General features: G+C 40.6%; 38 protein-coding genes (1 of these 38 running past the window's edge). 21 read left to right on the forward strand and 17 right to left on the reverse strand.

The features are described 5' to 3' along the window. Together ACRRSQ_RS16990 and ACRRSQ_RS16995 are read left to right on the forward strand one after the other, a co-directional pair. On the forward strand, positions 1-592 hold the 3' portion of the coding sequence (locus ACRRSQ_RS16990) for a peptidylprolyl isomerase (protein WP_440876968.1). The gene continues 74 nt to the left of window position 1, outside the view; 592 of the gene's 666 nt are visible here — the last part of the coding sequence; its start codon lies off the left edge, out of view; it ends in the stop codon at positions 590-592. A 68-nt stretch (positions 593-660) separates the two neighbouring features. Further along, on the forward strand, positions 661-1,128 hold the full coding sequence (locus ACRRSQ_RS16995; protein ID WP_440876969.1) for a GNAT family N-acetyltransferase: 468 nt from the start codon (positions 661-663) through the stop codon (positions 1,126-1,128). Between the two features lie 213 nt (positions 1,129-1,341). Here ACRRSQ_RS16995 and ACRRSQ_RS17000 read toward each other — a convergent pair whose 3' ends face one another. From ACRRSQ_RS17000 to recQ, 6 genes are all read right to left on the reverse strand, one after another. Beyond that, entirely contained in the window at positions 1,342-2,973 is a 1,632-nt protein-coding gene (locus tag ACRRSQ_RS17000) for a PH domain-containing protein (RefSeq protein ID WP_440876970.1), read from the reverse strand. Between the two features lie 12 nt (positions 2,974-2,985). Further along, a complete protein-coding gene (locus ACRRSQ_RS17005; RefSeq protein WP_440876971.1) occupies positions 2,986-3,570 on the reverse strand; it encodes a PH domain-containing protein in 585 nt (194 codons plus the stop codon). 321 nt (positions 3,571-3,891) lie between these two features. After that, on the reverse strand, positions 3,892-4,254 hold the full coding sequence (locus tag ACRRSQ_RS17010) for a hypothetical protein (RefSeq protein WP_440876972.1): 363 nt from the start codon (positions 4,252-4,254) through the stop codon (positions 3,892-3,894). A gap of 17 nt (positions 4,255-4,271) precedes the next feature. Beyond that, positions 4,272-4,745: a hypothetical protein gene (locus ACRRSQ_RS17015; protein WP_440876973.1), complete on the reverse strand. Its 474-nt coding sequence runs from the start codon at positions 4,743-4,745 to the stop codon at positions 4,272-4,274. A gap of 420 nt (positions 4,746-5,165) precedes the next feature. After that, positions 5,166-5,651 (reverse strand): VOC family protein, encoded by a 486-nt coding sequence (locus tag ACRRSQ_RS17020; RefSeq protein WP_440876974.1) that lies wholly within the window; start codon positions 5,649-5,651, stop codon positions 5,166-5,168. 226 nt (positions 5,652-5,877) lie between these two features. After that, the gene (recQ, locus tag ACRRSQ_RS17025) at positions 5,878-7,677 is read right to left on the reverse strand and encodes a DNA helicase RecQ (RefSeq protein WP_440876975.1); all 1,800 of its coding nucleotides are present in this window, start codon (positions 7,675-7,677) and stop codon (positions 5,878-5,880) included. 334 nt (positions 7,678-8,011) lie between these two features. Here recQ and ACRRSQ_RS17030 point away from each other — a divergent pair, with 334 nt between their 5' ends. Further along, entirely contained in the window at positions 8,012-8,884 is an 873-nt protein-coding gene (locus ACRRSQ_RS17030) for a diguanylate cyclase (RefSeq protein ID WP_440876976.1), read from the forward strand. A gap of 126 nt (positions 8,885-9,010) precedes the next feature. Then, positions 9,011-9,955: a sensor domain-containing diguanylate cyclase gene (locus ACRRSQ_RS17035; RefSeq protein WP_440876977.1), complete on the forward strand. Its 945-nt coding sequence runs from the start codon at positions 9,011-9,013 to the stop codon at positions 9,953-9,955. Between the two features lie 14 nt (positions 9,956-9,969). Here ACRRSQ_RS17035 and ACRRSQ_RS17040 read toward each other — a convergent pair whose 3' ends face one another. The 6 genes from ACRRSQ_RS17040 to ACRRSQ_RS17065 all read right to left on the reverse strand — a co-directional run bounded on the left by ACRRSQ_RS17040 (position 9,970) and on the right by ACRRSQ_RS17065 (position 24,202). Beyond that, complete coding sequence (locus ACRRSQ_RS17040; RefSeq protein ID WP_440876978.1) at positions 9,970-10,932, reverse strand: TIGR01212 family radical SAM protein; 963 nt, start codon at positions 10,930-10,932, stop codon at positions 9,970-9,972. Between the two features lie 273 nt (positions 10,933-11,205). Further along, positions 11,206-12,051: a hypothetical protein gene (locus ACRRSQ_RS17045; protein WP_440876979.1), complete on the reverse strand. Its 846-nt coding sequence runs from the start codon at positions 12,049-12,051 to the stop codon at positions 11,206-11,208. Between the two features lie 2 nt (positions 12,052-12,053). Next, a complete protein-coding gene (locus tag ACRRSQ_RS17050; protein ID WP_440876980.1) occupies positions 12,054-13,520 on the reverse strand; it encodes an alpha/beta fold hydrolase in 1,467 nt (488 codons plus the stop codon). 204 nt (positions 13,521-13,724) lie between these two features. Further along, on the reverse strand, positions 13,725-16,553 hold the full coding sequence (locus ACRRSQ_RS17055; protein WP_440876981.1) for a trypsin-like peptidase domain-containing protein: 2,829 nt from the start codon (positions 16,551-16,553) through the stop codon (positions 13,725-13,727). Positions 16,554-16,749: 196 nt separating this feature from the next. Then, positions 16,750-21,117 carry a pullulanase-type alpha-1,6-glucosidase gene (gene pulA, locus ACRRSQ_RS17060; protein ID WP_440877006.1) on the reverse strand — a complete coding sequence of 1,456 codons (4,368 nt, stop codon included), beginning with the start codon at positions 21,115-21,117 and terminating at the stop codon, positions 16,750-16,752. A gap of 94 nt (positions 21,118-21,211) precedes the next feature. Beyond that, entirely contained in the window at positions 21,212-24,202 is a 2,991-nt protein-coding gene (locus ACRRSQ_RS17065) for a TonB-dependent receptor (RefSeq protein ID WP_440876982.1), read from the reverse strand. Between the two features lie 434 nt (positions 24,203-24,636). Between ACRRSQ_RS17065 and pulA (ACRRSQ_RS17070) the strand changes: the two genes are divergently transcribed. Together pulA (ACRRSQ_RS17070) and ACRRSQ_RS17075 are read left to right on the forward strand one after the other, a co-directional pair. Next, positions 24,637-27,423 (forward strand): pullulanase-type alpha-1,6-glucosidase, encoded by a 2,787-nt coding sequence (gene pulA, locus ACRRSQ_RS17070; RefSeq protein ID WP_440876983.1) that lies wholly within the window; start codon positions 24,637-24,639, stop codon positions 27,421-27,423. A gap of 56 nt (positions 27,424-27,479) precedes the next feature. Next, on the forward strand, positions 27,480-29,483 hold the full coding sequence (locus ACRRSQ_RS17075; RefSeq protein WP_440877007.1) for a glycoside hydrolase family 97 protein: 2,004 nt from the start codon (positions 27,480-27,482) through the stop codon (positions 29,481-29,483). 88 nt (positions 29,484-29,571) lie between these two features. Here the strand turns inward: ACRRSQ_RS17075 and ACRRSQ_RS17080 are convergent, their stop codons facing one another. Continuing rightward, positions 29,572-29,892, reverse strand: coding sequence for a hypothetical protein (locus ACRRSQ_RS17080; protein ID WP_440876984.1), 321 nt, complete (start codon positions 29,890-29,892; stop codon positions 29,572-29,574). Between the two features lie 266 nt (positions 29,893-30,158). Here ACRRSQ_RS17080 and ACRRSQ_RS17085 point away from each other — a divergent pair, with 266 nt between their 5' ends. From ACRRSQ_RS17085 to ACRRSQ_RS17095, 3 genes are all read left to right on the forward strand, one after another. Then, on the forward strand, positions 30,159-30,926 hold the full coding sequence (locus ACRRSQ_RS17085; RefSeq protein ID WP_440876985.1) for a SapC family protein: 768 nt from the start codon (positions 30,159-30,161) through the stop codon (positions 30,924-30,926). Positions 30,927-31,093: 167 nt separating this feature from the next. Continuing rightward, entirely contained in the window at positions 31,094-32,713 is a 1,620-nt protein-coding gene (locus tag ACRRSQ_RS17090) for a hypothetical protein (RefSeq protein WP_440876986.1), read from the forward strand. A gap of 130 nt (positions 32,714-32,843) precedes the next feature. Continuing rightward, entirely contained in the window at positions 32,844-33,443 is a 600-nt protein-coding gene (locus tag ACRRSQ_RS17095; RefSeq protein WP_440876987.1) for a YjaG family protein, read from the forward strand. A gap of 1 nt (position 33,444) precedes the next feature. Here the strand turns inward: ACRRSQ_RS17095 and ACRRSQ_RS17100 are convergent, their stop codons facing one another. Together ACRRSQ_RS17100 and rsmD are read right to left on the reverse strand one after the other, a co-directional pair. Beyond that, positions 33,445-33,831, reverse strand: coding sequence for a hypothetical protein (locus ACRRSQ_RS17100; protein ID WP_440876988.1), 387 nt, complete (start codon positions 33,829-33,831; stop codon positions 33,445-33,447). Positions 33,832-33,936: 105 nt separating this feature from the next. After that, a complete protein-coding gene (gene rsmD / locus ACRRSQ_RS17105) occupies positions 33,937-34,530 on the reverse strand; it encodes a 16S rRNA (guanine(966)-N(2))-methyltransferase RsmD (RefSeq protein ID WP_440876989.1) in 594 nt (197 codons plus the stop codon). 117 nt (positions 34,531-34,647) lie between these two features. Here rsmD and ftsY point away from each other — a divergent pair, with 117 nt between their 5' ends. The 4 genes from ftsY (at position 34,648) to rpoH (ending at position 38,645) form a co-directional block, all read left to right on the forward strand. Then, entirely contained in the window at positions 34,648-35,838 is a 1,191-nt protein-coding gene (gene ftsY / locus ACRRSQ_RS17110) for a signal recognition particle-docking protein FtsY (RefSeq protein WP_440876990.1), read from the forward strand. Positions 35,839-35,905: 67 nt separating this feature from the next. Next, positions 35,906-36,610, forward strand: a complete 705-nt coding sequence (gene ftsE / locus ACRRSQ_RS17115) for a cell division ATP-binding protein FtsE (RefSeq protein WP_440876991.1) — start codon at positions 35,906-35,908, stop codon at positions 36,608-36,610. After that, positions 36,603-37,571: a permease-like cell division protein FtsX gene (ftsX, locus tag ACRRSQ_RS17120; RefSeq protein WP_440876992.1), complete on the forward strand. Its 969-nt coding sequence runs from the start codon at positions 36,603-36,605 to the stop codon at positions 37,569-37,571. Before ftsE ends, ftsX begins: the two co-directional genes overlap by 8 nt. Positions 37,572-37,778: 207 nt before the next feature. After that, entirely contained in the window at positions 37,779-38,645 is an 867-nt protein-coding gene (gene rpoH, locus ACRRSQ_RS17125; RefSeq protein WP_440876993.1) for an RNA polymerase sigma factor RpoH, read from the forward strand. 99 nt (positions 38,646-38,744) lie between these two features. Here the strand turns inward: rpoH and metJ are convergent, their stop codons facing one another. Further along, positions 38,745-39,074 carry a met regulon transcriptional regulator MetJ gene (metJ, locus tag ACRRSQ_RS17130; protein ID WP_440876994.1) on the reverse strand — a complete coding sequence of 110 codons (330 nt, stop codon included), beginning with the start codon at positions 39,072-39,074 and terminating at the stop codon, positions 38,745-38,747. Positions 39,075-39,270: 196 nt separating this feature from the next. Between metJ and metB the strand changes: the two genes are divergently transcribed. From metB to ACRRSQ_RS17145, 3 genes are all read left to right on the forward strand, one after another. Next, positions 39,271-40,431, forward strand: coding sequence for a cystathionine gamma-synthase (gene metB, locus ACRRSQ_RS17135; protein WP_440876995.1), 1,161 nt, complete (start codon positions 39,271-39,273; stop codon positions 40,429-40,431). 45 nt (positions 40,432-40,476) lie between these two features. Further along, entirely contained in the window at positions 40,477-42,936 is a 2,460-nt protein-coding gene (gene metL / locus ACRRSQ_RS17140) for a bifunctional aspartate kinase/homoserine dehydrogenase II (protein WP_440876996.1), read from the forward strand. Positions 42,937-43,143: 207 nt separating this feature from the next. Continuing rightward, complete coding sequence (locus ACRRSQ_RS17145; RefSeq protein WP_440877008.1) at positions 43,144-44,607, forward strand: hypothetical protein; 1,464 nt, start codon at positions 43,144-43,146, stop codon at positions 44,605-44,607. Between the two features lie 16 nt (positions 44,608-44,623). Here ACRRSQ_RS17145 and argE read toward each other — a convergent pair whose 3' ends face one another. Further along, positions 44,624-45,787 carry an acetylornithine deacetylase gene (argE, locus tag ACRRSQ_RS17150; protein ID WP_440876997.1) on the reverse strand — a complete coding sequence of 388 codons (1,164 nt, stop codon included), beginning with the start codon at positions 45,785-45,787 and terminating at the stop codon, positions 44,624-44,626. 283 nt (positions 45,788-46,070) lie between these two features. Between argE and argC the strand changes: the two genes are divergently transcribed. The 5 genes from argC to argH all read left to right on the forward strand — a co-directional run bounded on the left by argC (position 46,071) and on the right by argH (position 52,351). Further along, the gene (gene argC / locus ACRRSQ_RS17155; protein ID WP_440876998.1) at positions 46,071-47,096 is read left to right on the forward strand and encodes an N-acetyl-gamma-glutamyl-phosphate reductase; all 1,026 of its coding nucleotides are present in this window, start codon (positions 46,071-46,073) and stop codon (positions 47,094-47,096) included. Positions 47,097-47,109: 13 nt separating this feature from the next. Next, positions 47,110-47,880 carry an acetylglutamate kinase gene (gene argB, locus ACRRSQ_RS17160; protein WP_440876999.1) on the forward strand — a complete coding sequence of 257 codons (771 nt, stop codon included), beginning with the start codon at positions 47,110-47,112 and terminating at the stop codon, positions 47,878-47,880. Positions 47,881-47,915: 35 nt separating this feature from the next. Beyond that, complete coding sequence (locus ACRRSQ_RS17165; RefSeq protein WP_440877000.1) at positions 47,916-48,854, forward strand: ornithine carbamoyltransferase; 939 nt, start codon at positions 47,916-47,918, stop codon at positions 48,852-48,854. 327 nt (positions 48,855-49,181) lie between these two features. Beyond that, positions 49,182-50,408 carry an argininosuccinate synthase gene (locus ACRRSQ_RS17170; RefSeq protein ID WP_440877001.1) on the forward strand — a complete coding sequence of 409 codons (1,227 nt, stop codon included), beginning with the start codon at positions 49,182-49,184 and terminating at the stop codon, positions 50,406-50,408. Between the two features lie 2 nt (positions 50,409-50,410). After that, entirely contained in the window at positions 50,411-52,351 is a 1,941-nt protein-coding gene (argH, locus tag ACRRSQ_RS17175) for an argininosuccinate lyase (RefSeq protein ID WP_440877002.1), read from the forward strand. Positions 52,352-52,437: the final 86 nt, after the last annotated feature.

Raw genomic sequence — 52,437 nt, forward strand, 5'->3', positions numbered from 1 at the left:
TTTGTCTGGAATTGATAAGCAAATTTCAAAACAAGCTATTGATAAAACAAATGTAAATTGGAAAACCCAATTAACTCAACCTGAACAAGTAACATTTACAGAAAACAAAAAATATTACTGGGATCTCACCACTTCGGAAGGGGTAATTAGTATTGAGCTATTTCACGACGTTGCGCCTATGCATGTTACCAGTACCATGTATTTAACCCGTTTAGGTTTTTATGATGATTTAATTTTCCACCGAGTCATTCCTGGTTTTATGGCACAAGGCGGTGATCCATTAGGTAGTGGTCGCGGCAATCCTGGTTATCGCTATGCAGGTGAATTTGATGAAACCAATGAACGTGCGACACATCATAAAGCAGGTATGTTAAGCATGGCTAATTCGGGCCCCAATAGTGATGGCAGCCAGTTTTTTATCACCTTTACAGCAACACCTTACTTAGATGGACGTCATACCGTGTTTGGCGAAGTCATTGATAGTCAAGATGATGTGCTTGCTAAGTTTGAAGCATTGGGAAGTCGCTCTGGTAAAACGAAAAAAGAAATAAAAATTATTCAAGCAACAATTCGCGTAGAAGATAGCAAATAGCGAATTCATTGGTTTGAGATAACTGGGGCAGCGGCAATTCGAGTTTACGAGCAATATTAAAAGGTCATATGGATAATTTAGTGGTAATTAGAGAAGCACAAAAAAGTGATCATTCATTTATTTTCGAGCTGTCGCCTTATTTAGCCGAAGTAGCTCAATTAGATTGGCATAGCGATGAAGCAATTCAAAACATGCAAGATGATTATATTGCCAAAATGCTAGCTGAAACATCAGAACCCAATATCACCTTTATCGTTGAAGTTAATAGCGTTTCAATGGGGTTTATTCATGTGCGAACGCATAAAGATGGTATTTCTGGTGAAGTTTGTGGAACGATACCGCTGCTGGCCGTATCACCAAAATCACAAGGTTTGGGTTTAGGTAAACTGTTAATTGAACATGGTGAAAAGTGGGCTAAAAACTTAGGCTGTAGGTTGTTACATCTTGAAGTCTTTGCAAATAACAAAAAAGCCGATAGTTTCTACCAACATTTAGGATTTAAGCCTGAAACGGTTCATATGATAAAACCAATATAAAGCAGGTTAGAGTTGGTTTATTCTTTATACTGACTTTAATCATTACGCCGTTCGTCCTGAGCCTGTCGAAGGAAATGCGAAGCAGTCGAAGGAAGGGCTTTGTTTGTTATTATCCGTCATACTTCGACAAGCTCAGCACGGACGGATAGCCTTTAAGCAAAAAGGGGGTCGGTGACAATTTTGTCACCGACCCCATTTTTATTAAGTACTTATTTACATCCAAGACTTCGACGTGCTTTCCACCTCAAACAAGGTTTTATCAGCTAACTGCAATCCAATATTTTCACTGATAAAAGGTATATCTTGCATTCCTGCGGCAAGCAATAAATGCAATGAACACAGTTGATTGCGTTTTAAAAACCAGCTTTGCTTTACTTGTACTTGCTGCACTTTGTAAATAGGGAAGCAGTAATAATCAACGCCTAAAACGCCTTTGCGAATATAGATGAAATTATCATCGCTGGCGTAGCCCCAGCGGTACCAACGCATCACCACAAGTACGGTTAACAACGCATAACCTAGGATACAACCGGCTAAAAAATCGAGTTGTTGGTTAAACAAAGCGATAGATGCTAACAGTATGAATATCGGCGTTAATATAAAGCCTAAATTACGCAGTAAAAAATGTTTGCTGATCGGCTGATAGTTCACCGTCGACATGTTATTTTCAGGGTAAACGTCATTTATTAATGTTGCGCACTCATTAGGGAAAACCGAGGGAACAATAATTTTGTTATTTTGTACGCTCAGTTGATCTGGGTTTGCGGCAACATTAATTTGCTCGAACTTTAAATTGATGCGTTTTAACAGCACATCGAGCCAGTCTTGTTGGCGTACGACCATTTGCAAACGAGAAAGGCGCATCGTCACTTCATGTTTGGTTAACAAGCCGCTGCGCCTGATATATCTATCGCCTAATTTGGTTAGGGTGTAATTATAAAAGGTGATAATTGAGCCAGCAATCGACAACAGCGATACCACTAAAACAAAGGCTATGGTGATAGTTAATGCATATAAACCGATTTGCCAAAAAGGTTTATCGGCAAAAGTTAATAGTTGCTCGATATCTATGCCGATGTCTTTAAAATACGTGACAACATGGTTGGCAATATCATCAAAAAACGGCGCTAAACCACCAAGAAATATCCAAATACGGTTATTGGTTAAGCCATGAATAACTAAGTCTTTTATTGAACGAGTATTAAGTAGTTGTTCGGTATTTGCATTTTGCTTGGTTTCGCTTGTTTGCTCACTAGCTCTGGCGCTTTCTTTGGTATTATCCATTTGATGCTGCGCTAAAATTTCTGCTTTAAGTTGCTCGGCAAAGTCACTTTTTAGGGCAACTACTTTGGCTTCTTGTTTGGCAGAGCCGGCAGTATCTAATGCCAAACAGGTATAGTCAAACCAGCGGTAGTAAAGTGGCTGTTCAAGTTTTACGTTTTGAATGCGAGTAAAGGGTAAGTTGAGGTGCTTTTTTGAAATAACCCCAGAGCGAATTTCAATATGATCGTTATTAAGACGATATTGAAAAAAATAAAAGCTAAGTACAGTGCTTAACAATAATAAACTGACTAAAACTAGCAATACGGGCAGCCAAATTTCAGGGTTTTCGGTTAACTTATTAAAACTTAGGAAAATCGCTGGCAGCGCAAAGATAAAGTTGCTAATAAAAATTTTAATAAACTTGGCTAGAAAGTAAATAATGCCAATAGGATGAATGCGTTGCCATTGCGCGGTTGTATTGTGTTGTGCACTTGCTTCAGTATTTTTTTTTGAGCTTTCTTCTGTAACTTGTGCAGTGGAATTAGCTAATTCGGCTTTTTCAATATTGGTTTGAGAAGTCATTTTTCCCACCACTTATTGGTTATTCATGGTTTTGTGATCAAGAATAAATTGCCTCATCGATTCAGCGCTGTCTAATAATAACCCCGGAATTTCAAAAGTATGCGAAACACCGCCAGCGCTAAATACTTGTAAACTCGCCAAGCCGACTTTGCGCTCGATTGGGCCACGTTTTAGTTCAACATGCTGAATACGTAATATGGGTTGGGTAACGATTTTTTGAAATATCAAACCACTTCGATAAGAGATATCTTGCTCGCGCAGGGCAAACGCTTTTTTCTTATAGGCTAACGCCACATAAACATAGTGCGCTAAACCAATGGCAAAAAATGCAAAAATTGCGATAGAAAGTGCATTGTATAAATGAGCAGGTAATGGGAAAAATGGTTGCTTTTGCACAATCATTAATATCGCCAGTAGTATCATGGTTGATGCTAAGCTGACCAATCGCGAGGTTTTAAGATAACTTGCGGTTATTGGTTGATAATTGAGCCTTGATAAACCGACTAGCTGCTGCGTTGATACAGCTTGATTTGAAAAATTAGCGTCAGCTTCTGTATTGGTTGCCTCAACTTGGCGGCTGTTTTCTTGCGTATCCATACTACACCTTGATGATTTTATTGTAATTTTTTAAGCATATTATCACACAAGATTGAAAATTCCTGCTTCTCTTACTTGCTAACTTTTTACATGAACAGTGTTTGGTGTTTTTTAGTTAAATTTACCTCCTGTCGTTCGTCCTGCGCGCGAAGCAGTCGAAGGAAGAAGCTTGGTGATTGTTATCCGTCCATACTTCGACAAGCTCAGCACGAACGGAAACATCAAAAAGGAAATCAAAAGGGGTCGGTGACATGTTTGTCACCGACCCCTTTTTGTGCCGACCCCTTTTTGTGTCTCTATTGTGTCTTAATAGCGAGCAGTTTAACTTTTGTCTTCACCGCTGACTTCAATAATAGGGTTCCCTTCAATGGTGTATGAGCGTTGAGAATAAATAAAAGGAATGCCCCAATATGAGTGGTTTACTACCACGTCAGATAAACCAACAGCCCCTTGTTTTTTCTCAATGGCATTATCCATTGCTTCTTTCATGTTTGGAATACCTGCGGGTATTATTAATACCCCATATTTTACATCTTCACCCGTTAAACGTTCTTCGGTTAAAACTTTATGCTGACCTGATTTTATATTGATATTTTTTGTTGAAGCAACGGTAAAGTCGCCTACACGTGTTGAACAACCACCAATTAAAGCGATAGCTAAAGATGCAATTAAAATATTTTTCATATTTAAACCTTATTTGTTTATTTAATTTGTATCGGTAATACGGCGGTATCCGTTACTTTTCTAGAGGCTTTTTCGTCATACTCTATTTGCTCTGCAATCACATAAATTGTTTGAGGTAATGCTTCGACCATGTTGTAAATTGATGCAGAGCCTGTTGAGTGATAGATATTGTTTAAATCACAATCAAAGACCGTCATAGCACTGTCTACTTCACAGGTAAGTGTGTCGCTGCCCAAGTTGTATCCATAGAAACTTTCATATTCGCCACTTAGTGTTGGCTTTGACGAAATATAAAGCTCTGTACGACCTATTGATTGCCAGCTAAGCTCAAAGCGACCGGTCGTTGAACTTATAATAAAGGGTGAGCCTTCTGAATAACTTTGGCCGTTGATCTGTAAAGTTAAATCCTGATTCGAATCAGTATCAGATTCAGGCGTACAAGCCATCAATAAAGACGCAATGGCTGATAGAGTAACTACTCTTTTAATCACTTAACCTCCTAATGTTCAATAAGTGAGTTCTGAAACATAAAGTAACATTTTTGTACTTTTATACAATAAAATATCGGTAGAAGGCGGTCCAAGTGATCGTAATTTGATCGTCTTGAGTATTATTTCGACAGGGCGGGTTTTTTAATGTTTTTATTTTGTTACAGCCATGTAGGCTGCGTCAGTTTTTAAATAGATTAAAATATAGAGATAAAACAGAAAAGGTTGAGTGAATAAACAGCGAGGGCTGTTTGAGATGTGTTATAAAAACGTGCTGTAGACGGCGCAATACATAATGCCCATTGAACCAAAAAAGGGGTCGGTGACAAGCTTGTCACCGACCCCTTTTTTACCGACCCCTTTTTTACATAACTGCCGCTCGTCCTGAGCTTGTCGAAGGAAGCCTATCGAAGGGTGTTCTTTTTACTCGTATTCAGAAGAATAAGTTTCTTCGTAAGTATGTGAGTAAAGCTCAAATAAGTTGCCAAACGGGTCTTCTAAATACACCATTTTAGCGGGTTTGGTATCGTCTTCTGGGTGATAGCGCATAATATCCATGCGTACTTTACCGCCGTACTCTTCGGTCTTTTTCATTACGCCTTCAAAATCGTCGGTTTGTAGACAGAAGTGGAAAATACCAATTCTTGAAAAATCGACTTCGTGACGTTCGTCACGGTTTTTCATTTCAAATAATTCTACGCCAATGCCGTCGGTTGTTACTAAGTGAGCAATGTTAAAACCTTCAAAGCCTTCACCAAAAACCGCGATACACATTCTGCCGATTGCTGATTCACGTTCTTCTTGTACTCTGCTTTTGCCCATGACGACTTTAAGGCCCATTACTTGGGTGTAAAATTCAACGGCTTTGTCCATGTCGCCGACTAAAAGGCCAATGTGATTCATTTTCATCATAATCTCCAAAATTTACTTATTTACTGTGTATGGTTGCAGCGTTATGTCGCTGTGTTATTTCAATGAGGTCATTATATAAACAGCGCTGAATTATTAAAAATTATTAAAAATAATGTATTTAATAATTTTTTGTAATGGTTTTGGGTGAGGAAAACTAACAGGCAGTTACGTGGTTTGGCAACTGCACTTATTATGATGAAAATGACGGCATGGTTTTGAAAAACTAAGCGGTATGCTCTTGAATAAGATCAATAAAGGGCTTGCCATAACGAGCAAATTTTATATCGCCAATACCACTGATGTTCAGCATGTCGGCTTGCGACTGTGGTTTTTCTCGGGCAAGTTCAGACAGGGTTGCGTCGCTAAAGACAATAAATGGCGCAATGTCTTCAGCGTCGGCAATGTCTTTTCTAAGCACACGTAATTTGGCAAATAGCGCTTTGTCGTATTGTTTCTCTTGGCGGTTGTTTTTCCAGTAACTGGCTTTTTGTAAGCGCGGGCTAGCGAGCATTAATGGCTCTTGACCTTTTAGTATCGAGCGCGATGCTTCAGTTAAACATAGGGCCGATTGCTGGGCGATATCTTGCTGCAAGTAACCTAAGTGAATAAGTTGTCGAATAATTGAAAACCAATAGCCCGGCGTTTTGTCTTTGCCAATGCCAAAGGTCGACACTTGGTCGTGGTTTTGTTTAACGACGTTAGCCGAGCCGTTGCCACGCAGTACGGCAATGACATGCTCTATATCGCCTTTTTGTTCAATGCGGTAAACACAAGAAAGTACTTTTTGTGCGGGATCTAAGGCGTCAAACTGGCTTGGTGGATCTAAACAAATATCACAGTTGCCACAGCCTTGTTCAGTAAATTCGGCGAAATAATTTAATACCACTTGGCGACGGCAGGTTTGTGCGTCGATAAAACCACTCATCGCAAGAAAGCGCTGCATTTCAACGTTGACGCGTGCTTCGTTTTCGCCTTCATTAATACGTTTTTTAATGCGTTCGGCGTCTTTTTCGTCGTATAAAAACAAGGCTTCTGCCGACAAACCGTCACGACCTGCGCGGCCGATTTCTTGATAGTAGCTTTCCAGCGTTCGTGGTGGTTCAAAGTGAATCACATAACGCACATTCGATTTGTTGATGCCTAAACCAAAGGCAACGGTGGCAACCACCACTTGAATATTGTCTTTGGTAAAACCTTCTTGTACATGATTACGAATTTCATTTTCCATACCGGCATGATAGGCGGCACAGTTAATACCTGCTTCAGCTAAAGTTTTGCTTAGCTTTTCAACTTGCCAACGACTGTTGCAATAAATAATGCCACTGTCGTCGCCGCGCTTTTTAACATAACCGAGTACTTGCTGTGGACCATTGTATTTATCGGCTAGGGTAAAGCGAATATTCGGGCGGTCGAAGCTATCAAGGTGAATATAAGGATTTTGCAGGTTTAACTGCTGCAAAATATCCTTACGGGTGGTTACGTCGGCGGTGGCGGTTAAGGCCATAACCGGCACATGCGGAAAGTTATTTTTTAATGAATGCAAGCGTGTGTAAGCGGGTCGAAAGTCGTGACCCCATTGTGAAATACAGTGCGCTTCATCAATAGCAAATAAGCTGATCTGCAAGCTGGTTAAGCCTTGCATGAAATAGTGATTATTCAAACGCTCGGGGGCAACATAAAGCAGTTTAATTTCACCTGCGCTTAGACGTTGGAAAATATCGTTGATGGTTGCACTGTCAAGGCTTGAATTCACATAGGCGGCATTAATACCTTGGCGCGTTAAGCTGTCGACCTGATCTTTCATTAAAGCAATAAGTGGTGAGACCACAATTGTGATACCCGGCAGCAAGGTTGCAGGTAACTGATAACACATCGACTTGCCGCCACCAGTGGGCATTAATACTAAACTGTCGCGACCTTGAAATAAGCTATTAATTATTGCTTCTTGGCCAGGACGAAAAGCGTCATAACCAAAGTAGTGTTTTAGGGCGTGTTGTAAATCTTCAGGGCTTGTGGTGGTCAACAGTGTGTCTTCATGGCTTTTTATGGTCGCTATTTTAACTGATAAGCCCGCAGCGAGAAACTATTAACTTGCGTCATTTTTAAATCACTGACGATGTAAATTTAATCCATAAAGGAATTTATATTACTGGTCATTAACTCGATAATTTTAAACATAAATACTATATTTGCTTTGCACCTTGTGCTTTGTATTTTTTTCATGGGCACAGATATCTTGGTAATTTCATTAAAAGTTGTGGTCAGACCTGTGCGCTTTGCATTAAGCTATAACTAATGGATTTATTTGGTGTTAAGGGATTAAGTTATCATTCTACTGTAGGCGTTAGTAGCACCGATTGTCAAATCAAGCACTAGATCCGGTTACTCAATATCTTAATGATGCGATTGAGCAGCACCGTAGTTGGTTTGGCGCACTAATGAAGTCAATAAGTTGTGAGCTAGAGCATCATGATGATGATAAGCGCTCTGATGCCCACAAATTATGTGGCTTTGGGCAGTGGTACTATGGCAAGCAGCCGAGTTTTATCATCGAAAATAAAGCGTTCAAAGATATCGAGCCATTACATAAAAAAATGCATCAACACGTTGCTAAAGTGTTGGCAAATATTGATCATCAACAAAAAATTACTCCCGCTGATTTTGACCAACTCTACCGTTATCTTAACGATTTTATTGCTACCGTAGAGTTATTAAAAAACCAAATTCAAGAACTGCAATACCATCGCGACCCATTAACAGGGGCTTTTAATCGCACCACTTTAATTAAAGAGCTCAGCCAAATTCAAGATATGGTAAAAAGGAAGGTGAGTGTCGCTTGCGTAGTTATGGTTGATTTGGATTGGTTTAAATCATTTAACGATAATTATGGTCATGCATTTGGCGATTATGTGCTGCAAGAAACGACAAAATATATTCATAGTCACTTACGTCCTTTCGATAAACTATTTCGCTATGGCGGCGAAGAGTTCCTTATTTCATTGGTGAATACTGATTTAAAAACTGCGGTAAATATTGCTCAACGAATGTGTGCGGGCATTGCCAAATTACCGATTAAATTTAATGGCAGTGTTGCTTCAATAACCGCCTCGTTTGGCGTCGCTTCGCTTGAAGAAAATGTGGATGTGCAAACAACCATTCAGCGAGCTGATAAAGCCTTATATCAAGCAAAGGATAATGGACGTAATCGCGTTGAGCATTGGCAACCTTAGCTAATGCGGTATCACTATTAATCATTCCTTGAAAATAGCCGATATGAAAGAGTTAACAAACCGGTAATTATGCACTAAGCTTTACAAAGTAATTACAAATGAAAAGCGTTAACAATTAAGGCGACTATGAAAACACCTGCTTTACCGGAAAATGAGGCTTCGCGACTCGCTACCTTGCAAATGTTGAAAATACTCGATAGCAGTTTTGAAGAGCGTTTTGATCGTATTACTCGATTGGCGAGAAAACTGTTTGATGCTGAAATTGCCTTAGTTAGCCTTGTTGATCAGAACCGACAATGGTTTAAGTCGTGTCAGGGGTTAGATGTTCGAGAAACGCCACGCGATATTTCATTTTGCGGCCATGCAATATTAGACCAAGATATTCTATATATTCCCGATGCTAGTAAAGATGAGCGTTTTTTTGATAACCCCATCGTTGTTGATGAACCTTATATTCGCTTTTATGCAGGACGTCCCATTACTTCTCCCAAAGGAGATAACATTGGAACATTGTGCATTATTGACTCTCAGCCGAAAGAGCTTGAGCAGGAAGACTTTCATACCTTAAACGATCTTGCAAAATTAATTGAAGGCGAAATATTTTCCACCATGGAAGCTACCACAGACGAGCTCACTCAACTCGCTAATCGTCGTGGTTTTATGCAATTGGCTGAGCACCAAATGCGATTTTGCAAACGCTATCAAATTGGGCTCACCTTAATTTATTTTGACCTTGACCACTTTAAAGAAATTAATGACAAATTAGGCCATAGTGCTGGCGATGATGCGTTGATCACCTTTGCTGAAAACTTGCGCGCTTCTTTTCGTGATTCTGACATCATCAGCCGTATGGGTGGCGATGAATTTGTCGTTATGCTGTCAGATACAGGCTTAGATGAAGCCGAGTTAATCGTGAAACGGCTGAAAAAGAACCTATATTTGTATGAAAATACTGAAGCGTCTTTAGAGTTTTCTCACGGCGCGGTGCGCTTTGATCCCGATACGCAACTTAACTTACAAGAGTTAATAGACGCTGCAGATAAGCTAATGTTTCTTAATAAGAAAAAATAGTTTTTAGATCAGCCTTACTGCTTTGCCATAAAAATAGTCGATGAGTTATTGCTAATGTCATAGTGATATTGATCTGAAAGTGCTGCCGCTTGAGCGCCATATTGGTCGAGATTTTTGCAAATTTCATTAAGGGAAGGCCAGCGCAATAAACACCATTGTGGTGCTAATAATACTTCTTTATGGGCGGTGGCAGAAACGCGATGGAAAACAATGTCTTTTGGTGTATGACGAATTAACTCACCGGCAATTTCGGCATAGGCTTGCATACTCAATACCTCAATACGGTTTGCTTGCCAAGCTTTTGCCATAGTAGAGCCTTGCACTATATGTAAAGGGTGTAATTTTAACCCGTCTACAGGGTGTGCTAATACTTGCTCTAGGGTATACATGCTCTCATCTAATTGTTCACCCGGTAAGCCAATAATTAAGTGGCTACATACTTTAATGCCGTATTTTGCGGCTCGTTCAACAGCGTCTTGATAAGCCGAAAATTGATGACCGCGATTAATGCGCTTTAAGGTTTTGTCGCTCGCCGACTGTAAGCCAAGTTCAAGCCAAACTTCAAAACCTAAATCGACGTACTCTTTTAGCAATTTAAGCACTTCATCAGGTACGCAGTCAGGACGAGTACCAACACATAATCCAATAATGTTCGCTTCAGTTAACGCCTGTTGGTATTTCTGTCTTAATACTTCTACTTCTTGATAGGTACTAGTATAGGCTTGGAAATAAGCGAGATATTTTGCTGACTTTTTACCGTGTTCAACTTTACCGCGATTGAGCTGCTCAGTAATAGTGAGTTGGTTTTGTGATGGATTAAACGATTCAACATTGCAAAAAGTGCAGCCACCTCGACCCAAAGTGCCGTCGCGATTGGGGCAGGTAAACGCGGCATTAATGGTGAGTTTTTTAATGCGTTGCTGGTATTTCTCTTTTAAGTAAATGCCAAAAGTATTGACGTAATGATCTAATTGCATGTGAAGCTAAGTCTTGATAAAAAAACAGCCGCTAGTTTACGTGAGCTCAAGACTTTTGTTGATGATGAAAATGTGTTCTTTTTGATCGAAAATATAGTTTGCTCAAAATTTTGATCTGTTTTTAACTTGCTTGTAGCTTGTTAAAAAAAGGGTCGGTGACAAAATTGTCACCGACCCTTTTTCTACTTTTTCTACTTTTTCTACTTTTTCTAGACCTTTCGCTGTTTTGCAACAGCGAAAGAATAATTTCAAAGCATTGCAAGCACAGGGGGCTTAGCTAACATTCTCTATGTAATCACTTAATTGGCTAATAAGTTGTTGGTAAGCTTGGTTACTTTCAGTTTTGATACTGTCGAAAATCAGCCGGTCAACCAACTGAGCAATATCCATTGATTCCCCTGTTGAACCGTCTTTGGTTAACTTTTCTTTCAGTTGTTCCAATTGTTCTCGCTCGTAAGCGGTCAGTGTTGGGTCTGCTAATAAGGTTTTTGTATTAGCAATGGCGTCAAGTATTGAGCCATTTGCTGCAAGCGTCGCTGTTTTAGCTAAAGAGGGCAGCCAAGGTTTATCTGTTGCTAAGGCTATTTTGTTGAAGGCTTCTTGGGTGACTTTTAAATCACCTTCTCTTATCGCTAAGCTGCCAATCATCAAATTAGCAAAAAGTTGCTCTTTGTGAAATTTTTCAGATAACCCAGAAAACTCCGGATTATGTTGGCTTTTTTGCGTCATATCTTTGGCCAGCTCTGTCCAACCGCGATTATACATGGCAATGGTTAACACCGTTTGTGCGATATATTGCTCTTTTATCGAGTCGGCATTTTTGTTGGCTAGGCTGCTGTCAGCAATGGCAAACTTTTTATTAACGCCCATACTCCACATAAAAGCTAATAAAGCGTGAGTATTGCTACTGTTTACTTGTTTTGTTTCATCAGCTTGTAAGTTATAAACCTTAGTTATGCCTTTAATCGTTTTTTTTGAAAGTTTGTAATAACTTTTATACAACCACTTGTCTTGTAATTTGTCGTATTTCTTTTGTTCAGACTCAACAGAAGCGTAACTTGAAGATGAAACAATTAAAAAAAACCAAACTACTTGCAGTAAAAATCCTTTTATAACCATTATTATTCCCTTGAATTAAGCTGTTGAGTTAAGCTGCTGTTAGCTAATTTATAACTACCATGTACACTGCCTTGATAACCTTGCTCTGCAATATGAGAGACTGAAAAAATAAGCTTTGATGGCGTGGTCGCCAATATACTTTGTTTGTGCGCGACTATTTTTGCTCCGGCGATATCTAACCGCGCACCTGAAAGCTGTAGCGCTTCGCCCGTATGAATAGTGCCATTAGTCATATTCATTACTGACTCGTTTAGTGATAACGCACTAGTCTTACTGTTAAGTTGTAAATTTTCAGCATTTACTAGCGAGTGTTCAATGCTTAACTCGTTTGCGGTTACATCTATCAATTCGATGTTCTGGCAATTTTTAATTGTTACGGTTTGATAAACGCCACGGTAGGTTTGGTTGTTTTTATCCTGACAATGTAAGTGGTCGCTTGTCATTAAAGGCGATGGGCGTGATTGATGTTCAAACTGACCATTAAGTGCCTGTGCAACAAGTGCATTAAATGCTTCAGTATGTGATTTCATTGGTACATGTCCTGCACCTTCAATAACGGCTAGTTGTGCAGAGCCAATTTTATTTGTTAATACCTTCGCGGTTCGTAGCGGAGTGACTTTGTCTAACTCGCCCCATATGATCATCGTATTCACTTTCACCTGTGAAAGTGCCAAGCTAAAGTCTTCTTCAATTAAGCTAAAGGCGGCATTTACATTGGCAGATTTTTCAATCATTTTCCAAGTAATATCGCTTTTTTCAATCGCTTTACTTATACCATTGATACTAATTAATTCGATAAATGATCCGCCAAAGTCGTTCACTTGGCTGAGCACTGTTTTTGCTTTTTCAGGGATCAAAGCATCATCTATCGGTAGTTGCCCAGCATGTTTAACAAAAGCCGTTTTTTGTAATATGCCGGCGACATCCACTAAAATAAGCTGATCTAATAAATTTGGATACATGGCAGCGAAACGCAAACTTACGGCTCCACCCATGGAATGACCCATTACAATGAATTCATCTTTGCCATATTGTTGACGAATCGACGCTAATATTTTGGCATAATTTCTAGGGGAATAACGTCCTGCAGGTTTTTCTGAATAACCAAAACCTGGCAAGTCAATCACGATAAGGTGATGCTTATCTGCTAGCGCAGGCATAACATCATACCAATCTTTCATGCCCAATTGGCCTAAGCCATGAACTAATAAAATTGTTTCTTTATGCTCTAAGCCTGTTTGCAAAATCGCCATTTTTGAATTGAATACGGGTTCTTCAAAATAGCTATAATGCCAATTTTTAGGCATATCTTGTGGCAAAGCTAAGGGCTGCGCTGCGCTGTTGGGCGTTTCATCTTGCTTGGAGACTTTGCTTACAACTTCCTCATACCCTGATTTAAGCTTATCAAGCCAAGAAGCTGCGGCCACTAAAGGAGCGACGCACAATAACACCAAGAGTAATAATCGCAAGATAACATCCCTTTTACGCTTTTGAAAAGAGCAGCATTATATATGCTTTAAGTTGATGATTTCCAGAAATAAAACATCAAATCAATAGAGCATAATTACACTTCACAAAGCAACGACACTTATTTGTTTGTCGACTGCTTTATTTGTTGCTCTTTTTCGTTCTACATGTCCCTAGTAACAGCCGATGTACCGACCCCTATGTTCTTATAGATGATCTATTTTTTGCCATTGACCGTTTTCATATTTTAATTCATAAAACGGCCAGTAGTGATTATCCATACGTAGCGTTATTACTCTGGGGTGGTTGTTAAAGTCTAGCGTTTTTACCAATACTGAACTTTGATGTTTTTTACCTTTTACTGTCGCAACAAAGTCGGCTGTGGTGGTGATAGGCTTACCGTCTATTTCAACAATACGTTGCATTGCAAATAAACCATAACGGGTCGCCGGTGAACCGTATTTATAACTGGCAACGTATACGCCGGTATTGCTGACATTACCTTGAATTTGCGCTGCTCGATGTGGCGCATGTAAATACAAACCTGCCCAGTAAAACACTTGTTGGATGTCGTCACCAAATAATGGCGTTGGGGTTAAATCAACGGTATTTATTTTCCCTTCACTAAAATAAGTCACTTTGATTTTTTCGGCCTGCGATAATTGCTCAACCTGTTGAAATGACGACACTCGAGTGCCATTAATTGATAATAAAATATCACCGCGTTTAAAAATTGCTGCGCTTGGTGAGCTGGCAACAACATTGTATATGGCTAGTAACTTGTCATTGTTTGACCCGTTATTTTGCAGTGAATTTAACCACTCATCACTTAAGCCCATTTGCAAGGCGTCAACTGGTGCAATTAACGTTAGGTCAATATCTAATGAGTAAAGTGGTTTTTGTGCTCGGTAAACATCAAGCATTTGTTTAACATACTCTATCGATAACCCCGCCATAATTTGCGAAATACCATTGCCGCTGTCGTCACTTTGTTCAAAGGTGGTCCATAATGCAGTGACTTCATTTGCTTGATTAACTAATACGCCATCAATCATATTGTTGGCGTTAATTAGGTAACTTACTTTTATATTCTTTTCGATAAATTGCGGCACATTAAATTGACGCAACCAAAGCTCTTCGTGCGTATCTATAAAGGTTTGTCGGTATTCAATAGCGCCATCGCCATTTAAGCCTATTTGTCGTATTTCATCTCCGGGAGTATTTGTTTTGTCACTGAATTTTATTTGTGAAATTAATACGTTAGAAAGCGCTTTTGTATCGTAAGAAATTAACGCTAAGTTATGTAATGGGTGAATATATTCAACTTTACCGCTGACTTCTAAACGGTTATTGAAAATAATTTTAATGTCGCCAAGGGCGCTAAAGATTGTATTGCGATTAATAGCAACGAGTCCTTTTTCAACATCAACAATGACGCCTGCGCCATAGCTGTTGTTATTGCCGCTTCGCCCTTGAATTGAGTAGGGGCTAGCAAATCTTACATTAACTAAAGCATGTTCAATTTGATTGGTAACTTGAACAGGTTTTTGCTGTTGCATTGCAACTGGCGCGATTTTATTGGCTGTTGCAGCAGAGTCGATTTGCGTACATGGCCAATACCCTAAAGTAAGATCTCTTTGGCAATAGCTGTGTTCAAACCAAGTACGGTTAATTTCAACCAATGCATAATTGGTGCTATTTGGCGTACTATAATCGTAATACCTTAAATGTACTTTGCTGTTTGACGGTACAAGGTTCAATTGTTGTTGAAGATCTTCAACCGTCTTTATTTTTGCGCCATTAAATTCGGTGATCACACTTCGGTTAGGCACACCTGCTTGGTAAAAGTTACTGACACTACTAGCAACATAAACGCCGGAAATGGGCTTGTTGTAGTGGCGAGCTTGTTGATAAGACAAGTTATGAAAAATGCCGCCATTAAATTGCACTAAGCTATTTGGTGTAATAGTGTCTAAATCGTCAACCGTGATTTGAACAGTCAAAAGCTGACCATTTCGTAAAATATCTGCCGAAATATTTTTGTCTACATTGTCATTAAGCATGCTTTCTAAAAGCGAAAAGTTAGTAATTTCTTCTTCGTTAATGCTCAGTAATATATCGCCTACGGCTAAACTTTTTGAGGCCTCACTTTGTGGAATGATTGCTCTAGCAACCAAGAGCCCTTTTAGCTCTGGGTAGTTGTGTCGATATTTTTGCTCTAACTCGGGTGTTAAACCAAGACGTTTTAGTTCAGCATACGGCGTTGAAGTAAATGTGGTTTGCACTGTACCACGGATGATTTTTTCATTTTGTTGTAGTTTAGTTAGTGCTAATTTTATTTTTTCTAGTGGCAAGTAAAATGCATTCGCTGATTTAGTTTGACTGCCTGCATTTAGCGCAACCGCTTGTCCTTGTTTGTTGATCACCGGTGAACCTGAAGAACCACCAGTGGAGGCAGTAGCTGCCTGAATATAAAATATATTAAAGTCGTTGTAGGTGCCTTTACCATAGTTTGGTGCTTGGCGGTCAATTCGAGAAATGGTGCCATCAAGAATCGATATTTTTTGACCCGCATCATTACCGATTATGCGAATCTCTTGTCCGACATTGGGCAAATGTTCACTAAGTTCAAATTCGTGCGGTTTAATGTGTTTTATGTGCTCAGGTTGATAACGATAGAAGCCAAAATCGTGTACAGGGTCGATATAAAGAGGCGTTAAATCGATTTCTTCGTTGTTGATCAATACCGCTTTGGCCGTTACTGGCCCGGGAGTCACAACATGTCGGTTGGTCAAAATTATGCCGCGCTTGGCGTCGACAATAAAACCTGTCGCGTAAGTGCTGCGGTTCCACTTACCATCAAATGCCATTGGCACATCAACTTGAATACTGACCACGCCACTTGATACGCGTTTGACGGTATCATTCCAGCTTTTATCAGCATTGGTACTGGCGCAACTGGTGATGAATAACAGTGCTAATAACGAAAATAATTTGAAGTATTTGGTTGAAATGTCGTTAAGATTTAGAAACATCCTGTTCAGCCTTAGCGTTTGATTTATATGTTAAAAGAGCGGTGCGTTTTTACTATATCATTAACGATTCTGAGGAACTAGTGCTAGTGATTGACACTGAATTAAGCGGTAAACAACAAGGAATAAAAAAGGGTCGGTGACAAAATTGTCACCGACCCTTATAGCTTACCTTTGTCGTAACTAAGCGATGTATTGCTTATTCAGGTTTTTTAGTCACTGTTACCGTAGCAGCTGTTGGGTTGGGACCATCAACTGTGAAGATATAAGTGCCAGCTTCTGTAATAGTTAGGCTAAAGTTACTTTGTGAGCCTTGTACTAATAAAGCCGCTGAACCTACAGCTACTGTATTGGTTTCGCCAGCGCCCATATTAATGTCGCTCCAGTCAGCATCAGCCACTTTAAACTCATAAGACTCTGCGCTTAAGTCTATTTCAACGCTGTAGCTACTATTGCCAACATAGGCTAATTCATCAACTGCGCCCCAGCCATTCATGCCGCCTCTAATGAATACAGGTGTACCAGCGTACATTTCTGCTTTGTAAACGGATAATGTTGGCTCGGCTAAATCAGAGACATCAACATAGAAGGTATATTCACCTGCTTCAGTAAAGGTCATGCTGAAGTTGTCGTTGCTGCCTGATAATAAAGACATTACCGCACCTTCAGTCACTACTTCATCAGCGGAGTTAGCGCCTAAATTAACCGTAGACCAATCACCCGAGGCTATTTTAAATGAATGAGTTTCAGCACTGATCGTAAAGGTACCTTGGTAAATACCACCACCAATATGTGTCATCAGATCTGTTTCACCCCAACCATTCATACCGCCACGTAAATAAACTGGCGTACCAATAAATGGGTCTTCATTTTTAACTAATAATGTTGGTGCGTCGGTATTAGAAGCATCAAGTTCAAACACATAAATTCCATCAAGGGCAATGGTAATGCTTAGGTTGTCGTTACTACCCGGTAATAACGTAAAAGTTTCACCTTCTGTTACTGTATTGCCGCTAGCAGGTGCGCCTAAGTTTATCGCTGCTGTCCAATCTTTATCTGCTACTTTAAAGGAATAATCACCGGCCGTTAAGGTTAAGCTTGCTTGGTAAATACCGTCGCCTTTATAAGCAAAAGCATCGGTATTGCCCCAACCATTCATTTCACCTTTTACTAGTGGAATACCATCACCGTAAGGTACTACATCAGGTGCGCCAGATGTTGCATAAGCAGATAAACCTGTGCCTTGGCTCTCGCCTTGTGCTTTAACAAATACCGCTGTGGTTAATGCTGGTACGGTAAAGCTACCTTCGCCTTCACCGGCAGTAAAACTGGCTGATGCAACTGTACTATCAACTGAGTTGGCTAAAGTGCCGTGTAGCGCAAAACCTTCAGCGGTGGCAATGGTATGGGTTTGTTCACTGTTGCTACCGTTTACCACAACAACTAGTGCGTCAACGTTTGCATCTAAATCCGTTAAGCCAGTACCGTCGTCAATACTCATCACAATTAAGCCTTGAGTTTGATTTTTACCAATATTGTGAAAACCAACACGTTCGATAATGTCTTGCGCTGTGGTCAGTCTAAATAACGGGCTTGTGCTACGAATGCTTAAAAACTCGTTAAATACTGATGAAGCAAATTGCATATCTGACATTTGAACTTGATATTGACTGCCCACTGAAAATGAAACTAATTCATTCTTCTTTTCTTGTTCAGATTTCCATACTTTATCTTTGTCATAAATAGTTTTTTCTTCGATACTAAAACCGGCTTCAATGGGGCGACCTTTGTTCCAGTTGTTGTCCGTTAATGTAAAATCTACGAGGTTATACCAATCACCAGCATCATAAGTATTTCGGTCTAACGATTTAGAGCGTAAGAAATCACCGCCCATTTGTAGAAACGGAATACCTTGTGAAAGCAATACAATTGATTGTGAAACGTTTTGCGCGCGCACACGCTCCATTAAACTAAGAGAGTTGTGTAAGTTAAACTGTAATTGATCCCATAAAGTTTCATCGTCATGCTTAGAAACATAATTAATAATGTCAGCAGGATCTTTCGCGTACATACCAAAAGCACTACCTACAGAGTCGTTACCACCTGCGCTTTTTAAAACGTAGTTTTCGAGTGTCCCCGCCATACCAAACTTAATAATATCTTGTTGGTAAAACGCATAACCGTCGTCAAAGTGCTCACTATTTTCCATTTGGTTATTAAATAGAGCGCCTTTGCGTACACCATCACGTAAGCGATCGTTATAGGTGGCAATTTCACTACCTGCTAAGCTTTTTTGATCGGCTCGTTCAAAACCATAACTGGTTTTAGGCCACCCTTCACCATAGAAGTGGTTGTCTGGGTCAATTGCTTGAACAGCATCACGTGCGGCAAGCATTTGCGCTTTAGAACCTTGGCTCATAATGTCGAAACGGAAGCCGTCGAATTGATATTGCTCAGTCCACTGTTTAAGTGAGTCGACCATCAATTTGTCCATCATTTTATGAGTTAAGGCGGTATCGCTACAACAGGTACCATTTTCGACCGAGCCTGTGGTGATATTGCGGCTGTGATAATAACCTGGGACGATTTTATCGAGTATTGAGTTATCCCATAAACCTGCTGAATTAGTATGGTTGTACACAACATCTAATACCACGCGTAAGCCGATATCATGCAAACCTTTGATCATTGCGCGCATTTCTTTGATACGAGCAACACCGTCAGGGTTTGATGCATAACTGCCGTCTGGCACATTAAAATGTTTAGGATCGTAACCCCAGTTAAAGCTGTCGTAGTCTTGCACTATGTCCATTAACTCTGCAGCTGCATTAGATGATGGATCGTAGCTTTCTAATACGTCACGGATGGTGTCATTGTCACGACCTTGGTAACAAGGCTCTGCATCGATATTTTTCTGACATAGCTCAAGCACTGTGCTGTCGAGATTAATGATCTCTGCAGGGTCTTCTGTAATGGTGGCAATATCGTTAGCCGGTAACATATGAAAATGCGTTAAGCCGTTATCAGCAAGCATTTTTAGATGCTGCATTGGCGCAGACTCAAGCTCACTAAAGGCTAAGTATTTACCGCGATTTTCTGCACTGGTACTTTCGTCGCTGACACTAAAATCACGAATATGGCCTTCATAAATAACGGCATCTTCATAGTTGTTAATGCTGGCGATGGTTTGTGATAACCAGCCTTCAGGTTGCAAGTCTTCATCGTTTAAATTAACAAACTGCGAGTAGATACCGTCGGTAGATAAACTCACTGAGTAAGGGTCAGTACTTTCCACCATTTCCATGGCTTTGTTTTGATAATGATAAACGCTTAGCTCAAAACGATAGAATTGGCGATCTAAACTGCTGTCACCTTGATATGACCAAATACCTGTCATCGGATCTTCAGTCATGGCATGGGTCGCAGTTTCTTCTTTAGCGGCGTTATAGACTTTAAGGTTAACGCTTTGCGCTGTTGGCGCCCAAACAGATACGCTTACTGCGCCATTATCATAGACTGGGCCTAAGTTTGCTTCGTTAGCGTCAGCGTCACCTTTGGTATATAGGTCGTCTAAAATAAGGTCTGCTTGTACATAGGTGGCTGCTACTGGGGTGTTATCAGCGTCGTAACCTACTAGTACCAGTTGATTTTTAGCAACCGCTTTTGCTTCATCAGCAGTGAAATTTACCGAATACGCAGGCAAGTCCGCGACACGTGGCGCAGTGCCTTGTTGTGCTTCGGTTAAATCTGTCGGCGTTAATTCAACCACTGTACCGTTAACCGCATCGTTATTTTCAGCATCGGCGACAATACCGGCACTTACTGAATGATGCAGTTTTACTTGGCTTACACCAATTTTCCCTTCAGGGTCTGCATTCCAAACAAAGGTATTAACGTCTATCCAGTGGCCGGCAATATCTTTAATTGCCAGTGGTTGTTCACCTAAAGATACAATTGGAAATTCAAACACTGAACCTTCGCCGGTAAAGGTAAAGTTCATGCGTTGGAAAGTTTCATCGTCTTGCATTAGTGGCATTTTCCAGTTGCCGCCACCAAACTCTTTACCAGCGTCGTCGGTACCTTTATGAATAATAAAGTGACCACACTCGTTAAAGTCTTCTTTTAGATTAAATACCCAGTACGCACCATAGTTTGCATCGATGGCGGTATGCGATAAGCCATTGCTCCAGCTTTCGGCGAGTGAATCATCTGCGTAGGCATCACACGTTGGATCATTCCAATTGTGCACCTTGTATTCGTCATATTCACTCGGATCAGCATCTGCACCGCGGTTATAATACAAAACCGCTTGGCGTTCACTTGGAAAGAATTCTGGATCAGGCGCGTTAGGATCGGCGCCAACAATACAGGTTTCATTTAATGCATCAGGTACTGTCGGCGCGGCACATTGAATTGGCTCTGGTGCCACACAACTTGTGCCTGCTGCGTTTGGTACCATAGGCACGTCACAGGTTAATAGTACTTGACCATCTTCACCAGAGTCGCTGCCGCCACCACACGCCGATACCATTAAGGTAAATAGGGTGACAATGAATAGTTTGATCATACTATGACTTTTTTGTTGGTAAGTTGACGCTAATTTATTGTCAACAAACAGTTTTTTAAGATTTATCATTTTTATATACTCGCTATAACTGTGTTTACAATGAATAGGTCATGCCCATGAAAAACTGGCGACCAAAGTACTGCAAGGTACCGGTTTGTGCCGTTTCACCGAAGTAACTTTTGGTGGGTTCATCGGTTAAGTTATTCACTTGAAAAACCACCCCTAGATTGTCGTTTACTTGGTATGACGCTTGATAATCCACGACAGTTTCACCGTCGTAGTTCACCGTTTGCGCTTCAACCGCTACTTGTTCAGAAACAAATTCATCGCGATAGCGCACACTTAAGCGTGTTTCAAAGCCTTGGTATTCCCAAAATAGGGTAGTCTGTAAAACGTTTTCAGATAAACCTGGCAACGAGATAGGTAAGTCTTGTTGACCCACCGATGAAATTTGTTGAATTTCACTTTGGGTATGCGAGTAACTTGCGTCAAAACCTAAACCTGACCATAACTCAGGTAAGAATGAGAATACTTGCGTATAGCCCAGTTCTAAACCGCGTATATAACCACCTTGCTCATCATTAAAAGCCGTTTCGAAACTACCATTACGTACTTCTAAAGGAATGCCCGTTAATGGATCGTCGTAGCTGTCTGGTACGGCAAAGCCATTGCCAGCAAAGTCAAAGTTGGTGATGGTTTGAGTAATAATGCCCGCTGATTCAATGTCTTTATAAAATACTGCCGCGACAAATTTTCCGTCGGTGTCGGTAAAGTATTTTTCATAAGAAATATCGTACTGATTAGCATAAAACGGTTTAAGCGCTGGGCTATTTTTCGCCTGACCACTTACTTCCGCATAGCTATCGGTACCTGAATAAACCGGTGAAATGTTAAAGCTAGAGTTAGAGGCTAAACGGTCGATGTTTGGTCGACTCATCACTTTGGCAGCCGCAAAACGTACTTGGTCGCTGTCGGTTAACTGAAAGTTTAAGTTAAGCTGCGGTAAATAGTCGCGATAGGTATTGCTGATCACCGTTGGGAAATAACGTTGGTTAATTAAGCCAACTTCATCAGTAATAAACTGAGCACCTAAATGCGCATTAGGAAACTCAATGGCATTGCCATTTTCATCTTTAATCGGCTCGCCATATTGGTCAAACTTATTACTTAATCCAACATCTTGTAATGAAGTAGACGCTTGTGTGGTTTCTACCATGCGCACACCAATGTTACCGGTAACTGGAATACCAGCAAGCTCAGTATCGATATTTGCCATTAAGTAAATTGACAAAATATCTTCAAATACTTTACCGCTTTCTTTGAGTGTCCAGTCGGAAGTTTTACCTGTGGCGGCACCGTTAATAACGCCGCTGGCGCGGTCACCCCATGTTTGCACTGGTTGTGGACGCCCTTCTGGGAACCACGCATCAAGAACCTTGTCTTGATCAAGCGCTAAATAACTTGGAAAATAAGAAAAATCGCCACCCCAATTTACCACACTAGCCATATCTTCGGTGATGCGAAGTGGCGCTTCTAATGAATTTAAGCTGCTGTCGCTACCAAATTCAAATACCGAGCGGTCGTTGCTATATTCACGCTCAGAATAACGAGCACCCACTTCAATTGACGAGATAAAGTCGTTGTCTAAGTCGTAGCTTAAGTCGAGACGAACGGCGTTAACTTCATCTGAGTTTACGTAAGGATAAATACCGTATTTACTGACCATGACTTTGTTAAGGTCGGTAAAAGCGTCTGCTTGGCTTAAACCAATATCAGGTAAATCTAAACCGTTCAGTAAATAACTAATCGATACGTTGTTATCGATCATCGGTGTTTCGGCGTTGGCATCTTGTGCGACAAGTGCCCAAATTAAACCATTTTGAAATTCACTGGTTGCTGATGAATGTGATAAATCGATGTTTAAGTTTAAACGTTCGGTAATTTGCCAATCGGCGTTTAAACCAAAGCTAGCCACTTCATCTACGTCAGAGTTATCGTCGTTGACCATTTCAACGCGGGTGGCACTGTTTGACGTACGATTAATGGTACCGCCAATCACTGAGTTGTCATAAATAACAGGGTTGCTGATCGCTGATTGCTCACCTTCAAATTTTACGCGAAAACCACGAGCAAACTCTTCAGAGGTAAACTTTGAATAAAAGCCATCAGCTTTAAGTTGGAAATTGTCAGTAGGTTGCCATTCTAAGGTTGCCATAAAGCCGTCGCGTGTTTCTTCGCCGCCTTTATGTTGCATTTCAAAACCTTCACTAATGTATTCTTTATTTAAATGAACACCGTCTTCTTTTGTTGGACCATTCGTGTCGTTTTCTAGGTTATCAACATCGCGTAATTTGCTGTAGTTTAAGCCAATAAATTGCGCGGTAGCGCTTGGCTGGAATAAACGCGCATAACCTAAGGCGACACCTACAGTATCGTCCATGTATTTGCCTTGATAAGAAATACTAAAACGATGACCCGTTGAGGTTGCATCAGGCACATCTGAGGCTAAATCGTTATACATGCCACGGGCATTAATATTTAAACTATGGGTCTTATCGTTCTTTAACGGACTTGCCGTGGTTAATTCAACCGTACCGGCAACACCACCTTCAATATGAGAGGCTTTAGGCGATTTATAAATTGCCGCTTGTGAAATAAGCTCTGACGGGTATTGGTCAAATTCAACACTACGTTGACCACTTGTTGATACCTGTTCACGGCCATTTAACGTGGTTTGAACAAAACCGCCTGACATACCGCGAATGTTAATTTCAGCGGCTTGTCCACCGGTTCGAACTGCAGAAACACCGGGTAAACGGGTTAGTGCGTCTGCCATTGAAACATCAGGTAGACTACCTAAGTCATCGGCGCTGAGTTGTTCGGTTACCGTATCGGCAAATCGTTTTTGGTTAATAGATTGAATTAAAGAGCGGCGAAAGCCGGTTACTTCAATTACCTCGATAGACTCTTCTGCTTGTGGCGTTGTAGCTTGCTGTTCTTCTTGAGCATAACTTGCTCCAGAATACGCAATTAAACCGCAAGAGAGCATGGCTAGGGTAAGCTTGCTTGGTTTAAATGTTGACATGTGTGCTTCCTCTTTATCTTCCATGATCTAGTTATAATTGTTCAGTAATCCGACTGATTTATCTGTTATCACCTTAATACTAAGAAGCAAATTAAAGAATAGATACGATTTGCATACGTATTCATCGCTTAAGCTATTTACTTGGCCTTTGCCGATTTGTAAATCAAAATAAAATCATGTCGATTTTTATTATTAATTTTTTAATTCAATAGTTTATGATTTATTTTCAAGCCAAGGTTAACTTTTTCAATTTAAAAATAACACCGCTTTTGTGGTGAAATAAGGCTATGAATACGTATGTAATTGATTTGTAATTTTTGACTGAAAAGTGATCGTAAACTGATTGATTCTTATTTGAATACGTATGCAAGCACTCGTATATTTTTCCTAACCTAGCCATTATGTAAAGACACTAAGTTCACTAGGGTATTTTGATGCAAAGTTTGTTGAAGATAATGTTTTTAATTGGTTTGATGAGTGTATCGGCATGCTCGGTTGAGAGTGAACTTGCTGAGCAGACATCGACATCAGTTAGTCAACAACACCTATTTGCTCAAGCTCAGACAGTTGATTTTTCAGCCCATTGGCTCAGCCAAAACATTATTGTTGCCCCGAAGCAATATGCAAACATTAACGCACAGCTACTGCGTTTTACTTTGCCTGATGACCACGTTGCTGAGCGTATTGCACTTGTCGCCGCCGAAATGCCGAGCGCGCTACAAAAAACGTTTCCCCATTTAGCATCTTTTCAAGCCTATCAAGTAAATTTACCGCCAGAAGACATTAAAGTTTGGCTAAAAAGCAAGTTGGCGGTTGCCTTTACGTTAGCTGAAAATAAACAACACTTGGCATATCTGCAAACCGGCAATGTTATCGACGACCTTTATACGTCAAACGATAATGATGCTGATGAAGTCACCGATCTGGGCGCAACCTTATTACCTACAGGCGTTAATTTTAAATTGTGGGCACCAACCGCGCAGCAAGTCTCGGTGCTGTTATTTAACGAGCAGCTACAACCTTTGCCAATTGAAAAAGTAGCGTTAACTGAAGATAGCAAAACGGGCATTTGGCAGGCAACAATAGTGCACAACTCGTCTGCCATTTATTATCGCTACCTACTGGACGTGTATCACCCACGTACTGGAAAAATTGAAAGCATTCAGGTGACCGACCCTTATTCATTAAGTTTGTCGGTCAATAGTGAATACTCACATGTCATAGATTTAAATGCCGCGAATACTATGCCAAACGGTTGGTTAACTCAGCCTGTTGCAAGTGTTGGCGCACCTGAAAATAATATTTTTTATGAAACTCATATTGGTGATTTTAGTGCCCATGATGCCAGTTTGTCTGCGCCACAATATCGCGGCAAATATTTAGCCTTTACTGAAAAAAACAGTGACGGCATTAAGCATCTTAAAGCGTTAAAAGAAGCGGGTGTTAATAATATTCACTTAATGCCTACGTTTGATTTAGGCACCATTAATGAAGATAAAGATACCGTTATTGACATGAATACTCGTGTTTCGAAAGTGTGTCAGTTGCATAACATTGATAATTTGTGTGCAGGTAGTGATGACAAAAATATCAGCTTAGCGGCCTACCTTGCCAAATTGCCAGCCAGTGATGAAAGTCGTCAAGCGATAGTATCGGCGCTGCGTGAGGTTGATAATTACAACTGGGGCTACGATCCGTATCACTATACGGTGCCGGAAGGGAGCTATGCACTTAATGCCCAAGGCGAAAAGCGCATTGTTGAGTTTCGTCAAATGGTGCAAAGCATTCATCAACTTGGTTTTCGCGTGATTATGGACGTGGTTTATAATCATACTCATCAAGCGGGGCTTGCACCGACCTCAGTGCTCGATAAAATTGTGCCGAATTATTACCACCGTTTAGATCCCATTTCAGGGGAAATCAGCCAATCGACTTGTTGTGATAATACCGCGACAGAGCGGGCGATGATGAGCAAATTAATGATTGATTCACTCGTGGTTTGGGCGAGAGATTATAAAATTGACGGTTTTCGCTTTGACTTAATGGCCCATCAACCAAAAGCGGCGATGTTACAAGCACGAAAAGCAGTACAAGCGGTTGACCCTGATACTTATTTTTACGGTGAAGGTTGGAATTTTGGCGAAGTGGCTAATCATCAACGTTTTGAACAAGCAAGCCAGTTGGCATTAGCCGGAACGGAAATTGGTACCTTTACCGATCGCCTGCGTGATGCAGTACGTGGTGGTGCATTTAATGCGGTTGGAGAACAAATTCGACAAAGTCAGGGCATAGGCAATGGTTTGGGTACTATGCCTAATGAATTACAAGAGGGTGACTTAAGCGACTACTATTTAAAAATGGACCAAATTCGCGTCGGTTTGGCGGCCAATCTTGCTAATTTCCCACTTGAAAATGCCAATGGCGACAAGGTGCTTGGCAAAGATATTCCTTATGGCGATCAGCCAACAGGTTATGCACTTGACCCAGCAGATACCATTAATTATATCTCTAAGCACGACAACCAAACGCTTTGGGACAATAACCAATATCGTATTGCTTACCAGCTACCAACGTCTGACCGTGTGCGCATGCACATGCAAAGTTTAGCATTTCCAATTTTTGCCCAAGGCATTCCATTTATTCATATGGGATCTGAATTACTGCGCTCTAAATCATTTTTACGCGACAGTTATGACTACGGCGATTGGTTTAATAAAGTCGATTTTTCAAAACAAGACAATAATTACAATGTTGGCTTACCGCCTAAAGTAAAAGATGGCGACAATTGGACGATGATTAATACCTTGTTAACGAAAAACCAAGGGCGCGATCACGTTAAGCCGTCAGATATCGCTTTTAGCGCCGAGGTATTTTTAGAAATGTTGAAAGTTCGTGCCAGTTTACCGCAACTAAGGTTAACCACTGCCGAGCAAATTATCGAACAAGTGTCTTTTCACAATACCGGCAAACAGCAGCAACTCGGTTTAATTGTGATGAGCATAAAAGGCGGCGACGAAAAAAATGTTGTTGTTATTTTTAATACGGATAGTAAAGCGCAACAATTTTCAGCGGAAAATTTCGCGCTTGATTTCACTATAGAAAATTTTGAGTTACACCCAATTTTACAACAAAGTATTGATGACCGAGTAGCTACTAGCAAGGTCGATAAAAACGGCTTTTATGTGCCGGCGTTAACCACGGCAGTATTTGTCGAAAAATAAGGAACCCCATTATGAATTTTACTAAACCTAAGTATTTATTGGGCTTAGCATGTTTAATGTTACCAAGTGCACTATTGGCTAAAAACATTACCGTTAAATCGCCTAGCGGAGATTTGGTTGTAACTGTCAGTGATGAAGGTGGCCCAAGCTACCAAGTTAGCTTTCAAGGAGAAACCGCACTCACCAGCTCTAAATTAGGTATGCGTTTTAAAAATGCTCACGAACTTGGTGAAGGTTTTACTATAGAAAGTAGTAAAACCGACAGCAATAACTCGACATGGGAGCTACCTTGGGGTGAGCGAAAAACCGTAACCGATCATCATAACGAGCTTACCGTTACGTTTAAAACAGCGCGCGCTAGCAGCAATACGTTTAAGGTGCGTTTTCGTGTTTTTGACGACGGTTTAGGCTTTCGTTACGAAGTACCTACACAAAAAGGCTTAGCTGGAAACATTGAAATTATTGATGAGCTAACTGAATTTGCCGTTGAAAAACCAAGTGCTGCTACCGCATGGTGGATCCCTGCACGCGGTTGGAACCGTTATGAATATGTTTACAATACCACTGACGTCGAGTCGGTTGACCGTGCGCATACGCCATTTACTTACAAACTCGACTCTGGCATTCACATCAGCATTCATGAAGCCGCGCTAGTTGATTACGCGGGCATGACGTTAAATCAGCAGCGCCCAGGCGTAATGAAAGCAGACTTAACGCCTTGGTCTGACGGTATATTAGTTAAAACCACGGCAAATTTTAAAACGCCATGGCGTACTATTCAGGTCAGTAAAGATGCGGTTGGTTTATTAAATTCTGACATTATTTTGAATCTAAATGAGCCGAGCAAACTAGAAGATACCTCTTGGATTGAACCGGGTAAATATGTCGGCATTTGGTGGGGCATGCACATTGGTGAAAATACTTGGGGCAGCGGTGAAAAACACGGTGCAACCACCAGTGAAACTAAACGTTACATGGACTTTGCCGCAAAATACGGTTTTGATGGCGTATTAGTTGAAGGTTGGAACTATGGCTGGGATGATGATTGGTATAGCAATGGCGATATTTTTAATTTCACTAAAGCCTACGACGATTTTGATATTAAAGCGGTAAGTGAGCACGGTTTAGCTAAAGGCGTGCGTTTAATTGGTCATCATGAAACCTCAGGTAGTGTTACTAATTACCGTAACCAAATGTCAGATGCCTTTGCTTTGTATGAAAAGCATGGTGTTCGCCAAGTCAAAACTGGTTATGTGGCTGACGGTGCTAACATTAAACGTATCGATGAAAATGGCATAGTGCGCAAAGAATGGCACGACGGTCAATTTATGGCAGCAGAATACCTACACAGCGTAACTGAAGCAGCGAAACATAAAATTAGCATTAATACGCACGAACCCATTAAAGACACAGGTTTACGTAGAACTTATCCAAATTGGATTGCTCGAGAAGGTGCTCGCGGACAAGAATTTAACGCTTGGGGCACACCGCCAAACCCACCAGAGCATGCGGCAATTTTACCGTTTACCCGCATGTTAGCAGGGCCTATGGATTTCACCCCAGGTATTTTTGATTTAGGTTTTAATGGCTTAGGCGCAGATACTAATCGTCCGCAAACAACACTTGCTAAACAATTAGCCTTGTATGTGGTGATTTATAGTCCAATTCAAATGGCTGCTGATTTACCGCGTAATTACTTAGCTAAAATGGACGCGTTCCAGTTTATTCGTGACGTACCTACTGACTGGCAAGAAAGTAAAGCAATCGCAGGTGAAGTAGGTGACTACGTGGTATTTGCACGTCAAGAACGAGAGGGTAACGACTGGTATTTAGGCGCGTTAACGGATGAAAAAGCACGCTCTGTTACTGTGAAGTTAGACTTTTTAGATGCGAACAGACGTTATCAAGCGCAAATCTATCGTGATGGTGAAAAGGCGGAATGGATTGATAATCCATACGAGATGATTATTGAGCAGCAAACGGTTACCGCTAAATCAAGCTTAACCTTGCCATTGGCAACAAGTGGTGGTGCGGCGATACGTTTTAAGGCGTTAAACTAGTCATTACTTAAATAGTTAACCAAGAAAAATTGAATAAACAGCGAACGGGCAATATCAGCTTGTTCGCTGTTTTTTTATAACTATCGCGTTAGTTTTTGTATTGTTTATACCTAGGGTGAAATTCAATATAGTCGCACCACGTACTGTAGTCGGTGTGTTTAAATGCAGGGCTATTTGATTTATACCAATCAGAAGAGGTAAAAGGGAGCAGTCTAAACTTTCGCTTTTGGCCATCGATGGCAACATAACAGGCGAGTTCTTTTCGTGTTTCGTTATATATTTGTACTTCAGTAATACCTTCAATATTGAGTCGCTTGGTTACCGTAATTTTTGGCATGGCATACGCGGGTATTGCCACAATGGCAACAGTTAATAGCGCAATAATCGGTTTGTAAGCAACGAAACTCATGGCGGCACACATTAAAATTTAATGGACAATTCAAGCATAACACAGTTAGCTATTTTGCTCTATGTACAGGCTTTGTGACGATTTAAAGCAAAGATAAATAAATAATTCGTTAATTATTTGTCTGTAGCAGTTGAAAGCTAAAAATGAGTCTCCATAACTTATATTAACCATAAAAAAAGTGCCGAAATTTAGTTACCGATCCTGACCAAGAGTTGGTTTTTAAATATCTGATATTAAGGCATATTATTAAATTAAAGAGAACGAGAATGGCAAATATTGTACCGGTTAGAAAAGAAGCGCATAAGAATTTAAAAATTTCTTCAAAAAGAAACTTAGCTCATGTGGCAAATCAACATCTAGTGCCAATTCATGCTCGTGAATATGCGCAAGCAGCAGCAAGTTATCCAATTGTTTTAGTTAAAGATCCTGACTCAGAACGTTACCGCAGTATCGTAATGTTAGGTTTAGAAGCAGGCGAAAATTTATATTATTCAGAAAACAAGTGGGACGCGATTTATGTACCACAAAGTATCGCTCAATCACCATTTGCTTTAGGTTTAGACCCAGAGCAAGAAAAAACCTTAACGACATGTGTTGATCTAGACAGCGAATTTGTTGGTGAAGATAAAGAGCACGCGTTATTTGATGAAGAAGGTAACGATACTGACTTCTTCAAAAGCGTACAAGAGTCACTAGGGCGTTTATACGACAACGAAGTATTAACTGAAAAGTTCATCAAAGAACTTACCGACAACGACTTACTCATCGAACTTGAATTAAACATTGCGTTAAGCACAGGTGAGAAGAAAAAGCTGGTTGGTTTATTCGGTATCGACGAGAAAAAACTACAAGAATTATCAGATGACAAAGTGTTAGATTTCCACAAACGTGGTTTGTTTGTGCCAATTCACGCAATGTTAGGCTCTATTGGTCAAGTTAACCGTTTAGCGCAATTACGTAATTTAGGTGATTCTCAAGCGAAAGTTGCAGGCGTACAGTTCGCTGTAGCAGGTGCTGAAGAAGCGAAAAAATAACATTTTTGCAAGTTAGCAACAAAAAGAGGCGCAAGCCTCTTTTTTATTGCCTGAAAAAAGAAAAGCTTAAAAATTGTTCATTATAAATTAACAGCTTAAAGTTGCTGTGCTAGTGTATTGAATTATACTGAAAAATAGATCTGATCTGGGTTAATGGCGGGAGTGCTATGACAAAACCGAAAAAGCTTTCTTCTGACGTAGAGGAGCAAGTACAAATACTTGCAGGCGACATTTATTTGCAAGTCGAAGAGAAAATTTCATCATTTCTCAGCACCTACTCCCAATCACAAGACATCAGCGAGCAGATAACTGAGGAAATAACTCAGCAGCAACCGGCCTATTTGGCGCTTGAGCAGCAACTTCAAAGCGAGCAAGCCAAAAATGCAGAACTGATGGCGAACTTAAGCCAAGGCGAAAAAAACGATAAAGCACAACAAGCCCAGATAGCAAAATTAACAGAAACAGTCGCTGAGCAAGCACAAAGCCTTCAACAAAATAGTGAACTCAATAGCGCAAAACTTACCGATACTGAACAAGTTCTTAAAGAAAAACTGCAAGAAATTTCGAGCTTAACTGAGCAGGTTGAAAAACTAAGTGCCAGTGAAAAACAGCTTGCCGAGCAGCAACTGGCAGCGGAGCAACAGCTTGTAACCTTAAATTCACAAAATAATGACTTTCAAAAAGCGGCCGACAATACTGAGAAGAACCTAAAAGCCAAATCAGCAACCTTGGAAGTGCAAAACCAACAAATTTCTGAATTACGTTTGCAGCTAGACAATAGTAGTGCCGAACTGGCGCATCTTAAAGCACAGCAAACGCAGGTGCTGAGCTCAGCCAATGAAGAGTTGTCGCAAGAAAAACAACAAGTGAATTTGTTGGTTCAACAAAAGTCAGAATTAGAGCAAGCGCTTAAATCTGCTGAGCGAGCACTTGAATTAAGTGAACATCAGCAACAACAAGATACCGAAAAAGCATCAAATTTGAGTAAAGCAAACCAACTTTTAACGGATGATAAACAATCGTTGGAACAAGCGCTAACAAAAGCGCAAGTGCAAGAAAAGTCAATGTCGACAGAGTTAGCTGATGCCACAAATCAATTAGCAGCAGCAACTGCACAAATAACCTTGCTAGAGCAAGACTTACAAGCGAGTAACCAAGCAATGGAACAGCTAGGTAAACAAAGCCAAATAGAGTTAGACGAAATAAAACAATCACTGAAAGCGAATGAGCAAGAATATCAAAGTCAGTTAACAAAACTCAAAGCGTCGATAGACGTTGAACAAAAACGTGTCATAAGTTTTGAAAAAGCAACTGATGGTTATCAGCAACAAATTGCCAGCGTGTCAGATAAAATGGCGACAATGGAGCAGCAAAGCACCAAAGATCAGCATACTTTGCAGCATTTACAGCAGCAAATAGCGCAAGATCAGAAAAACTGGCAACAACAAACCAGTGTTTGGCAGCAACAACAAGATAACTTAAAAGATTCACTCAATATTGCTGAAGAAAAAACCGCCGTTTTACAGGCAGAAGTTGAGCAGTTACATCAAGATGCGCAAGCGGTTAAACAGCAAACAGAAAAAAATAAACAACTCGCTCATGCGAATAAAGAAAAACAAGCGGTGGAATACGATAAAGCGCGTGAAACCATTAAGTATTTGCGTGATGAAAACTTAGCGCTAAATACCAAGCTTGATGAGCAAGTATCAGCACTTGAAGAAAAAGTCACTGAGTATCGCTTACGGTTTGAATATGCACAAAAGCAGCTAGCAAAAAACTCTTCTTAACAGTGTAGATGGCAATATTGAAGCTTTTTTTGTCCATTAATATCATAGGTAAAAACAATATAGTGCTAGTGTCACGGGCATATCTGGCTATAATGTTTGCCCAGTTCAGTATTCTTTTAGGTAAACATTAGTGAATTCTCAAGCTCAATTATTAACATTAAGTCAGTGGCGTCAAATAGCGTTTTCAGCAGCATTGCTTGAACGCATGTTGCCTAATTATAAAATGTTCACAGACAATGTTGAGTTTGGCAATCCGGCGATATTACGCAATCAATTAGATTTAATATGGCAATGGTTAGATAAAAATAACCGCTGTAAAATTAATTATGATGCGCAACTATTAAAACTTGAAGAGCAAATTCCTGATCCTGAGTCTTTTGAATTTTTTGGGGTCTTTCCTGCTCTTGATACATGCATGGCACTGATGTCGCTATTACAAGCGATGCAAGACAAAGACACGCAAGGCTTTAGCAATGTTTGCCGCCTTTCAGAAAACAGTGTGTCTGCTTATATTGAGCTGTTATTGGCGCATGAACAAGAAAGTGGTAATGATGTTGACGGATCTGACGACGCAATTTTAGCGCACCCCTTAATGATGTGGGAACAAGAGGTGCAGCAAGAATTACTCGATGTTTTGCAAAATGCGCCAGAGAATAAACAAACCTGCCAAAAAATCAAAGCTTTAGTATTGGAAGAAGGCTTATCTAATTTAGGTATTGAAATAGACTAAGTTAGTTAGCGACTTCATTGTTGATTAACCTGATTTGTGGCTGCTCGAGACTAATAATATTGACGCAGTCATTCTGACCTTTAATTAGGTATTCCGTTAATGATTGATTTTTTGATAAAAATCCATAACGAAGACTTTCTTGAGCTAACCAGCCGGAATTATGAATTTCCAATAGCCAGTTATTAATAATGACGTTGTTCTCCCAAAACTCCAATAAATTGCTCTCATCTAAACACCGAAAACCGATCGGTTGCTTAAAGTTAATTTCAAAAGTGTTATCTGGGTTGGCAAAAACGATTATCGTTAAATACTCACAGTTATAACTAATCGATTCTATATAAGTATCACTACCACAGTATGCTTGAGTGTGTATGACTGATGCTTCCATCAATACCTCCATGTTTCACGTTTATTATTGCCACTAAGCTTTTATCGCTCTTAATAGCTAGTATTGATGGAGTTTGATGAAAAGTCTGTAACTGTTTTGTAGAGACTAGCTAGTCTTATTTATCTGATATAAAAGGTAAATTACTTGTCCAGCCGTTTTTTCTTTCAATAGCTTCCAGTGACTTGGCATTTGCTGAGTATTATTATCTTTTTCCATTTCGACATACACTAACGCCTCGTCAGCTAACAAATTTTGGTCAATTAATTGTGCGGTTTGTTCTACTAAATTTTTTCTAAAAGGAGGATCAATAAATACCAGAGAATATTGCTGTTGTTCGTTCTTTAGATAGCTTAAAGCATCCGTTTTACAAATGGTGACATTATCTGCTTTTAAGGTAGCTTTGTTGGCTTGCAGTTGCTTGGCTGCGTCTGGGTTTAACTCTAAAAAGGTGACATGGTGTGCGCCTCTTGAAAGTGCTTCGAAACCTAAGCTGCCAGAGCCAGCAAAACAGTCTAAACAATTGCTCTCAAGAATATACGGCGCTAGCCAATTAAATACCGTTTCTTTTACTCGGTCGGTGGTGGGGCGTAAACCTTCAGCCATTAGCACAGGTAATTTTCGGCCTCTATGCTTACCGGCAATAATGCGAATATTGCCTGTTGGCGCGGCTTTACTGTTTTTTTTGTTGCGTTTGGTCATAGGATAAATAGCTTTTGTTTTTAACCGAGAGTATAAGTGGTACTATATCGGCAATTTTATCCTTGTTTGGTATGAAAATGCCATTCGAATCCACTTAATTATATTGTAATTGCATTTATGTCTAAGAAAAAAGGTATGTTTTCCTGGTTAGGCTTTGGTCAGGACGATAAGAAATCAGCTTCACAAGAGCCAGAGTCAACTACAGATGAAACGGTTGAAGCAGAAGGTAATTCTGCTACCAATGACGAAAAAGCACAGGAAACCCTTGCGCAGCAACAGGTAGTTGTATCTGATGTTGCAGAGCCAGAGCCAGAGCCAGAGCCAGAGCCAGAGCCAGAGCCAGAGCCAGAGCCAGAGCCAGAGCCAGAGCCAGAGCCAGAAGCGAAGCAGGGCTTTTTTGCGCGCTTAAAACAAGGTTTGTCTAAAACTCGGCAAAATATTGGTGGTGGTATTGCCGGTTTATTTCGCGGCAAAAAAATTGACGATGATTTATTTGAAGAGCTTGAAACCCATTTATTGCTCGCGGATATCGGTATTGAAACCACCACCAAAATTATTGATTCATTAACAACTGCTGCGTCTCGTCAGCAATTAAAAGACGCTGACGCGCTTTATGATTTATTAAAGCTTGAATTGAAAAAGGTAATAGAGCCAATCGACCAGCCGTTAGTGATCCCTGAAAGTGACGGCCCGTTTGTTATCTTAATGGTGGGTGTTAACGGCGTTGGTAAAACGACCACAATTGGTAAGCTAGCTAAGCAATTTCAAGCACAAGGCAAATCAGTCATGCTAGCAGCTGGCGACACGTTTAGAGCGGCAGCTGTTGAGCAATTAGAAGTATGGGGCGAGCGTAACGATATTCCGGTAGTTGCTCAACATACTGGTGCGGATAGTGCTTCGGTAATATTTGATGCCATAAGCTCGGCAAAAGCACGTGGTGTTGATGTGCTAATTGCTGACACCGCAGGGCGATTACAAAACAAAGGCCACTTAATGGAAGAGCTTAAAAAAGTAGTCCGTGTGATGAAAAAGCTCGATGTTTCTGCCCCTCATGAAGTCATGTTAACGCTAGATGCCGGGACCGGACAAAATGCCTTAAGCCAAGCACAACTCTTTACTGAAGCCGTGGGTTTAACCGGTTTAACCTTAAGTAAACTCGACGGCACTGCAAAAGGTGGTGTTATTTTTGCGATTGCCGATAAGTTTAATATTCCTATTCGATACCTAGGTGTTGGCGAGGGCATTGATGATCTTCGCCCGTTTAATGGTGAAGATTTTATTAACGCATTGTTTTCTGAAGAACAATAACGGTAGAATGATCTGAGCAAAGCTGTCACTAAATAACGCTAATAATAAGAAGCCATATTGACCCTATATGATTAATTTTAACAATGTCAGTAAAACCTATCCAGGCGGTTTTGCCGCTTTAAAAAATGTAAGTTTTAATTTGGCTGCGGGCGAAATGGCTTTTTTAACCGGCCATTCCGGTGCTGGTAAAAGTACCTTGTTAAAATTAATTAGCTTAATGGAGCAACCAAGCTGCGGCAGTATTAAAATCGACGGTACTGAGCTTGCGCGGATCAAATATAGCCAAATACCTTATGTACGCCGCGGCATCGGCATGATCTTTCAAAACCATAACTTATTAATGGACCGCACCGTTTTTGACAATGTTGCTTTACCCTTAGTGATTGAAGGCTATAGCCATAAAGATATAAAAAAACGTGTTGAAGCGGCGATTGAAAAAGTACATTTAACTAGCAAACTGCGTTGTTTCCCTTATATGCTTTCAGGTGGTGAACAACAACGCGTTGGTATTGCCCGCGCCATTGTTAATAAACCGCCAATATTATTAGCTGATGAGCCAACTGGGAATTTAGATCCTAAATTATCACTTGATATTATCCGTTTGTTTGAAGAATTTAACGCTGTCGGTGTTGCCGTATTAATTGCGACGCATGATTTAGGCTTAATTGCTCGTATGAAATATCGTACCTTAACGTTAAAACAAGGCACCATGATTAATGACGGGCTGATAGACGGCTTGCAGACACAAGTGCCAGGAGAAGTTGATGAGTAAGTTATCAACTTCGAAAAGAAAAGTCGGCTTAATGACGCGACTACTTTCCTTGCCAGCGCGGCATGCACAACAAGCGATTGGCAGTTTAGGTGATTTGTGGCGTACACCATTTACGTCGGTGATGACCGTGTTGGTATTAGGCATAAGTTTAGCCTTACCGGCAACCTTACATTTGTTTGTTAAAAACACCGATGTGATCACTGACCAGTGGCAGTCAGCGTCGCAAATTAGCTTATTTTTAAAAACGTCAGTTACGGATAAAGCGGCGCAAAATTTAGTGCAGCGGGTGCAACTATTGCCTGAAGTCGCCAATGTGCAATACATTTCCGCACAACAAGCATTAGATGACTTTAAAGTGCTCTCTGGTTTTGGACAAGCGCTTGAGTATTTAGACAGTAATCCACTCCCGGCAACTTTAATTGTGACGCCAACTGAGCGGGCAAGCCAAAGCCTTGCCGCCAAAGAATTGCTTAATAAACTTGAGCAACACCGAGAAGTAGAACAAGGTAAACTCGACCTAGAATGGTTGACGCGTTTGCAAGCCATTGCTCAGTTAGTTGAAGATATCGTCATCAGTGTCGCACTTATGTTATGTCTATCTGTGGTGCTTATTGTCAGCAATACCATACGATTGGCGATATTAAATCAAAAAGACGCTATCGCGGTAATGAAGCTCGTCGGGGCAACCGACGCGTTTATTCAACGCCCTTTTTTATACTCTGGCGTTTGGTATGGCATTTTAGGCGGTTTGTTTTCAGGCATTACCGTCAGCTTGTTGGCGTATTATCTTTCAAGCTCAGTCGAAAAAATTACCGACCTTTACCGCAGTAGCTTTACTTTACAAGGACTATCGGCGTTTGAGTACATTTTACTGTTATCTTTTGCTGTTACATTAGGCCTTGTTGGCAGCTATCTATCTGTTAGAAAACACATTAGAGAAATTGAACCGACCACAGATTAAAACCTTTGTTTTACACTCTTGCCACCATTTTCACCTTCAAAGCGCTTTTTGGGTTACTTCTTTTAACAAAAATACACAAATTAGTTTAAAAAAAGTGGAATAGAAAGTTGTTTTCCCCGTTCTACTTAGGTAGTGTTGAGAATCACCTCGTGATCTTTTGCTTTATTATTGATAAAATCACGGGCGTAAAAATTTTAGTAAATGGATATGAGGATAAATACAATGCAATCGATGGCGTTAACCGTCCCACGTAGTGGCAGCATTGAAACATATGTGCAATCAGCTTATAGCATTCCTATGCTTACTGCCGAAAGAGAGCAGGAGCTTGCTACACGCCTCCATCAGCATGACGACTTACAAGCTGCACAAGAGCTGATTATGTCGCATTTACGATTTGTTATTCACGTTGCTAAAGGCTATGCCGGTTATGGTTTACCGCAAGCTGATCTTATTCAAGAAGGTAACGTAGGTTTAATGAAAGCTGTTAAGCGTTTTAACCCGGAAGTGGGTGTTCGCTTGGTTTCTTTTGCTGTTCATTGGATCAAAGCAGAAATTCATGAGTTTGTTTTACGTAACTGGCGTATTGTTAAAGTTGCAACAACTAAAGCTCAACGTAAATTATTTTTTAATTTACGTAAAAATAAAAAGCGCTTAGGTTGGTTTAGTAATGATGAAATTAATAACGTTGCTGAAACTTTAGGTGTAAGTACTAAAGATGTGTTGGAAATGGAATCTCGTATGAGTAACCAAGACCAAGCCTTTGAACTTTCTTCTGATGAAGACGACAGTGCAAGCGCTGGTAGTTTTTCTCCAGCACAATATCTTGAAGACAAGCAGTCTGACTTAGCAACTATTGTTGAAGACGACAATTGGGAGAATCACGCAAACCAACGTTTAACTTCTGCATTAGTGGATTTAGACGAGCGTAGCCAAGATATTATTCGCACCCGTTGGTTAACGGATGATAAAGCGACTTTACAAGAGCTAGCAGATAAATACCAAATCTCAGCAGAGCGTGTTCGCCAACTTGAAAAGAATGCGTTAACAAAACTTAAAAACACTATGGTGATATAGTAGTGGCTTAGTTTTGCTTAGCACTTAAGCATAAAAAATAGACATAAAAAAACCGGCTAAAAAGCCGGTTTTTTTATGTCTATTTTTTATAAGTCTAATTTAATCTTCATCAACTTCATAAGCGCTGAAGTCGGTAATACCTTGCTCTTCAAGCAGTTTACGTACACTAGCAGGTAGCTTTTGATCATTGTCTTTAGCTAAATCATTGTCGTCAGGTAGAGGCTGACCGGTAAATGCGTGTAAAAATGCTTCGCATAACAGTTCGCTATTGGTAGCGTGGCGTAAATTACTGACTTGGCGACGGGTGCGTTCATCGGTTAACACCTTAAGGACACGTAATGGGATAGAGACAGTAATTTTTTTGACTTGCGCGCTTTTTTTGCCGTGCTCCGCGTAAGGATTAATATACTCACCATTCCACTCAGCCATGAACTTACCTCGATACTTCGATAAAAAGGGAGAAACCCTTAGATTAAAATAATTTGCTAGGCTAAATTGTACTGGTTGTAGGGCTTGAGTCAACAGTGAAAGTGTAGAAGTTTAGATGTCTAAAGTTCTTGACCGCTTTTACTAAAGTGTTTAGAGTTATAGACGTCCAAACATCTAAATGAATTTGAGGAATAAAATGACGGTTAAAAAAATTGCTACAGTCGCCGTACGCGCTGGCATTAATAACGATAAGCACCACGGTGCAGTTGTTGCTCCAATTCACTTGTCGAGTACATATTCGTTAAAAGGCTTTAATGAAAAGCGCGAATTTGACTATTCCAGAACGGGTAACCCAACCCGAGCAACATTAGCACAAGCGATTGCCGATCTAGAGCAGGGCAGTGTTGGTGTGGTCACCAGTACCGGCATGGCTGCGGCTCATTTAGTATGCCAGTTGCTTTCTGTTGACGATGTTATTGTTATTCCACATGACTGCTATGGCGGCAGTTATCGTTTATATACCCATTTAGCTAAACGCGGCTTATTTAAGGTTATTGTCGTTGACCAAAACGATGAACAAGCACTAGCCGATGCTTTAGCGCAAAAACCCAAAGTGGTGTTAATCGAAACACCAAGTAATCCTTTATTACGATTAGTTGATATTGAAAAAGTCGCAAAACTAAGTCACGACGTTGGCGCTTTAGTGGCGGTTGATAATACTTTTATGTCACCTGTATTACAGCGCCCGCTCACCTTAGGTGCTGATATTGTGTTTCATTCGACCACTAAATACATTAATGGTCACAGTGATGTTGTTGGTGGTGTTTTGGTTACTAAAGATCAAGCATTAGGCGAAGAGCTTGCTTGGTGGGCAAACTGCATTGGCATTACAGGCGCCGCATTTGACAGCTATCTAACTGTGCGTGGCTTAAAAACTCTGCCACTTAGAATGAAACAGCATCAACAAAATGCCGATGCTGTTGCTGAGTTTTTAGTGAATCATCCCGCCGTTGAAAAAGTATATTACCCGGGGCTTAGTGATCACCCAAGTCACGCATTAGCTAAAAAACAGCAAGCGAATTTTGGTTCAATGATGAGTTTTGAAGTGAAAGGTGGTGAAGCTGCCGTTAAAGCACTATTTGCCAATCTGGATTTGTTTACCTTGGCGCAGTCGTTAGGTGGTGTGGAAAGCTTGATCAGTCATCCATCGACAATGACTCATGCAGGCATGGAATTAGAAGCGCAAATAGCTGCAGGTATTAAGCAATCGTTAGTGCGCGTATCGGTTGGTATAGAAGATATTGACGATATTATTGCTGATCTTGGTCAAGGCTTAGCCGCCAGCCAACATAATTAGTCAAAGCTACCGCTAAGTTTTCGATAAGTCATAGGTAATTAAAACATGCAAACTAATGTTGCTACTCAACAAAGTATTGAACCCAATCAATTAGCTAAACATGCCATTAGTGTGCATAAGTTCGGTGGTAGTAGTTTAGCTACCACCCAATGTATTGAACGTGTCGTTTCAATTATTCAGAAAAATTGTCAGCTTAATGACGTGGTGGTTGTTTCCGCCAGTGGCGATACCACCGATGAAATATTTGCCTTATATCAACTCGCCTTAGAGCAAGATGAAAACTTTCCACAGGCACTATCTGCACTTGAGCGTAATCAAAGTCAGCTTATTGAATCATTATTAAGTGACAATAATAGCCAGCAGCTTATTCAGTTATTAAAACAAGATATCGCGCAAATAGTGCAGTGGAGTGCGTCAAATTTGCCTGCGCATCATAGCGATATTTTAGCCTTCGGAGAAGTTTGGTCGGCGCGCTTGTTGTCTGCAACCTTGAACGAACGTGTATGCCCTAGCTATCATCTTGATGCCCGTGATTTTTTAGTCATTAACAATAGTCACGATTGTCAATTAGAGCAAAATATTAGCGCAGCGCAATTTAGAGCACTACAGCAACATAATAAGCTTGTAGTGGTAACAGGTTATATTACCAAAGACAGCGCCGGAAATAGCTGTACATTAGGGCGAAACGGCAGTGACTATTCAGCAACCATTATGGCGTCGTTGGCTAATGCCGAGCGTGTCACTTTGTGGACGGATGTTGATGGTATTTATAGTGCCGACCCAAGAGTTGTGCCTAATGCCCGTAAACTCAACCGTTTGCCCAATGGTGTTGCAAAAGAGCTTGGCCGTTTAGGCAATCCGGTATTGCATGCCAAAACCTTGCAGCCGTTAATCGACAGTACAAATGACCGTGTTATTCACTTGCATGTCGCCAGTAGCTTTGCCCCAGAAATTAGTGGTACAGAAATTGGTAAATTTGGCCAAATTGCTAAGCAAGAATTATCGATAACGTATCAAAATGATTTGTTGCTCGCGAAGTCTGAAAGCTTTAAAGGCGAACAAGGTAAGGCGTCAAACGCAGAATTTAACTACTTGTGCGCTGATTATGGTCAAGGCTTTGTGGTTATTAGCCAAACACAGCAAAAAGCGGTAAGCCAATGGCTTGCGAGCCACAATACTGAAGTGTCATTTACGCCAGTATCAATTGTTGGCGTTGTTGGTCATAAAGTTAGCCAGCATGGCAGCATTAAAGCACGTTTTAAGCGAGCGTTAAAAACTGCGCAATATAAACACTTGTTACCTTCTGACAGTAAACACGCATTAATCGCGGTGTTGCCACAACCCTGTACGGTCGAGCTGCTCAACATTATTCACCGCAAAATGACCAAAGATGCGCGACATATCGGTTTAGTGGTTGCCGGTTTGGGTAATATTGGTCAACGCTTTTTAGAGATGTTGCCTAAGCAAATGACAAAAATTGACGCACTTGAAAGTGTGCATTTGGTTGGTTTGGTTTCATCGAAAAAAGCGTTATTACAAACCGATGGTATCGATGTTAATCACGCTATTGAATTGTTTGAGCAAGAGGCAAGTACTTATGATGAAGCTTCATTATTATCATCGTTAGCCAATCATCCTTATGATGAATTAATTGTCGTCGATATTACGCCAAGTGAGCAATTTAGTTTACTGTACGCGCAATTTTTTCAACAAGGTATTCATGTTATTGGCGCTAACAAATGGGCGGCGTCATCAAGTACGGAACATTACCAACAGTTAAAACAGCTTGCTGCAAAGCATGAAAGCTTATGGTTAGGCAATACTACCGTAGGTGCAGGCTTACCGATAAATTTTGCCATCGATGATTTATTAAATAGTGGTGATGAAATTCAGCAAATATCAGGGATTTTTTCAGGCACATTATCTTGGCTGTTTGAAAGCTATGACGGCAGTGAGGCATTTTCAAGCTTAATGCTAAATGCGCTCTCACAAGGGATCACTGAGCCAGACCCACGCGAAGATTTATCGGGTCGCGATGTGCAACGAAAGTTACTTATATTGGCTCGTGCTGCTGGTTTTAACTTATCGCTGGAAGATATTGATTGCGTAAACTTAGTACCAGAGGCGTTGCAAAATATCAGTAAAGAAGAATTTTTAGGGCGTGCGAATGAGCTGGATGATTTTTTTGCTGAGCAACTTAGTCAAGCGAATGCCAATGGGCAAGTGATTCGTTATGTTGCACGTTTTACGGTAACGGCTAATCGTTCGTTTAAAGCACAAGTCAGTTTAGAAAAATTATCGAAAGATCATGCGTTTGCTAATTTAACGCCATGCGATAATATTTTTGAAATTACCAGCAATTGGTATCAAGACAACCCACTGATTATCCGTGGACCTGGCGCAGGGCGTGACGTTACTGCAGGTGGCATACATTCTGATCTAGTGGCTATTTGTCAGCAATTAGCGAGCAAGCAGCAGCAAGTCACCATTAAAGGTTTGAACTAGTGACTAAACCAGCTTTGCTAGTTTTGTTTAACTGACTGAAATATAAACAATTCACGACTGCTAATCGTGAATTGTTACGACAATGTTAAAGATTCGTTAGCAATATCTTTGATTTTAAAAGAAAATAAATTTTTACTTGTACCTTTTTTCGATATTCAATAGCATGCAAGTTATGAGTTTGTTATCGAGCCTTTAATATTGTCTCCAGTGATCAGCGATTCAATTTTTACTTCTCAAGTAAAATCACTTATCAGCCGAACGTTCGGTCGAAGTGCTGCACATGACAGTGTATTAGATCGTGCAATCAACTTTTTTACCAGCCACGCCTTTGCAGCACATCAAAAAGAGTTATTAACTGAAAAAGTCGACAAGCTACAAAGCCAATTAAGCAAAGCCAAAGGTAATAGCAAAAAAGCGATTGAACAGCAGTTAAATCAAGTTAACACCAAATTACTGGGGTTTGGAGAGCAAGACACAAGTGCACGTAAAACCAGATACGAGCATTTATTTAATATCTGCGAAGAGATTATTTCCCTTACTGAAGGGGAAGATTTCAACGAAAATAATCGTAAATCAGCTCAGTTTTTAGGGACGATCCAGCTATTTAGCCCAACTGAAGGCGCTAAAATTTCTCAAAATAATGAACAGTGTAAAAGCATATATAAGGCGGTACTATCGCTTAGAATGCTTGATGCATTGTGCATTGCTGGGCAAGTTAACGATGAATACGTAAAACACTACCTTCAAGATATTCCTGCAGACAAGTTTAAAAATTTTGCGACAGAAGCACCTGAGGCTTATCAAGAATTTGTGCTGTGGGTAAAAATACCGATAGTAATGGCTGCACTGATACAAGATATTGGTAACTTTCACCCCGACGCGCAAGAAATTTTACTGGGTGAAAATGCCGACCAAGATCCACATCGCACCTTATTGATTGAAGAGCGCAAGCAATTACTGCAAATTAATTACCGAGAAACAGTACGCTATTTTATTACGGGTCTAGGCGAGCAGGCATATTTTGGCAATTCTCGTGATGATAGAGACAATTTTGTACAAGCAGAGCAAAAGCGATTAGTCTTTGTCCGTCATTTACTTAAAAGCAGTGTTCATCCAAAAGAAGGTATTGGCAATTTACTCAAAGTGCCGCAAATATACACCTCGATAATTTTATCAACTAAAGCAAACTATCAATATAAGTTACTGCCAAAAGTGTATCAGGTGCTTAATCAAAATGCTGAACGGGGCAATTGCAGCCAGAAGGCGGTTGATATTTTATATCGGATTACTGGTATGTTCCCACAGGGCTATGGCGTGACGTATATTCCGAGCGAATCCGATGGCAGCCCAAGTGATTGTTACGAGTATGCTATTGTTAATCGTCTTTATCCCGATAACCCGTTGCATCCTAAATGTCGTATTGCCACCAGAAAACTAGGCTTTATAGGTTTTGGGCAAGATATTACTATCAGTAAAGATAGAAACCTTTATTTTCCGGAAACCGTAAAGAAAATGTCGAGCATTAGCAAAGAGCGCTTGAACGAAATTTTGGAACTGTTGGCCTCTAACTACAAAGAGCGGCAAGACCTCGATTTACTGCCAAGATGTTGGCATACCAAAGATTTCTTTTCGATGAAGAATAATCAAAAATTGTGGGTTAAACTAACCTAAATAGCCAATTCAGCGACTACTTTAGGCAATAACGTTCAATTAAGGTTAATAATAATTGGTCTGTTTTAGCTATTTCACTATGTGCTAAAAACTCATTTGGCTGATGCGCTTGGTCAATAGAGCCTGGGCCTAATACGATGGTTTGACAACCAAGCTGTTGAATAAACGGTGCTTCGGTTGCGTAATTTACCGCACAACAACTATGACCACTAATTTCTTCGGCAATATCAATTAAGCTACTTGGCTTGGCTTGTTCAAAGCTTGGTGAACTTAAGTGCAATTCTTTGATGGTAACCCTTGCTGGGTATTTTTCTGCAATTGGTTCTAAAGCTTTTGTTAGCCACTGAATTTGTTCTTCATCGGTCATACCCGGCAATGAGCGTAAATCGATGTCGAGCTGACAGCTACCACAAATTCGATTGGCATTATCGCCACCTTTAATGGCACCCAAGTTAATTGTTGGTGTCGGCACATTAAACGCTTGATGATGAAATTTGCTGTTTAAATCGTCTTTAAGTTGCAGTAATTGGCCAATGGCTTGATACATAATTTCAATCGCATTCACCCCTTTGCTAGGATCACTTGAGTGACCAGACTTACCTTGAATAGTTATGCGATGCGACATATGACCTTTGTGCATTACCACAGGCACAAGGTTAGTTGGTTCGCCGATAATGGCAGCGTCAGGTTTTATTGTCTGGCTTTTGGCGAAAAATCGCGCGCCTGCCATTGTAGTTTCTTCGTCTGCCGTTGCTAATATGTACAGTGGTTTTTTTAACTGTTTGGCAGTAATGGTTTTGCATGCTTGCAAAATAAAGGCAAAAAAACCTTTCATGTCGCAGGTACCTAAACCGAAAAATTTGTCATCTTGATTCGTTAAGGTAAAAGGATCTGACTGCCAACGATTTTCATCATATGGCACAGTATCGCTGTGACCAGCTAATAATAATCCACCTTCACCACTGCCTATTGTGGCTAAAAGATTAAATTTATTGCGGGTATTGGGGACTTTTTGAATATCAATGTTAAAACCTAATTGCTCAAACCAAGTTGCAAGTAGTTGAATAATTTCATAATTACCTTGATCCCAACTTGCATGGGTCGAACTAATCGAAGGTTGTGCAATCAATTCAGTAATGGCTTGCTTAAAATTTGGTAGTGCTTTTTGGGCATTAATCATGGTTGAACTCGTTGCATGCTAGTGGATGGACGTCATAAAAATTTAATAAATAATTATGCTGAATAGTTGCATAACTACCCACTTAGTGTTACTTTGCACTCTCAGTTTAAATAACCTAGTTCCATAACGCTACGGAAAAATGAAAATGGCTTCAACTCTACGACGACGATTATTTTTATTTACTAGCTAAAGTGAGTGAAAATCTTGTTTCAACTAACTGAAACAAGTGTGGTGTTTAGAGTATAATTTTTTAATTTGTAGAAGCACATTTTTTAGAGGCCTTATGAAAGTAGCAGTTATTGGTGCAAGTGGTTACGTTGGTGCAGAGCTTATCGCTTTGTTATGTCAGCATGACAAAATTTCTATCGAACATTTAGTTATTTCTGAAAATAGCTCATCAGCCGGACAAACCTTTGCCGAACTTCACCCGCGCTGGCAAGGTGTTTGTGAATTACCGCTTCAATGTTTCTCTCAAGCTTGGTTCGATAGTGCCGTAAATAGCATTGACGCAGTATTTTTTGCCACCCCGCACGAATTTAGCGCTGACTGGGCAAAAGCCTTTGTTGATGCTGGCGTGAAAGTATTCGACCTGTCTGGCGGCTTCCGTTTATCTAACCCTGCTGATTACCCAACCTATTACGGTTTTGAGCATAAAAACCAAGATGCCTTAGAACAAGCGGTTTATGGCCTTGCCGAATGGAATGCCGAGGCGATTGCTAATACAAACTTAGTCGCTGTTCCTGGTTGTTACCCAACCGCGAGTTTATTATCGCTTAAACCAATTACTTCTAATAACTTACATGTTGAAAATTCACTGATTGTTGTTAATGGCATCAGCGGCGTCAGTGGCGCAGGCAGAAAAGCATCACTTGCGACCAGTTATTATGAAGTAAGCCTTACGCCATACAATATTCTTCAGCACAGACATCAACCAGAAATTAGCCAAGAAGCCAATGCTCAGGTAATTTTTAATCCGCATTTAGCGCCTTACAAGCGTGGTTTATTAGCCACGGTTACCTTACAGCTAAAAGCTGATGTTACCAGCGAACAAGTTGATAATGCTTTTAATCAAGCTTATGCCAATACGCCATTGGTACGTGCAGTTTCTGCTTGGCCAAAAATTGACAATGTATCGTTCACGCCATTTGCTGATGTTTGTTGGAAATATGACGCTGATAAACAAGTCGTCGTCGTTAGCTGTGCTATCGATAATTTATTAAAAGGCGCGGCCTCTCAAGCGGTGCAATGTGCCAATATCTCACTAGGGTTACCAAGTGAATATAGCTTAACCGCTGCTGTTGTTAGCTAACCTAGGAATGAAAATGACTAAACCATTAGTGATCAAAATCGGCGGCGCAATTTTAGAAAAAGAAAGTGCGCTATCGGCATTATTAGCAGTGATAAAACAACTGGAAAACCAAGCGGTGGTTTTAGTACACGGCGGTGGTTGCGTGGTTGATGAAATGCTAAGCCAAGCAGGTTTTACTACCGAGAAAAAACACGGACTGCGTGTTACTCCAAAAGCGCAAATGCCGATTATTAGCGGCGCGCTAGCTGGTAATGTTAATAAGTCGATTGTGGCCACTGCTGCAAGTATGGACATGTTAGCGGTCGGTTTAAGCTTAACTGATGGCGATATGATTTCATGCCAGTTAAGTGAAAAAGATTTAGGCTCGGTAGGTGAACCTAGCCCACATAACAGTAAATTATTAGATACGTTATTAAACGGTAACTTTTTGCCGATAGTATCGTCAATTGGCGCACTAAAAAATGGTGAGCTAGTTAACGTTAATGCCGATGACGCCGCGGTTGCTATCTGTCAGTTATTAAATGCTGAATTATTATTATTAACCGATGTACCCGGGGTAAAAGGGGCAGCAGGTGAATGGTTAGTTGAACTTGGTAGTGAACAAGCCAATCAACTAATTGAACAAGGGGTTATTGCTGGCGGAATGACTGCCAAAGTAAATGCAGCACTACTGGCTGCCAATCAATTACGACGAAGCATCGCGGTTGCCAGTTGGCAGTCACCTGAGCTTATCGTTGAGCTATTAGCAGGTGGCAATGTTGGCACCCGCATTTTAGCTGATTGATTATTTACTGATAAAAATTTTTAAAGGATTTATTTATGTCTTTACCCACGAGCAAATTAGAAAACTTTTTAGCTGACGACCAGCTAAACAAAAGCCAAATTTTAGACTTAATTGCTTTGGCCAAAAAAATTAAGGCCAACCCTGCTGAATATAATCAAGCGTTAGCAGGCAAGTCAGTTGCAATGATTTTTGAAAAACCGTCGCTACGTACCCATGTAAGTTTTGATATGGGCATTAGTAAATTAGGTGGTCATGCGCTGTATTTAGGTCAACAAAACGGTAAATTAGGTGAACGTGAACGCATCAGTGATTACGCCCATAACTTATCTTGTTATGCTGATGCCATTGTTGCTCGTGTTTTTGAAAACCAAGCAATTGAAGGTTTAGCCAAGCATGCTAGCGTACCGGTAATTAATGCCTTGTGTGATCTTTACCACCCGTGCCAAGCGCTAGCTGACTTTGTTACCTTGTCAGAATTATTTGACGATATCAGCAGCGTAAAATTTGCATATGTCGGTGATGGTAATAATGTTTCAAATTCATTAATGTTAATGGCTGCCATTGTTGGTGTAGATTTCACTTTAGTTTGTCCAGAAGGCTGCGGCCCTGAAGGTGACATGCTAGCCAAAGCACAGGCGTTTGCTAAGCAGTCGGGTTCAAAAATGGACTTTACAACAGATATTGATGCCCTTGGCGAGCAAGACGTTATTTACACTGATACATGGGTATCTATGGGTGATGAAGACCCAAGTAAAAAAGCCGCCATTTTAGAAAAATTTGCCCCGTATCAAGTCAACCATGACTTAATGGCAAAAGCGGGCGCAACTAAAGTGATGCATTGTCAGCCGGCGCACTTAGGTGAAGAAATTACTACCGAGCTTTTTGACGATAAAGATATGTCAGTGGTTTTTCAAGAAGCGGAAAATAGAATGTGGGCGCAAAACGCAGTATTAGTAACCTTACTCGCTGAGTAGTGGTTAGGCTGTCATTAGTTCATTCACCTTCGTCGTTGAACATGCTCAAGTAGAAGTCTACGTTCCGCGTGTTCGCCTTGAATGAGAATGAACTAACTTAACCCTAAGCCACTACAGTAATAGAGTGGCTTATCAAAAAATACATAACGATCAGCATTCAAACGAAAGAGTAGAAGTTGTCGTTATAGAAAAATATATGGTTAAGTGGTTTTGGCAGTCAAAATCATTTAGCAAAAAAATTAACTTAAAACACAGATAAATCAGCGTTCTCAGCATCTATCTCACTAAGCATAAATGTTGACTACAAAGAAGATTAAGGAATTGAAAATGGCTTTAGCAGCGAAAAAGAAAATCAAAAAAGTAGTACTAGCGTACTCAGGCGGATTAGACACATCAGCGATCATTCCATGGTTAAAAGAAAACTATGAAGGTTGTGAAGTTGTTGCCTTTTGTGCCGATGTTGGTCAAGGCGAAGAAGAGCTTGAAGGCATTAAAGAAAAAGCCATTGCCTCAGGTGCATCTGAATGTCACGTGGTTGACTTAAAAGAAGAATACGTAAAAGACTACATTTACCCAATTTTAAAAACCGGTGCCGTTTACGAAGGTCAATACCTACTAGGTACGTCAATGGCGCGCCCTGTTATTGCTAAAGCACATGTTGAAGTTGCGCTTAAAGTAGGTGCTGACGCGGTATGTCACGGTTGTACTGGTAAAGGTAACGACCAAGTACGTTTTGAAGCTTGTTTTGCTGCCTTAGCACCGGAGCTTACTGTTATTGCGCCATGGCGTGAGTGGGACATGGTTTCTCGTGAAGACCTATTAAACTATCTTGCTGAGCGTGATATTCCATGTTCTGCATCATTAACTAAAATCTACAGCCGTGACGCTAACGCATGGCACATTTCACACGAAGGTGGCGAGTTAGAAGACCCTTGGTGTGAGCCGTCTAAAGAAGTGTGGACGATGACTGTCGATCCAATGGACGCACCAGACGAAGCACAACGTGTGCAATTAAGCTTTAAAGACGGTGAGCTAGTATCAGTTGACGGTAAAGAGCTTTCAGCATACGAAGCACTGATGTACTTGAACGCACAAGGTGCGGCACATGGTGTTGGTCGTATTGATATCGTTGAAAACCGTTTAGTGGGTATGAAGTCTCGTGGTTGTTACGAAACCCCAGGCGGCACTATTTTAATGGCGGCTTATAAAGGCTTAGAAACACTTATTTTAGATAAAGAGTCGTTAAAATACCGTGAGTCAATTGGTCTTGAATTCTCACACGTTATTTATGACGGTCGTTGGTTCACACCACTAGCAAAAGCACAACTTGCAGGTGCCGCCTCTTTTGCTGAGCAATTAACCGGTGATGTTGTTGTTAAGCTTTACAAAGGTACTGCGCAGGTTACCCAACGTCGCTCTCCTAACTCGTTATACTCTGAAGAGTTCGCGACATTTGGCGCAGACGATGTTTACGACCAAAAACATGCTGAAGGTTTTATCCGTTTATTCAGTCTTTCTAGCCGTATCACTGCTCTTTCTCAGAAGGAGAAGTAATCATGGCATTATGGGGCGGCCGTTTTAAAGGCGAAGCAAGCGTACAGTTTAAGAAATTCAATGACTCACTGCCGGTAGATTACCGCATGGCCGTGCAAGACATTGTCGGTTCAATTGCTTGGGCTGGTGCTATTCATAGTGTAGGCGTATTAACGGCAGATGAGCATACCCGTTTAGTGGCAGCATTAAATGAGCTAAAAGCATCAGTTGAAGAAAATCCAAAGCAAATTTTATTATCAGACGCGGAAGATATTCACAGCTGGGTTGAAGGCAAACTTATTGAAGCCACTGGCGATTTAGGTAAAAAGCTGCACACCGGCCGTAGCCGTAATGACCAAGTAGCAACCGATTTAAAATTATGGTGTAAAGAAACTGGCGGTGAATTATTACTGGCGTTAGTGAACTTACAACAAGCGATGATGGATTTGGCAGAGCGTGAAAAAGACACGGTGCTGCCAGGTTATACCCATTTACAACGCGCACAACCGGTGACTTTTGGTCACTGGTGTTTAGCTTATGTTGAAATGTTTAACCGTGATATTGGCCGTTTAAAAGACGCACTTTACCGCGCAGATACTTCGCCATTAGGCTCAGGTGCTTTAGCTGGTACGGCGTATCCGATTGATCGTGACTTATTAGCGCAAAACTTAGGTTTTCGCTGTGCAACGTTAAACAGCTTAGATGCGGTATCTGATCGTGATCACGTGATTGAGTTTTTATCAACGGCGAGCATTTCAATGATGCACATGTCGCGTTTTGCTGAAGATTTAATTTTTTACAACTCAGGTGAAGCCGGTTTTGTTGAAATGAGCGATTTAGTCAGCTCAGGCTCGTCATTAATGCCGCAAAAGAAAAACCCAGATGCGTGTGAATTAATTCGCGGTAAAGCGGGCCGTGTTATGGGCTCACTTACTGGCATGATGGTAACGATGAAAGCTTTACCATTAGCTTATAACAAAGACATGCAAGAAGACAAAGAAGGTTTATTTGACGCGCTTGATACTTGGTTAGAAGTGATGGAAATGGCGGTATTAGTGGCCGACGGTTTAAAAGTAAATCGTTCTCGTACTTTAGCTGCTGCACAGCAAGGTTATTCAAATGCGACTGAATTAGCCGATTACTTAGTAGCGAAAGATATTCCATTTCGTGAAGCGCATCACATTGTTGGTGAAGCGGTATTGGCAGCAATTGACGCCGGTCATGCCCTAGAAGATTTCACCCTTGCGCAATTACAAGAATTTAGCGATAAAATTGAAAACGATGTTTATCAGTATTTATCAATTGAGTCATGTTTAGACAAACGTGAAGCGATTGGTGGTACTTCGCGTGTTCAAGTGCAAAAAGCGATTGATAATATGCAGTCAGGTGAAAACGATACCTTAAGCGCACAAGTGATTGGCGCACCGGGTAAAGTGCAAATTCAGCATGCGTTAAAGCAAGTGAAACAACGTTTGAATGCACAACGCGCGGCGGCGTTATCTGTTCGTCGTGCTCGTATGTCAGATGTTGATAAAATTCACCAACTTGTTGCCTACTGGGCTGATAAAGGTGAAATTCTGCCGCGCAGCCGTGACAATATCATTCATGATATTCAAAACTTTGTGGTTGCTGAAATTGACGGTCAAGTCGTGGGTAGTGCTTCGCTTTATATCTACCAAACCGGCTTAGCGGAAATTCGCTCAATTGTCGTTGATGAAGCTTTCCATGGCCAAGGTCAAGGCCAAGCCATGGTACAATACTTGTTAGAGTTCGCGCATGAAATTGAACTTCAACAAATTATTGTATTAACATACGTACCTGATTACTTTAGTAAACTTGGTTTTGCTTCAATTGAGAAAAGCAGCTTAGCTGATAATATTATTGAAGACAGTGAGCAAAGCCCGCATAAAAACCCAGAAGATGAAATTGCGATGGAATACATAGTTGATCGTAGCAGTAAATAAGTTTTAATCAGCTAGAAGCTAGAAGCTAGAAGCTAGAAGCTAGAAGCTAGAAGCTAGAAGCTAGAAGCTAGAAGCTAGAAGCTAGA

This window comes from Thalassotalea sp. PLHSN55, from assembly GCF_052030545.1.
Classification (GTDB): domain Bacteria; phylum Pseudomonadota; class Gammaproteobacteria; order Enterobacterales; family Alteromonadaceae; genus CANMXU01.

Bases quoted from the DNA above. Each gene is read 5' to 3' on its own strand.
- ACRRSQ_RS17020 (WP_440876974.1), bottom strand. From the start codon at position 5,651: ATGAAAATGAATCACATTGGCCTTTTAGTCGGCGACATGGACAAAGCC.
- ftsY (WP_440876990.1), top strand. From the start codon at position 34,648: ATGTCTAAGAAAAAAGGTATGTTTTCCTGGTTAGGCTTTGGTCAGGAC.
- ACRRSQ_RS17085 (WP_440876985.1), top strand. From the start codon at position 30,159: ATGGCAAATATTGTACCGGTTAGAAAAGAAGCGCATAAGAATTTAAAA.
- argC (WP_440876998.1), top strand. From the start codon at position 46,071: ATGAAAGTAGCAGTTATTGGTGCAAGTGGTTACGTTGGTGCAGAGCTT.
- metL (WP_440876996.1), top strand. From the start codon at position 40,477: ATGCAAACTAATGTTGCTACTCAACAAAGTATTGAACCCAATCAATTA.
- argH (WP_440877002.1), top strand. From the start codon at position 50,411: ATGGCATTATGGGGCGGCCGTTTTAAAGGCGAAGCAAGCGTACAGTTT.
- argB (WP_440876999.1), top strand. From the start codon at position 47,110: ATGACTAAACCATTAGTGATCAAAATCGGCGGCGCAATTTTAGAAAAA.
- ACRRSQ_RS17010 (WP_440876972.1), bottom strand. From the start codon at position 4,254: ATGAAAAATATTTTAATTGCATCTTTAGCTATCGCTTTAATTGGTGGT.
- metJ (WP_440876994.1), bottom strand. From the start codon at position 39,074: ATGGCTGAGTGGAATGGTGAGTATATTAATCCTTACGCGGAGCACGGC.
- ACRRSQ_RS17000 (WP_440876970.1), bottom strand. From the start codon at position 2,973: ATGACTTCTCAAACCAATATTGAAAAAGCCGAATTAGCTAATTCCACT.
- ACRRSQ_RS17080 (WP_440876984.1), bottom strand. From the start codon at position 29,892: ATGAGTTTCGTTGCTTACAAACCGATTATTGCGCTATTAACTGTTGCC.
- ACRRSQ_RS17045 (WP_440876979.1), bottom strand. From the start codon at position 12,051: ATGGTTATAAAAGGATTTTTACTGCAAGTAGTTTGGTTTTTTTTAATT.
- ACRRSQ_RS17170 (WP_440877001.1), top strand. From the start codon at position 49,182: ATGGCTTTAGCAGCGAAAAAGAAAATCAAAAAAGTAGTACTAGCGTAC.
- rpoH (WP_440876993.1), top strand. From the start codon at position 37,779: ATGAGGATAAATACAATGCAATCGATGGCGTTAACCGTCCCACGTAGT.
- metB (WP_440876995.1), top strand. From the start codon at position 39,271: ATGACGGTTAAAAAAATTGCTACAGTCGCCGTACGCGCTGGCATTAAT.
- ftsE (WP_440876991.1), top strand. From the start codon at position 35,906: ATGATTAATTTTAACAATGTCAGTAAAACCTATCCAGGCGGTTTTGCC.
- ACRRSQ_RS17090 (WP_440876986.1), top strand. From the start codon at position 31,094: ATGACAAAACCGAAAAAGCTTTCTTCTGACGTAGAGGAGCAAGTACAA.
- pulA (WP_440876983.1), top strand. From the start codon at position 24,637: ATGCAAAGTTTGTTGAAGATAATGTTTTTAATTGGTTTGATGAGTGTA.
- ACRRSQ_RS17100 (WP_440876988.1), bottom strand. From the start codon at position 33,831: ATGGAAGCATCAGTCATACACACTCAAGCATACTGTGGTAGTGATACT.
- ACRRSQ_RS16995 (WP_440876969.1), top strand. From the start codon at position 661: ATGGATAATTTAGTGGTAATTAGAGAAGCACAAAAAAGTGATCATTCA.
- ACRRSQ_RS17065 (WP_440876982.1), bottom strand. From the start codon at position 24,202: ATGTCAACATTTAAACCAAGCAAGCTTACCCTAGCCATGCTCTCTTGC.
- ACRRSQ_RS17040 (WP_440876978.1), bottom strand. From the start codon at position 10,932: ATGCAATTAGATCATTACGTCAATACTTTTGGCATTTACTTAAAAGAG.
- ACRRSQ_RS17165 (WP_440877000.1), top strand. From the start codon at position 47,916: ATGTCTTTACCCACGAGCAAATTAGAAAACTTTTTAGCTGACGACCAG.
- pulA (WP_440877006.1), bottom strand. From the start codon at position 21,117: ATGATCAAACTATTCATTGTCACCCTATTTACCTTAATGGTATCGGCG.
- ACRRSQ_RS17055 (WP_440876981.1), bottom strand. From the start codon at position 16,553: ATGTTTCTAAATCTTAACGACATTTCAACCAAATACTTCAAATTATTT.
- rsmD (WP_440876989.1), bottom strand. From the start codon at position 34,530: ATGACCAAACGCAACAAAAAAAACAGTAAAGCCGCGCCAACAGGCAAT.
- ftsX (WP_440876992.1), top strand. From the start codon at position 36,603: ATGAGTAAGTTATCAACTTCGAAAAGAAAAGTCGGCTTAATGACGCGA.
- ACRRSQ_RS17075 (WP_440877007.1), top strand. From the start codon at position 27,480: ATGTTACCAAGTGCACTATTGGCTAAAAACATTACCGTTAAATCGCCT.
- ACRRSQ_RS17005 (WP_440876971.1), bottom strand. From the start codon at position 3,570: ATGGATACGCAAGAAAACAGCCGCCAAGTTGAGGCAACCAATACAGAA.
- ACRRSQ_RS17035 (WP_440876977.1), top strand. From the start codon at position 9,011: ATGAAAACACCTGCTTTACCGGAAAATGAGGCTTCGCGACTCGCTACC.
- argE (WP_440876997.1), bottom strand. From the start codon at position 45,787: ATGATTAATGCCCAAAAAGCACTACCAAATTTTAAGCAAGCCATTACT.